Origin of the sequence: Shewanella inventionis, assembly GCF_014641855.1 — a bacterium.
In the GTDB taxonomy this organism is placed as follows: Bacteria; Pseudomonadota; Gammaproteobacteria; order Enterobacterales; family Shewanellaceae; genus Shewanella; species Shewanella inventionis.
On sequence record NZ_BMII01000008.1, the window covers coordinates 57672 to 115342 of the forward strand.

Genomic DNA, 57671 nt, shown 5'->3' on the forward strand with positions numbered 1-57671 from the left:
TACAAAGTAATTGCGCCAAGTCAGAAGAGTAATCGCGAAGATTGCCCTTTTCAAGTTAGTTATTGGCGTCTCGGTGATAAGTCGGGTGGCGTGAGTGGTGATGCTGGATATCAAACCTTAGAGAAAGCAATAAGCGAAGAGTCATTACTTTGCGAAAAGCCTATCACTGATCCAGATCGGTTAAGTTATCTAGAAAATGAATTTGTTAAAGCAGAAAGCGTATACCAAGAAAATTATCGTCACCACATGAATTCGTATAACCTTAATTAAATTCCTGCTAGTTCAGCACCTACCCACAACTTTATGTGTCACCGACCTGGTTAGTTAAGGCATAAATATACATGCTCATACTCCAGAATAGAGCATATAAGAACTTCAACAACCATTCTTACATGGATTAAGCACCGTTAAGGCGAGATAGTATTTGCCTGATTATTTGCCGATTGTTCAATCAAAAAGACCTGTACGGATAATGCCAATTAATAAGAAGAACCAGATGATAAAACCAATGATGTATGACCACGGTGCTTCGATGCCGAAATGTGTTAGTTGCTTAATAATGAACGGGGTAGTTACACTTGAAATCACAAGTGCGACAAGAAATTCTTGGACGTATGGAGAGTTCATTTATTTATACCTTAGCAGTTGTCAGGTTATAACGTTCTAATACATCATTAGAAGGTGATTTTGCACTATGAAAAATTAAGTCTTGAATGCTTAATTGAGTTTGAAATCTAACATTACGCCAGCTCATATACGGTAGGGTTTGGTTGCCTATTAGTTTCTGGTTACCACCTAACCAACGATATAGCTGGTGAAGGCTATGAAACTGCAAAGAAGAGTTAAACCCCAATGCAGGACTTAACCGAATTCCTTGAAATTGAGTCCAAATTCCCATTGGTATCGATTCTATAAGGTTTCTCAATGGTGTTTCTGGACTTTTTTTGCATTGGGGTAACTCTCCTTTTGTTATAAAACTCGCAAATGCCTCTGGATTGCGTGTGAGTTCTTTCATTATTCTTGTGTTCATGGATGCCTCAGTAAGCAGGGTAGAAACTAGTAATTAATACCAGACTAGTATACTTTAAAAATGCAAAAGTATCAACTAAGGGTTGCGCAATGTTATCAATACCGACCTTTTTAATACCCAAGTGGCGAATGTGAAAGTTTCGAATTCATGCACTCATTATCGTATATGCCTAAACAAAATCACCTTTGATTGACATCGAATGTATTCATTTTGGATGAGCTTAACAGGAGATTTTCGAATTCCTTATCGGTCAATGGTTTGCTGTATAGGTGACCTTGAATTAGTTCACACCCTAATGCCTTTATCATATTGTACTGATTTACATTTTCAACGCCTTCAGCAACTACCTTTAGCCCAAGGTTGTGGGCTATTGTCACGATTGAATCAACCATTTTTAAGTCTCTTGTAGACTGATCTATATCATCAATAAATGACTTATCTATCTTGAGCGTTTGGATTGGGAATAGCTTCAAATAAGCTAGAGATGAGTACCCTGTACCAAAGTCATCTAAAGCAAGACTTACACCGGTTGCTGCTATTTGCTTCATAACATTAATCGCATGGTTTGGGTCTTTAATCACCGTCCCTTCAGTGATTTCTAACTCTAAATTTTTGGCAGACAATTGTGTTAAGCGCAACACTGATGCTATCCGTTGCTGTAGATCTGGCTGTGCAAATTGCCGAGACGAGATGTTCACTGCAACGCGGCCTGCAAAAATACCTTTTTCTATCCAATGCTGGGTATCAAAACAGGCTTTACGTAACACTAATTCACCGATATCTACTATTAATCCACTTTCTTCAGCCAGTGGTATAAATGAGCTTGGTAAAATAATACCCTTTTCTGGGTGATTCAGTCTTACTAAGGCTTCCATACCATCAATATTGTTGTTCATCACATTTATTTTTGGTTGGTAATACACCTCAAAATAGTCGTTTTTTATTGAATCGCGCAGTAAATTTTCGATGTTAAGCTGAGCTGCCGCATTTTTATTGATCGATTCTGAATAAAATTGGTATTTACCACCCCCATCTGTTTTTGCATGGTACATCGCAATATCCGCTTTTTTCAAAAGCCCTTCCTCAAAGCATTCATCTTCTGGGAAAAGCACGATGCCGACACTAACAGTCAACACGATAGATTCGCTGTCAATCACAAATGGTATTTCGAGTGCGTTTATCAATGAAGATGCAACAAGAGCGCTTTTCGCGACATCAACATCTCGGTCAATTAGCACAGCAAATTCATCACCACCCAGTCTATATAAACTACCCTTAGTCGATAATACCTCCTTGAATCGTTTTGCTACTTCTACTAGCAAAAGATCACCGGAGTTATGGCCAAGCGAGTCATTGATTCGTTTAAAGTTATCTAAATCAAGGACCATTAATGTATGCTCAATCTGCTTAAACACCAGGTTGTTTAGCGACACCTGCAAGCTTGACCGATTAAGAAGCCCGGTTAAATAGTCATTGTTAGTTAAGCGCCTTAGCTCTTCCTCATGTTGTTTTCGTATTGTAATATCTGAAAAAACACCAACGAAATGGCTTATTTGATTAGACTCATCATAGATAGCATCTATCGTTACCTCAATGTCAAAAGTTGTTTGATCACCTTTAATTGCACCAACTTCACCTATCCACTGGCCATTAGCCAGCAACGCTTGCTTAACCTTATTGGAGTATGAGCTTGGATATCGACTAAAGTTAAGTTCGGTTCCGATAAAGTCCTGTTTGTTTTTTAGGGCTATCTTGCAGCATGCATCATTTACTTCAACAAACTTAAAATGGTGATCAAGAATAAAGACACCTTCAGAAATGTTGTCTACTGCCCTGACAAACAATCTTAATTGGTCTTCGTTTAGCTTAAACGCGCTAATATCTTTAAATGTGCCAGTCATTCGCACCGGTTGCTCTTGCAAATTACGTTCAACAACTTTGGCTCTATCGTGTATCCATATCCATTGGCCATCTTTGTTCATAACTCGGTATATTGATTCAAAATGTGTTGACTCGCCCCGTAAGCAAGCATTCAGCACTTTACTTACTCTTTTTATGTCATGAGGGTGAATATTCGATACCCCGGAATGATCATCAATACTGGCCCTTACTCCATCTCGCGGAAACTCAATACTTTCCCAAATGTTTGAGCGATATATTTGCCTGTTTTCTATGTCCCAGTCCCATAATTCATCACCACTTCCCCACAGTGATAATGTTAGGCGCTCTTCACTTAACTTTATTTTTTCCTGGGCTTCACGGTTTCTTTTGAGCTGTCTTGATAACAAAAAGATGGCAATAAACGTGAAAAATCCATAAAGAAATTTTGCTTCGTGCGATAACCAAAGGGGAGGGGAAATATGCACTTTTAATTCAGCGCTACGAATTTTAACACCGGTCTTTTTATTAATGGCTAGTACCTTAAACGTATAGTCACCGTATGGCACGCTTGTATACGTAGCCGTAACACTATTCTTGTTTGGTAACCAGATATCGTCAATACCTTCGAGTCGGTAGTAGAAATCGTACCATTCCGAGCTATCCCCTATAACACCGTATTCGAAAGTGAAAGGGTAGTCGGAATAACTAAGGCTTATACCTTCTTCAAACCGAATAGGTTTGGTTATTATTGGCGATGAAAGGGGGACTTTTTGATTAAAAACATACAAGTCTTTTATTGAAATGACCTTAGTTTTACCATTGTTGTTCTCATAATCGAGCCTGGGCTTGCTGTAATATGACAAACCATATTCACCACCCAACAACAACCCTCGCCCCCATAATAATGTTGAATGTGGGCTGTAATCTTGTAAAACACCATTATCATTCGTGTATTTGATGAGTTTGTTATCGTTTAGACTCAGAGCGTTAATTTCTGTTCCAGACGTGACTATCAACTCGTTATAAAGTACCGCTATCGAATTTATTACTTTGCCAACATCCATTACTTTTGATGTTATGCGTGAACTCAACTGATGCTTAAAAACCGCAGACTGAGTGCCGAAGTAAATAATATCACCGTGTAAAAGTAGGCTGGTGACAAATTCATTTCCATAAACCACATCTAATTCCTGCTTGGCTTTATCATACGCAAACAACCCTTTCTGGGATGCAATGTAAATCCTTCCAAGCACTTCTTGCACAGCGAAAACAGGGTGGCCATCACCGGTTTCAATAGATAACCCCATGGTATCGTCAGGATTAATGGCAAATACTTTTCCATCCCTTGTGCCTGCTATTATTTGGCCTTGCGCGTTTTCAGTTAAGCTCAACACACTTTTGTCGTAAAGTTGAACTCTATTTTCGGTTCCAAGTTCTTGCTTAACCAACCCCTTGTCATCACCAATGAAGAGATGATTATTTGTGGCCAGTATGACTTTAAAGCCCTTATCCGTGCTTAATAATGATGGATTTCTGAAGTTATTGTCATAAACCGTAATTGACTTATTGGTTGCCACAAATACATTCTCTGTATTTTGGCTTAGCGACCAAATTTGCTTTATGCCTGTATTGAGGGTTTTTATTACGTTTTGACGCTTAGTTATTAACTCATAACCGCCAAGGTAATCTGAAAAGTAAAAGTTGTGGTTTTCATAATAAATTACACTTGAAGTCGTCTCTGTTAAATCAAATTTTGGCTCACCTATTTTTGTTATCTTGATTCGATCATTACTGAATACTTCTATTTGATAGAGGCCAGTTTTACCTATGCCGATTAGTTTATCCTCACCCACCTCTGTAAGATTCGTTAAACCTACCTCAGATACCACGTTCCCTTTGTGGTAGAGACGTCCACTTTTCAAGGTGAGAAGGCCGATGCTTGATAGAGAAAAATTATCAACGCCTTTATCAATCAGAGCTAACTCGCCCTGGCTATAAAGGAACAAATCCCCGTTATAATTTCTTGCATAGATACCTACATCATTCACTAGAACCTTTTTTATATCGTTGAGCGATTCATCAATTATTACTTCGATTAATTTGCTGGTTTTTGCCTCAATAATGTAAAGCTCATTTTTCAGGCCAATGTAATTTAATCCATTTGCATTGTGCATCGCCCATGTCGGTTCAGCACTGATTTTTTGATCAAATAGGTAGGGTTTGAATGTTTCTGTGTGAGGATTATAAATTGCTACGCCAGCATCCGTCCCAACTAACAAATGACCCTCATTATCAAACAGCAGATTGCGTATAAATGAACTTGGCAGGCCATTATTATCACGCGCATAAAATTGGGTAAATCCATTGCCATCATAACGATTTAAGCCATTTGCTGTTCCTACCCATAAAAAACCTTCATCATCACGGGTGAAGCTGGTTACTGTGTTTTGTGTGAGTCCAGTAGGAACATCAAAGGATTTGTGATTAAGAGTCACATTTATGCTATTGATATCAGGTTCTATACTCCCGTAGGAAAAAGCAGAAATCAAAAAGATCCCAGCAATTGAAAACGCTTTTAAAAGACGCGATAATAGCAACATGTTGCACCCAAGAAGCTTTAATAAGCTAAAAATAAAACTTTAGTTTAATCAATAATAACCTTAATAGCTACATCATAAGTTAATTTTGGTGAAAAATTAACAAGGACGCCCCATAGAGTTGATACCCATATACAAGAGGAATGTTCGTTGGATTACCTAAATATAAAAGGCATGTCAGAACAAGAACTGAAGTATTTGTATAAATTCCGACACAGTAAATGCCTTGATACGCTTGATAGGCAGTGTGAACTTTTAGAATTGAGAAACAAGAACAATAAATCTGAATTGAACGCCATTAATTACGCTTGGTGTGTTCGAGAAAATGAGTTACAGAAAAATGGCTCTCCAGTGTTCAAGCGTGCTATCACTCATAAATAGCCTGTTCCATAAGCCCACCCAAAGCTCACCATCACTGTTTTTTCGCGCAACATTCTTTCTTGATACGTTTAAATAGAGGTGTTCTTCAACCTACTTGACTGCTAAAATAACTGTATGTACATACAGTGGCTATAGATATGCATGTAATACCAATACCAGCTCAAGCGGGGATCACTGGCTTTGAATCGCCACTGCTTCAGAATATTCTCAGTTAGCGATGAGTTTGGATGAATTATTGATTGAGCACCCAAGCTCAACTTTTATTGGCATAGCACAAGGCGAATCGATGCAGGATGTCGGCATTTTTGATGGTGATATGATTGTCGTAGATCGCTATGAAACTGCACGCCACGGTGATGTCATTGTTGCAAATTTCAATGGTGAGTTTGTCTGCAAAATTTTGGACATGCACCGACGCCTTCTGCTTTCGTCAAATCAGAAGTTTCAACCAGTTACTATTCATGATCATGATGACTTCAGTATTGAAGGGGTCGTAACTCGTTCCATTCGTTGTCATCGAAGAAGCCCATTATTGGTAGTCAAATAAATGTTTGCCCTGGTTGATGCTAACAGCTTTTATTGTAGTGCTGAGCAGGTATTCAGGCCAGATTGGCGCGGCAAAGCCATCATTGTTCTGAGTAACGATGGTTGTATCGTAGCGGCCAATCGACAAGCCAAAGAAGCTGGGATCAAAAAGTTTGAACCTTTTTTTCAGGTCAAAGAAATATGCGCTAAGCGTGGCGTTATAGTTTGCTCATCTAACTATGAGCTATACGCTGATCTATCAAGCAAGATGATGAATATCATTGGTCGTTTTGCCCCAGAACAATATGTTTATTCTATTGATGAAAGTTTTCTATCGTTCAAAAGTTGTTACCCAGCAATAAAGTGCCTGAAAACCCAAGGCCAGCTAATCCGTCGTGCCGTATGGAAAGAGGCTCGTTTACCTGTTTGCGTAGGTATCGCAGAAACGCTAACGTTAGCCAAAATAGCTAATCATGCCGCTAAAAAGATAGAAGGCTATAAAGGTGTCTGCTTTATAAGCAACGAACAAGAGCGCCAAGCAATCTTAAAACAGTTAAGTGTTGGTGACGTTTGGGGCGTGGGTAGACGAATAAGTAAAAAACTTGAACTGATGAATATCCATTCGGCATTTGACTTAGCATCTATGTCGCCCATGATGGCTAGAAAGAATTTTAGCATCGAGTTAGAGAGAACCGTTCGTGAGCTCAATGGCCAGGCTTGCAAAGTGTGGGATGAAGTCCGGGCAGATAAAAAACAGATATTTTCAACAAGAAGTGTTGGCGAGCGCATCACTGATTTACCGTCACTTTCACAAGCTTTGTGTAAACACATAGGCATTGCAGCGGCTAAAGCTCGTAAGCAAGGTTCAAACTGCAAAACAATGATCCTGTTTGCAGGTAATTCTCCTCACGATGAGCGGCCTGTAAGTTACAAGGCCATAGTTCATTTTCCGTGCCCAACGAATTGTACTGTCGAGCTCACTAAAGCAATGACTGAGGTTGAGCAGAGGTTGTTTCGTGAGGGAGTGAGGTATTACCGGGTTGGTGTTGGGCTTGTTGATTTAGTTAGTGAGAAAAATAGTCAAATAGACTTATTCAATGTACCTAAAGCGAATCCGGGCATGATGACAGTGCTAGATAAGCTTAATCATCGTTATGGACGCGATACTGTTTTCGTCGCTGCCCAAGGAATTGAACATCAATGGGCAATGCGTCGAGATTTTCTAACACCTCAATATACCACCAGCTGGACATCCCTACCCATTATCAAGTGCTGAATTGATATTAAAGTTACTTTATTATCCTTTGTGCTGGTGGCTTTAGCGTGTATCAAATCCACCAGCATTAAACACAAGGTACATCTTTTCCATATCATCCAAAAGTTAAGTGTTTCAGACGAAAAATTATGTCAAGTTTCAAATAAATAAAGAGTATTTACATATCAATTAAGGGTTGCGCTATTATTGTTAAAATGTATAATCATAGGTATATCCTAACCATGGAGTTTACCAGCATGATCAACTTAACCGTACCATTTGTATACGAGGCCGTAATCATTAAACCTCGCTGTCGAAAACCAAGTTTAATTGCAATAAAAGATAAAGTTCAGGTGCAAATAAAAACAACAACCCTCGATAAACTACCGATTGCATTTAAGGTGGGTGATATTGATTTACGTTGGGATGGTGAACGTTTGTGGGATTATTACCTTGAATCCGTTGCAAAAGAGCCTAAACGAAAAGTCGGAGTTGATGAGTTAATTAAAAATACTCAAAACGATGGAAGCACTTACCGATATTCACGCCCTGGTGCTGCTGCCCCATTTAAAAATTGCTGGATGAATTTAAAGTGGTCTAATGCACCTCTTGGCGTTAAACATAACATTAATGATTGCGGGTTTGATAAATGGATTTCTGATGATGACGTTCATGATAAATCAGAAGTTAACTATCGTGAATGGGTTGAAGATAACCGCGATGTTGTTGTTGCATTGGTTAATAAAATAGCAAATGGGATCTTAATAATTGATGGTACTTTGTTTTCTGAATGTAACGAACCGCGTTATGAAGTTTGTTCTTTTGGTGCCGGGCATAACTATAGCGTGGCAATGTTTGTAACTTTTGGTTATAACCCAAACCTTTCAAGTGACTGTTACTTTCGTGCCGATGATTTCTATAAAGCTCAAGAGAGTTTGCTTAAACGTGACCCAGATAAAAACAAAATTCCCGAACCTAACGATGGCCATAGAATTGAAGTTTTTATCCCAGAAGCCTTAAGGTGTAACCCCAAATATGATCATGTCGCTTGAAGGATATGTCCATTTTCCTGCCACAATCGCTATGTTGTGGCTTTTTCAAATAAAAACATCTAAGAAAAAACACATGGGAGACTCATTATGAATACTCTAGCAACCTGCAACGATATATCTGAAAGCCTGTTCAATTCTCTCTATGACCAACTGATGGTAAATGCATCCAAAGAAAACGAAGGTCTTTACCAAAACGCACTGCGTTTGGCAAAAACCAAGAAGCAAAAGGTAAATTGTGCAGGACAATATGTTGGCCGGTGGCAAATTTTATTAAACAAGTGGACAGAAGGAAAAATAGCAAATATTTATATTGTTCAATGCTTAAGCATTGGTTATGTTGAAGAATGCCATCTTGGATAATCATAACCCATTACAACTGCGAAGTCTCATTCCTTTGCAGTTTCTCCACCAGCTACTGATAACGCAGTACCAATGACCAAGGCACAATACAAGCGATCGTATGGCGTTAACGCCGACTGTATTGATGCTGGTGGACTTACACACATCTACTAACACCTATGACCAAGGTGCAAGACAAGGAAGTGTGTCTTTTACTCGATATTTTGCAGGTAATGTTAAAGCGTGTCCTGATTTCATCCAAACTGATAGAACACAACTAACTCCGGCCTCATCATCCGGTAATAACCTATCGGTCTGTTCTGCCGAGACAGTGATTGAGTAGGGCGAGTCAGTGTTATCTTCGAATAAGATCTCAAGTGCATCACGGCCTTGATACTTACCGCGTGTGATGATGACATATTCAGCTGACATCATTTCCTGTATCGAGTGTTTTTGAGATTCAGGCACTAACAATCTTGCAGCACCAGCATTCCAACTCACGTAAAAAAAGCCTTTTCTTGCATTCTCCAATTCCCAATAGTTCGTACTTATTATTACTTGCTGATCATTTGCGATAGTTATTAATGACATTTACTGTATTCCTGGTGTTATGTTCACGTTAGATTTCTTCATCGTGACATGCGTTTTGAAGCGTTTTCAAGATCCAAGGGGTTAATTTCATGCCTTCTTTTTGAGCTTGCTTAACAAAACGCGACTTTAATTGACTGTTGAGGCGGCATTGCAACTGTGAATCAGCAGGTAATTCATGTTGTGCATTGCTGTTGCCCAAGTTCGCATGAAATCCTAATGGCGGTTTCCCCGTAAATCCATCACGATAACCGTTCCCAATGTCTACACGATAGTCGCCATGCAAACCGAGCTTCATGTATTGCTCATGCTCCTCATCAGATCCGAACCCTTCACCGTGGAAATGCCGGCGCAATCCACGTTGATATCCACGGCTGTATTCGTTATTTAACGATTTAGCGGCGGTTAGGTATGTTTTAAATTTATTTTCGTTCATTCCATGTCCTGATGATGTAGTAATTGGCTCTAAATCAAGATATTAAGCGACGGCTTAATGGTTAAACCGTCGCATTACACTGATTAATATGTAGGATTACTCTTCTAAATCGTCACGTAACTGGCAGAATAAATCATAAGTGCCAAAAACGAGGGTGTTGAAATCTTCTTTCGCTTCCTTTTCAACTTTGTCTGCCATAGCTTCTAGATGTGCATCTGTTGAATCGGCTGTGATGTTGTATTCCTTGCATGCGGATTCTTCACCCATAGCGTTAAGCACCCAGTCACCCGCATTCCATTTTTCCATTTTGCTTTCTGGTGTAACCCATACACTGATTTCGTCACACTCACTGTCTTCTTTTTCTTCTGTATAACCTTCGCTATGCACGTACCCCAAGGCTTCCTCAAGCGAATTGAACTCGCCACGCGCTGTGCTACTCCAATCATTTGTTGTGCCTAGCCAACCCTCAGTGCATGGCTCTTTGCTCATGTTTTTTAAGCCGATGGTGGTAGTGATAGTCATTTCTGTTGTGTCACCGAGGATGTGTCCTGCTGAATCGTGGGTGTTGGCTCCCGCATATTCTGACTGGATTACGTAATACATAAAGATTTCTCCGATAGCCTAGTTCCGCTAGGGCGGTGAGCTATCCACTAGCTCATAATTTCCACTATATTCTCAATTTGTTTGTTTGTCAATACAATCAATTCAATTAAACAAAGGTCACATCGATAAAAATCAACTTGGGTCACTAAAAGCCCAGGCGCTTACTAAAAACCTGCGTGCGATTGCAGGAAAAGACAGGCATTTCTATCACTCAACAAAGCCACCAGCACCCAATCAACTAACTTAAAGTAACTTTAATTCTAATGCTGGTGGATGGCACAAATATTAGACCATATAAAAATAGTGCAATGGGAATTTATCTCAAATAAATATATCAATTAAAGGTTGCGCTTGGTTTGTTTTTGTTCTATTCTTTCCATAGTTAATCTATTGGCGATCGCGACTCGCCAAAATAACAACGAGGCGAATTATGGTTACTATTTTTTGTTCCGCAACCAACATCAATGACAGCGTTTGTGACTCACCAGACAGCGTGCTTGTTAACTTTGACTCTGCTGCAATTTGTAAAATAAAAAAACTAAGCAAACTACTGCATGAGCATGACGCAGAGCGAGTGGTGGTAGAGGTAGGTCATGCGGTTTGGTGTTATGACTTGTTCCAGGATTTACCGGCAGATGTCGAAGTAGAGGTATTGCTGAACGATTTGGCAGAGCTAACTTCTTTAGCAGGTGATCACGAGCAACCAACTCAATGTGAACGTGTCCATGTATATAAAGATAAGTTTCGTCTAACCTGCATCGAGAAACATTCAGAAGATGCATTTGAGATCCGCACCCCATTAATTTCATTGGGTGTATTAGACATGCCTGCAGGCTCGTTATTCACCAATATCAATTAAGAGGATTTATTCATGAAACGTTATTTTGTTAGATATACCGAAGCGAGAAGCAACCTTAAAATAAGCGCATCACCTACCTTGGTTATTCAAACAAGCTTTAATGCAGGCGTAAACATCTCACGGCACGGTGGTCACGCCAGAAAAAAGGATGCAATTTCTTGGATAGAGCAGGTTAATGCCGCTGCAGGGAAGGTTATTGCTTATTATCATGGTGTGGAAGTTGTGTAAGCTTTATTTCTCTACCCTAAGTACAAAGGCTGCCTGTAAGAAGACAGCCTTTTTTGTTGATGTAATTTCTCATTTGGCTGGTGGATAGAGTATAGGGGTATGTGATTACCGGGCTTGTTTGCCCATTTCTGGAGTAAGGTTCTGAGTTGCTAACCTTTGTTAGCATGCAATACAAGCCTTGCTACTGCACTAACATGCCGGGCAATTTATAGATGTCGTGGCTCTTTTAATTACCAAGTGCTTAGTTCCTCTGCGGTGGTGAGATGCCCACAAGCAAATACATAAAGTATAGCGAACACATTGTGATTGCCGATTGTACGACCATAATAAAGTTTGATAAAAATTATGGTTGTCATGAACGGTAATACCGCTATTGTTTGACAATTTATCTGAGGACAAATATCAGTTTCTGATAATTAAGTTTGAACATTTTCAAACTAACTTTTGGACAAGAATGTCCTAACCCTTAACCCGCACATTCACCAACAGCGCCAAAAAATATCAAGCTATTATATAAACGCACACCGATACAACAAATTGCTGATCCAATAAAAAAGGTGACTAATTAAAAGTCACCTTAATATCGGGCTAAACAAACACTATTTAATTAATGTCAAAAGCAAAGGCGCTTACTGAAAAACCTGTCAAGTTACTTATTTCTTCACAAATCGTATCTTCGATGTCCATGAGCTCGCAAGTCACGGTAATCGTCATTTCTTGAGGTAATGAAGTGTTACCTTCATCGTACACAATGCCTGTTACCGTCACGTTAAACGTTTCTGAAGCGCCGTCTTCGTCATCGTCATCGTCGTCTTCGTCATTTACTAGCATTGCCGCATCGATATCAAATAACATTGGTACGCCGTTTCCAAAAAAATTATAGCAACTGTAAGTGTTCAGGTCTGCTACATCTAATAACACACGATGCTCGTCATAAGAGATTTCTTTCATGTTTTCTGGATAAGAGATAAAGCCATATTTATCAAAACAGGGTCTGCCGTAGCATTCTTTATCAAATTCACCACCAAATTGCTGTGCAAACTCCCAAGCAACTCGCTCTAATTCTGATTTAAGGGTTATGCCGCCTTTATCTGCATTTTCTGTGTTGTAGAGATCTTGAATGTAACTTTCGGTATCCCCGTTCACCCATGCTGTAGTAAATAAGTAATAACGCATAGTTAACCAATCACGCGCATAAATACTTTTTAACCAATTAAAACATGATTCAATGATATCTTGTTCGCTGTAAAAGACTACATCCTCAGACAGCATCAGCAAGTCGTAAGCCAATGGCTTAATACGCTCAACAAAATTGCACTCCATTGCGAACGCCGCAATAAAAGTCGCTTCATGATCCGAAATATCAGTCAATAAATCTGCCCGGTCAAAAAGTATAAATCCTTCATCTTCCATCCCGTCGTTTAAAGCACGTTGCTGGGAGATTGTAAGCGATGCTGCGGCAACAGATGCAATCTGTTTAACTATTGCTAACTCATCATCATTCAACGGTGAATTTCCTGCCAGCGATTTAAGCGTTGCTTTGTGTTCTTCAGTTAATCCGACAATGGTATCTATTAAAGCAGTATCATTAGTTGTGTTTGACATGAGTAAGCCTCTATTTTTGAGTAAATGCTGGTCGCTACTGCATTATGTTTAAAGTACAGCAACGGATTCTGGCCACCAAAGGAACAGCGGCCTCGATTGAGTTAAATGTGTGAATGTGCAACTAATTGGTCGAAGCTCCATGAGTACGCCTCACCAAAGGTTTCATGAAATTCACTCAGGTAGCTGTTAGTTTTAGTACGCGTTGCTACTTCATCGAGTAACCGGGTATACGCTAGACCAAATTCTTTTTTGTTACCCGCTTCGCATTCATCTTGGCTTTTTCTTAAAGCGTCATAAATATCAGCGTTTTTGATTAGGTTTTTAACATCTGGACTAGGGTTAAGAAGTTTAGTCGCGTAAAAGTCTTGAAGTGGGGCTGGCAATGTTTCTATCATTGACTGCAATGCTTTCTTTTCAAATGCTTCAAATGCCGCTGCTAACTCTGGTGATGATTGCTTTGATGGTTGTGCAACATCTTGGCAGACAACTTCCTGTAGATCATGTAGTAATCCGTATGTCAGAACTTCAGTTAAGTCGAAGTTAGCGCCATTCTTATTCGCAATTAACGCCATCATTAGGCCAATATGTGCCACTGCTGCTGAATGACCAAGCACTGTATCTTCACCCGTCACACTTCGCATTAAAGGCCAACGTTTTAGATGGATTTGACGCTGGCTTAGCGCCATAAATGGGCTCGGCTCGTTGTGTTCAATTGCTGGTGGACATGCACCTACACCAACTTCTGCTTGTTCAACATCAATATGCCAATGACCTTTATATTCTGTACCATTGATAACCGCGTTTAAATCACCATGTTTTAGTCCATCATCAAATCCATCTTTGATGTTACGCAAAGCCAATTGCTTTAAGGTTTCTTCACTGGTGATGTGTTGCATTTCTTCAGATATGAACCATTCGAAATTGATTACTGCTTTCATTTGATACCACCGACAGTTGATTTATTTAACTTAACGTCAGTATAAACAACAATTAAAAATATATCAATTAAAGGTTGTGTTGTATTCGTTAAATATTCAAATTAAGTATTTTAAAAACCGTTCAATCAAGGCTCTGAGTTAAAAGTCTATCTTCAAAAGACCTGTATTATTGAACCTTGGAATAGACTATGGCTGAGTTATTTTTTGAAGTGGTAGAAAATAAAATGCGCTCTGAAGGCGCTCTGCGGTAGGCATTAAGAAGTGAGTGGTATATCTAATACTATCGAACATCTACTTAAGACGTTAAAGTAAGCTATGCGCTTGCTGTGAATAAAATCAGGAACAAAGCGCAACCTTTATTTGATAATATAAGTTTACAGCACGCAGATTACGTGCTGTAATCATCGTGTAATTAAATCACTTAAGGGTTGGCTTTATGGAAGTAGGATACGAAGAAATTTATTCTGATACACCTTATTTTGATGTAGAACCAAGTACGCGAAATGGTGTTGCTATTGCTTTTATTCATATGATGTATGTCCCACCAGCAAAGCGAGGACAGGGTAAAGGCAAAGAAATGTTTCAAAAAATTATATCTGAATTGGCTCCTAAAACGCAGTACATCAGGCTTAAATCTGCCAGCTTAGGTTCTGGTTGCACTATGGAGTTTTGGAAGCAACTTGGCTTTTCACATGCGTATGATGCTTCTGAAGATTCTGAAGAAAGCAAAATCCTTCATTGCCCGTTAAATGGCTACAATTTACCTGAAGTTGAATTTATTGAGGAAGGGGAGGAGCGACATTACATATTTGATTAAATTACTCTACAGACCCACCAAACCCGCCTATCAATCAAACTACCTTAGAGGCAATGAATTACATTGCCTCATTGTGATAAAGCAATAAAACACTTTACATCCAATCTTTTACAGCACAGATTACCATTGTTATTTTGGGGCGTTAACTTACATAGCATTTCATTGTAAAAATGAGTATTGAATGAATAATGACATCATACTGCCAATCGCACGCGAACGTGGGAATGCGTCAATAAGTTTTTACCGTAGATTGCTGGTGGCCTATTTAATTGATCAAGGTGTCAATAGCGTACCTAGGATTATGGGTGCTACAGGCTTTCCGCGTAGACGCGTCCAAGAGCTCATACTTTCCCTTGCTGATATGGACATCGATGTTGAGTTTCAAGGCGCACCTAAAAATGGTCGCTATGTGGTTCTTAATTGGGCTTCAATCGATAAACAATGGATTCACGACAACCTTGATATGGTCGAAGAAATACTAGGTATAACTGTAAAGATAAATACCTAAGAAATAAAAACCGCTTACATCAATGTTAAGCGGTTTTTTATCAAATATGTCGAAAACCCGGTGTTCCGAGCGAAGCGAAACTTACGTGCTAACTCCCAGCCGTTACGCTCTAATTCTCGTTCTAGCCATAACCCGCTTTCGTATTGTGCTGTAAAAGCTTTGCGTAGCATCTGGTAGCGTTTCTATCATTGGTTGCAACGCTTCCTTTTGAAACGCTACAAATGCAGATGCCAAACTAATAAAAAAGGTGACTAACATTTCTGCTAATCACCTTAAAGATTGAAGCTAATCGTTTTCAATATTAATCGTGGCAGGGATACCAACCTTGCACTGAGTCCCAGTTAATTACACCCTGACTTACTAGTATGCCTCGATAATAAAATCCTGTTGTCCGTAACTTATCATGCCTGCTGGGTATGTCAGCAAAAAATGAACGTATTTTATATTGAATACGCCGCGATTCAGTATTTACATTCTCAACTGTTGCCACAATTTGAGCGTTATGCACAACCTGCTCTACATTAAATGCCGCATCAGTCCTATACCGGAGTGGCCCATCATTGCAAACCAAACCACCTAATCCAGCAGGGGAAAGTATAAGGTTCTCGTTGGCCAGTGCTTTTTCTCTAGCAATTAACTCTTCTTGACGTTTCTTTTCAAGGTGTATCCTATAGCGTTCTTCGAGTTCAGCTTGTTGTTGCTCCGCCTTTAACTTTAATGCACGCTTCCTGTCACGATCATCGATAACCCATTTATCATAGTACACCTTGAAGCGCCCTTTTATTTCTTCCGGGATAGGGTGGTCTTCAACTACAAATAACTTAGCAAAGTGGTTCAGTGGAAATACACGAGTTTCAAATGTGTCTTTTGTTTGGTTATACAAATGCGCCTCATGAACTTCACTCAACGGCAAAACGCCATGGTTAGAGTTTATTTCAAAGCTATTTCCATCACGCAACTCAATTAGAAATGAGTGCGTTTTTTCATCAATCGATGTTGCTTTCCTTACATCATTGATAAACCAGCCATTACAGCTTTCTTGCCCAGTCGGTGTATAGAATCGATATTCATTCCCGAACATTACTGGTATAACAACATCACCATCCCTCATAGTAATATACATAGTACGCTCTGAAGATAAATCATATGCACTTCTTTTATCTCTACTATCACAAAAATAATCTTGTGATTCGTTTTTGGGTGTTGATATACACCCACTTAAAGAGACGCTTAGTATAAACATTGCAACTACTCTAAACACATCATGTTCCTTCTATAAAAAAACAAGTTAAAAAACACAAATAATAAATTTACTCAATAAAATCAGCCTATTAACTGTCACTCTGTTAAGTTGTTAGGTATTTCGTCCATATAAATTAGGTTGAGATTGAGGTAGTTTGGGGTTTTATTTACAGATCGGTTAACGCGTTAACCGATCCAATCAAAAATCTCTTTTTAAAGTAACTTTATTTAAATGTAGGTGCTGCAGTAAAAGCCGGGGTTTACTTACTTACGTTTTCTCGGTAATTTTTGGCAGCACTATACTGAATATAATAATTTGCTAGCCGTGTCGAAAAAGACGCGATAGTTTCAAAGTCTTTGATGTTTAATGTCCGTTGTTTTTGTAGATAACTGGTGTCAACGAACTTTATGATAGGGGCGTCACCTGATCCTTCAGCACCTATTATGATGACGTTAAATGGAGTTGATGAGTCAAGTGTAATAACTAAATTCTTAGAATTAACACGACTTCCAAATTTTCCTGAATTTCTGATACCTTTTGTCATATATGAGCTAATTGAATCTTCTAATGCCAACACCAGCGTCTTCATCCCGTCCATATATTGAGCTTTGGGAGTAGCGAAGAGCCGATTTAGGGATCTCACCGATTTAGTATCATCTTGTACCGCTAGTTTATTACCGCTCCTTACAAAAGCGGTGTACGCATCATCCACTGAACGCTTTGCCATTGACCAATCTTCACCTACCTTCTGGTTCTGTGCCAAAGCTATATATGCCTGATTAAAGGTTTTGGCGCTCGCTACTACTTCGTTATAGTTCATAATTAATGCTTTGAGTTCGTTTTCGGTAAATTTGTACATAAAGCTATATTGAGCAGTATAATTTTGGTAAAACGATGTGTTCGGGGCTACGAGTTGAACGTCTACCGGGCTTACCACCTCTGCATTTGCAGACAGAGAGCTCAGCGAAAACAGCATGGCCAATGTTAAGCGTCTTATTAACATGTATATTTCCCTTTCATAATGATTATTGCGCCAAGTACAATGACAAACCTGCCATTACCGACACTAAGAAAGCAATTAAATAACTGATTGCTAATTTTTTTTGGATAGTTTGTTTTCTTTGTTTCAATTGCGCTAGCGAGTTGGGCTCATTAACTGAATAGCTTAATGTGACTTCTATATTGAGGCTTTTTATAAAAGCATCACATAGAAAGAAAGTCGTACACCCGACAAAAATAGCGATAATCGAGAGCAAGTCATGCCCAACATGCGTTACTAAACTAAATACATAGCTCATTCAACCATTCCTTAGTTTAAATGTGATATACTTATTATGTACATGTTAAATCGATTTATTTAGGTAATCAAGGGCTTTAGTATGAATCATTTGATTATAATTTTAATTGGTTTTGAAAGTGTTAAGCTATATAGAAATATATAAATTCAGCTGATTACACACGAGGAAGGGTTGTCGGTGGAAAAGCCAACAGCAAAGTTGGCTTCCTTTACGTCCATTTAATGGGGTAAAACCTCAAGTTTAGCATGTGATCCATTGCTTTGTGCAACGCTGACGGTAAATCTGTTATCTTCACCCGCTTTAATAAGGACATCAGCGAGTTCATCTTCAGTTTCACAATAAACAAATAAATTTATTGGTTCTAGGTATTGCCCATCGCTTGATAATTTATTAAATGTTTCATCTTTACACAGGTAAATGTTCCCAGGCTCAGCAACAGTTTGCGGAGTTGAGATTTGGATCATCAAACCTGTCCAATCATATAAATTACCCAAATAATCAAATAACAAAGCCTCTGCATCTCCTTTACCTTTATATACCGTGAGATTCACCAGAAGTTTCTGCAGTTCCGTTTCTAACAGTACATGCTCTTTGGCCAAAGAAAGTCGTTTAAGTTCTTTCTTAATCAATTTGTATTGTTGTAACTTTATTTTAGGTTTAATAAATTTTTTAATGATTTGGCTTCGAGTTGATAGCGGTGTAAAACGAGGATTATCGGCCACTTCCAAATACAGATTAATTAGACAATTTTCACAAACCTGTTTCAAAGATTCATAATATTGAGTCATTACTACATTACCTTTTTCGATTTTCGATCTAAATTTCGCCATCTTCAGCAAGTATGTTTCGCGCATACCGGCATACCATCGCTGGAAAGTTCCATCGACATGTTCCTTGAACATCTAGCAACGCAAATTCCGCTTTATCTGGTTCACCTGAACTGGACTGTGCATCATGCATTAATTTTGCTGTTTACAATGCATTGTTTAGGGACTGCGTAGGGATGACCTCGCTTTCCCAATCACTATTGTTTGCTGTGCTTAATAAACCAATACACTCATCCAATGCGTCTGCCAACTCAAGGCTCTGCTTTAACTCTGCTCTTTCAACTTTAGTACGTAAGAGCTCGATTCTTAGAAAACCACTTATATGAACAGAACATGATAGCTTTTCTTGAACTTCATTCAGATAAAGCAGAGCGTCCATTGGGTTCTTGTTGTAGTCAACCTCTCTGTAACGCTGATTGATGATATCTCTAATGATGAAATTTAGTGGTGACTCAAGACCATCAAATAGCTCACCTATTCTAGCAGATGAGTCCAAAAGGCATGTGTTGCTGGTGGGTAATTTGCAACACTGTTCTATCAATCGGTTAGTGTTGCTGTAGGAAGTACCACCACTTTTTGATAATACCTCGCGAATTTGCGGTAGGTCTTCACTATCCATCTCACCGTCACTCATGAAGTGTTCGATTATGGTTTTTAGAATGATGTCACTTTCGGCTTCGAATTTATCGCATCCTTTTTGATTTATAACTGCATCTAAAGAAAATGGAGTATCCCCACTAATGGCGTTACGGTGAGCTTTGTATAAGTTTTTAAATTCCGTCGGGTACACATCGTTAACATCAAGATCAGATGAATCCATTGTAAACTTGTATGCCAGTAAAGACGTCATGCTACCTCTTTTTATTGGCACATTGCTTTCTATCACGCACTGGTTTTTCACATCAGAACCCGGTGTGCAGTCGAGTATTATTTTAAGTTTCGTACCGCCCCATGACTCATTATGCACTTGGTACTCGAATGTCTTTTCTGTGCAGTTTTTTTCTATCGTCGTATCTGGCTGGTGGAGTAAGAATACACTCTCAGAACTCTGAATTATGTCTGCATAACATAACCAATCCTGGAACCTAATACCTATACCTTTCCTTTCAACGTTTACTGGACGATTTTTAAAGTCAGTATCTCTTTGAACAAAGGCCCACATTAATTTATTTTCTGCTTTCAATTGATCCAAATGAAATTGGAAATAGGCTTTATCTTCCGCAGGAATTTGTGACAGGTACGACTTTGAAGTGTGCATTAATGCAGCTTTTATTTTTTCATTGTGTTGCAGGTACTTCGCCAGGTATTGCGCTGTTGACTGTTCCACTTGCTCAAATAGCTTCCCGACGGTTAACTTGGTCATAAATTCTACACCTTTGCCCATAGTTCAGACTTAACTTTAGCATAGTTATAATGTACTTAAAATGTACTAGATAGTTAATGTTAATAAAGGGCCAGTTCACTTTACAGCAACATGGTACAAGGATCCTAAGTAGGCCATCGCACACTGGGGTGTCGTTATTTTTTAGGTATCCTGCTTTTGATGGCTATTAACCCTGTATTGTTATGATTTTGCCAGAAGCGGTGCAGCATCACTTTCTGCACAGGGTGTAAGGGCAATTAAAATTTAGCCATAGCCACTAAAATGAAACTGTTGCTAGTGTTATGGCTAATTCAAATTACTGAGAAGATCCGTTCTGAGTGATGGGGTAATAAACAATCCCGTAATAAGTATGAAGCGGCTTATTACCCTGATTTGTACCCAGAATACTCAGCAACGCATCGCCCATGCCAACGCCAAAAGCAGAGACGATTATACCACTGGACGTGTAATCTAAAGCGCCGGAAGTCTTAGAACTGTTATGGAAACCTAAACTCCCAGTGACTACGTTCATTGCAAAACTCATATCAGGGTTGTAAGCGAAATCGTCATCGCTCTGAGCTTTGTTGGGGTCTGTTGAAGCACAGACTAATGTCAACGTTGCGACAATGCCAATTGTCATTAATTTTTTGGGGTATTCGTAGAATAGTGTGTACGTGAGTTCTTATTGCTGCTATAGTACCAGTAAATTAAATTCGTAAAACAGTGTGTATGGGGGTGGGAATGAATGCTCTAGAGATTAAAACAAGAGAAGAAATTGAAGATTTAAAACGAGACTGGAAAAATGACCCTTGTTGGGATATTGAAAATACTGAAGGATTCGAAGTTCATAAAAATGAACTGAAAGCATATAGTGATGAGTGTGAATTAGAATGGAGTAAAACCGCTGAAAAGCGCAAAGCTCGTGAGAATAAAAAGCTCGAAGAAGAGCTGGAGCGTATTGGAGCACTTGGGATGCTCAAGATGATTAAGGCGCTTAAATCAAGATTAAATGAAGCAGAGGAGCGAATTTACAACCTCGAAAACCCAAACGGATAGAAAATGTTAAATCTTGAAAACCTGAGAGTAATTGAGCGTGAAGAGTGTGATGAACACTGTATATTCCACGCTCAATCCATATCCCCTAACCGCACCTGTTCCGAGTGCGGATCAATCAATACAGTAATCATCGGCAAGGTAAGCCAACCTTACAATGACACTCGTATGTACGGTAAAACAATCAAAATTCAGTTCGACAGAAAGAGACTCCGTTGCAAGGACTGTAGCAAGACTTGCTTTGAACAATTGAACTGGCTATCAAGTGACTTTCGCATGACCAAGCGAGCAGAAGACTACATCATGCGTATGTGCTGGGAAGTCCCGTTTACACATGTAGCTACTGAAATAGGCATCACAGAAGGGACTATACGTAACGTATTCGCCAATTACGTGGATATTATCGAGGACAAACACGACTGGCTTGCGCCTCGCGTTCTTGGTATTGATGAGACTCACTTCAGCAAGAAAATGCACCTTGTAATGACTGATATTGAGCGCAGAACCCTACTCGATATGCGTAAAGATAGAACTCAGGATGCCACTCAGAAAGCCATTATGAGGCTCGATGGCTGGAAAGACATTGAGATAGTTTGTATCGATATGTGGCGACCGTATCACCGAGCCGTGAAACAGCTATTACCCAACGCTGTTGTCGTTATCGACCGTTTTCATGTTGCTAAGATGGCTGGTGAATCAATGGAGAAAGCACGTAAGGCGATACGAGCCGAACTATCAGACAAGGAGCGTAAGAAGCTCAAGAATGACCGAAAAATACTGCTTAAGCGGAGAGTCAATATCAAAGGCTTGAACGAGCTGGCGTCATTACATTTCTGGACAGAGGAATACCCTACTTTGATGGAAGTGTATAACGCTAAGGAAGCATTTCTCGACATGTGGGATATGCCAACCAGAAAGGAAGCTGAGGACTACTGGGGGAACTGGAAAGCAGTATCTACGCCATCTGTCAAGAAATACTTCAAAGACGCGATACGAGCCGTTGATAACTGGCATGAGCCTATCTTCAATTGGTGGGACTATCCCTACACCAACGCTGTTACAGAGGGCTTGAACAACACAATTAAGGGGGTGTTTAGGGATGGTCGCGGTTATAGCTTTGAAGTGCTTAGAGCGAAGTTGCTTTACAGCTGAAGCCCTATTTAGAGGCATAGCTACTTTGCTTGAAAAACAACCAAATACGCACGAATAAGGTTTGTGAAGTGTGGGTATCAATTCTGTATGTTTATTAATCGATGCTCACACCATTTCGAATACCCATTTTTTGTTTAGCGTTTTCATTAATTGAGTCCTATTGATATTCGCTATATGTAGATTATCATTTAGATAAAATATGGGGATCGATGTCATCACAAATTTTATGTAAGGTTGGTTTTGTTTATTCCTCACTTAATCAGAGTTATATAAACGGAACATACGTACAGCACAGCGTGGTCAATATGCAGAACCTATTAAAGTGACTTTAATATAATTATTTGGCTGGTGGTCATTAAAATAATCACTGATATCTCGTTGCTTTAGATTAATGCTACAAGCCAATTCTGAACATCATAATGCCATCGCTGTATTCATCGCTATAACGAACAAAGTCACATCCGTTAACAATCAAAATATCTTCCCATTTGACTGGTGTTCCCGAAGAATCCAAACAGTCATCGGGTTTATTCATTAATCTGGGTTCACCTTGAATTGTTACTCTGATAAGCATTTTATTATTTTGATATGGCCAATCAATTTTTCTAGTAGGTAATGAGCATGAGTTGCAATCACCTCGATTTATGCAAGCGTCGTACATTCCATACCTAACACGCCTTGTGTCTAACGAATCCAAAAAAGCGGTGATTGATTTTGGTCGTAAGGCGCACTCGTCGTTGCACATTCCATGTATTGCAATCCTGTTCCATCCTTTACCATCCACACCTAATGGGTCGTGCTTTGGTGAAGGCAAATAAATTGGCATATAAATGATCCTCTTAAAATTGCGATATTTGCAATTGAGTTCTAAACCCACTTTCAAACAAATACTTTATCTGTGCTTCCCTCCCAAGGTTGTTAACTTCACATGAGACGGACTCAGCTCGGCTTAATATTAACTCTTGACAATCAAGGCATGCTGTTGCGTTAAGTTCATTATTCACATTGGAGTAGGATATGTCCGTTACCATTTCATCAAGGTCTTCTATCTCTAAGGAAAGTAGAAAATTTAAAGTAACTTTAAAATCTTCCGGCACATGATTTTCATCTTGCATGAAATTCATTTTGTTATCCTCGTACAATTGTTGTGGTGGGGATGTTTCAATTGTTCTGCTTATTAATAGTAGAACAAAGTTTACAAAATGGCAACTCTTAATTGATATATTTTAGTGTTAAAGTCGAAGTGGATGGTCGAACGCGGTCTGCTAATAGTTGGGAATATTAATTGGAGTTCGAAAGGGCTGTACATCAAACTGCCAGGATAGAACTTAAAACCGTAATTGACTCTTTTTGGTGTTAAGCCGATCTTAGATTTTCGATGTTTAAATTTAAAGTTTGTTAAATGCCAATTAAACTTTAACCCCAGAAATCACCTGAGTTTGACCAGAGAATTAGTTAACCCGGCTAGAAATGCGTTTATTATTAACCCCCAGAAATCACCTGAGTTTGACCAGAGAATTAGTTAATCCGGCTAGAAATGCGTTTATTATTAACCCCCAGAAATCACCTGAGTTTGACCAGAGAATTAGTTAATCCGGCTAGAAATGCGTTTATTATTAACCCCCAGAAATCACCTGAGTTTGACCAGAGAATTAGTTAACCCGGCTAGAAATGCGTTTATTATTAACCCCAGAAATCACCTGAGTTTGACCAGAGAATTAGTTAATCCGGCTAGAAATGCGTTGATTATTTAACCCCAGAAATATTTCGAACAGCGATCGCGCTGATTTTTTACCGCTCAACCGCGACCTTTTTACGTAACTGTTTAGATACAAACCTAAGTTGGTATTCTTAACTGTTTAAACAGTTACCATAAGTTTATAAGTAAAGATGCACTATGTAGTTAATACTATTGAATTTTTCACGCTTTCAATTCAGTTTGGCGTTATTAGCGGTTTTTATTTCCGAGTAAGAAATAATTTAGGGCATGAACTTTGGCAATGCGAAGTGCCAGAGTAAAATTTACTTATTTTTAATCAGTATCTTAGAGTGAATTTTACATTGGCAAAACAGCATATTTTAAAGTCAGTTAAACAAACCTGCACGCCAAATCATGTGGTTTTGCCTTTCCATTTTTAAATTGCTTTTAATTCAGAGGTTTGTAGCATCCTTTTTGGTATTGCCTTATAGTGTCAATTTTGCTGGCCAAGAGTTTATATTTAAGTTGTTGATTTTTAGTGCAAAAATTCAACGATAAAATCCGATTGATTTGACGACAGCTAAATTGTTTATATTATACCAACCTGCTTTGCCACAAAAAAAATTAAACCATTAAGTTTCATTATCTTGGCCATTACTTTTTGCCATTCTCGCTTCCAGCCGATACATCAATCTATTCCTAGCTTAGCTATTATTACGATAAAACCCGGTTTTAATGATTAAATGCGTATTGCTGAGTCAAACAAAAATCCTGTGAAGACTCGCTTTGCCATGCTCTTTTAAATCCTGAGCGTATTCAGTGTCATAACCATCCATTTTTGGCATTGTTCGCAGTCGCCTTTGTTATAAGCATTTTGTATGCATAGCGTTAGTCGATATATATGAATACTCTTTGATGTGGTGATATACTCATCAAGTAACTTATAAGTATAGAGGGTTTGCTATGACTGCTTTGTCTGATCTTGAAGAGTTAGAATTATTAAACAAAGCGCCTTACATTGAACACGACGAGGCGCGAGAGTATGAAGAAATTGACGATTCTATGCTGATGGAGGGCCATCGAGAGTCTGATTATATCGCGTTAGAAAATGCCGAAGATTTACAACAACTCGAACATGAAATGCCTATAGATAAAAACGAGATTACCGGTGCTAATCTAGAGTTGGATGAAGATTCATTAACATCTTCCTCCAAGGCTGAAGTTGATGTAAATAATTCTGACTTGGACAGTGCTCATACAGATAGCAAATCAAATGTACCCGAAGGTATTCAATCAGCCGAAGAGAGTAGCCTTACCAAGTTTGCTGCGATGACGAGTAAATTTGCAAACGTCCAGGATGAATCGGATTATGCCTACGACCCCAGCTGTGAAAAAGATGTCCCTCTTGAGTTGCAAACACCCAGCACTGATGATGAGAATGACCTGATTAATTCAATTGAAAGTATTCTTGAAGTTAACAGTCATGTATCAGCATACTCAGACGAACCAGACCAACCAGACGAACTAGACGATGAAAATGATGAGGAAGCTACTTTTCTCAACAATGTCCAATCGGCATATTATCGAGGCCAATTAACACCTGGCGGTGAAATTGATAAAACTCAGGATGTTGAAGTGATGGATGAAGTCGATGAAGTCGATGAAGTCGATGAGGCTGATGAGGTTAAACCTTCAAAAAAAACCTATCAAGGTGCAGGAATTGAAGCTAACACCATTTATGTTGAACCTAATGCTGCTAACCCATTGCTTAATTCTGACTTAAACACTGCAGAACCTACCACCAATGAACATGAAAAGAACTCAGAGAGCAAAGGTCCGACACTAAATGTAGAGCATGATAAAGACCCTTTAATTGATCGAAGATTACTCGCTGGTTCATATATGCGTAAGGTGATAACACACTTTTTTTTACATAAAAAGATGGGGCAGAAATTATGTGAGGTTAATTCCGAGCAAGGTTGTCTGCAAATTAATTTACGTAATAACGTATCAATAAAAGACTATTTCGCTAAATATTCAGTTGAGTCAGACTCGCCCGAAGCATCCGCTGCCGCAGCCGTAAGCGCGGCAAAAATGAAAGGATGGAAAAGCATTAAAGTCCATGGTGATGCTGCTTATGTTGAGGCGATGGCGTCAGCTTGTAAGTCAGCAGGCATTAGCGTTAAGTTTAACCGTGATTATGGTAATATTGCAGACTTAAGGAAAGCTGCTAGCAAGGTGCCTAACAAGTCTGAAATTGATGAGTTGAAAGCAAAGGCTGGTAAGGGCGCTATGAATAATGAGGCCAAAACGGAGGGGCCAGTTGAACCTGCAAAGGCTTCACAGTCTGTGGCAGTGGATAGTAAAAGCAAGGTGGCAGTGGATTCGAAAAAAGAACCCACCAGCGATTCAGCGAAATCGGTGAAGAGTGTTCCCAAGAGTGCAAATGAACCTTCAAGCGAACCATCTCCAGCCACACAAGAGCCTGCTATGATCGATATTCCTCATAATGAAGGTGATGTTGTAGAAGTGATTGACGGTGTTACCCATATCAATGGAACTCCTGCACACCCAAAAGGCGAAGGAATGCTTCCTTATACGGGCTCACGCTTTTAATTAATGTCATATAAATAAAAAAGGCTCATTTAAAATAAATGAGCCTTTTTTAATTTTCAATTGCAAGGTAGCTTATTATTTAAGGTTATGCTTCTTCATGTAAGCTTCGATGGCCTTGTGATCACCTATTTTTTCTTTAAGCATTTTTAGTGCATGTTTTACTACCTGTTCTTCTCCAGAACAAACTAGATCTAACCAAGTTTTAACTAATAGTTTAGGGGGTTCCATACTCTTCTCTCTAGCCGGTAAATCAAGTGTCTTTCATAAGCAGCTATTTTTGTACGCGAGTTGAAGAATCTTTTTTACATACTTTTTCGAGTATTACTTTAACTTCAGGCGGCGCCAAAATGCATTTATAAAGTCTGATTGCTGCAATTTATCATTTAGCCGTAAAACCCCGTCCATTTTTTGGCGGGGATGTAAGGCATTACTGCGTAGCAGTAAAAAAAGGTTACTCAGGTCGTTTTTGTTGTTCAATATATTTGGCTAGCACTTCAAGGCTAGCCCCTCCGCACGACCCAGCGAAATAGCTTGGCGACCACAAAGCACCCTTCCATAAGTAACGATGAATCTCTGGATATTCTTTCCTCATAAGCCTAGAACTAACCCCTTTCAATGAGTTAATTAACTTACTAAGTTGCACTTTGGGTGGGTATTCAACAAGTAAATGAACGTGATCGGTTTCGCCATTAAATTCAGTTAAATTTACCTCAAAATCCTGACAGGTTTCCTCTAATATTACTTTTAGCCGATTTAGCATATCGTCATTAAATACCTTTCTTCGGTATTTTGTAACAAAAACTAAGTGAGCATGTAATGCGCTTACGCAATGCCTTCCTTTTCGTACTTGCTGTTCATTATCATGTGTCATTATTTAGGTGGACCAAGTTGTATTTTTGGCTTAATATTATACAAGGTAACACTTTAACCAAAATAGACCAAGTGAAATTAATCGCATTCAAATACAGATTTTACCCAACCAATGAACAAGCATTAATGCTTGCTCAAACGTTTGGCTGTGTTCGATTTGCTTATAATTCAGCTCTAGGGTTCTCAAAAGAACAATATGATTTAGGTAACAAAACAAACTATAACGATTGGAGTAAAAACTTAACTTTACTTAAAAAAAATGCAGATTTTTCATGGTTAAAAGATGTATCAAGCGTCCCATTACAACAAGCATTAAAACATCTTGATAAGGGGTTTAAGTCTTTTTTTAAATCAGGTTTTGGCTACCCTAAATTTAAAAGCAAACATAATCATCAATCTGCTAGTTACATGAGTAATGGTTTTAAATGGGACGAAAGCAAGCAAGCGTTAACGCTTGCTAAGATGAAGCAGCCCTTGAAAATAAAGTGGTCACGCTCGTTCAATGGAACACCTAGCTCGCTAACCATATCTAAAACTAAATCAGGCAAGTATTTCGTTTCAATTTTAGTCAAAGAAAGTATTAATCAGCTTCCTATAGTGAATAAAACGGTAGGTGTAGACGTTGGTATTAAAGATTTAGCGATCTGTTCGGACGGCACTAAGTTTAATAACCCACGAACATCCAATAAGTACGCTAAAAAATTAGCTAAGGCATCACGCAATCTCGCTAAGAAGAAGAAAGGCTCACATAATTTCAACAAGCAAAAACTTGTTGTTGCTAAGATCCACGAAAAGATAGCCAACTCACGTAAAGACTTTACTCACAAAATGACATCGAAACTTGTAATCGAAAACCAAGTGATAGGTATCGAGTCATTAAAAGTCAAAAACATGGTTAAAAATCGTAAGCTATCTAAGCACATGCACGATGCTAATTTTGGTGAGATCGTAAGGCAATTAGAATACAAAGCAGATTGGTATGGACGTACTGTATCGGCTATTAGCCAATGGTTCCCATCATCAAAAATGTGCAGTAATTGCGGTGCAATGTATTCTGGGGAATGGTCACTCGCCATCAGAACGTGGTCGTGTGAGTGTGGCGTTACACACGATAGAGATCAAAATGCAGCGACAAACATTCATATTGAAAGTTTGAGGCTGTTGGTCGCTTAAAAATATGTGGCGGTAGGAAGTACCGACACGTTAAATGCTTGTAAGAGGTTTTGGAAGACTAAAGCAATCTAGTATTGCAATGCTTAAACCGTAGACGACAAGAATCCCCTTGCTTTAGCTAGGGGTACTTCAAGATTATATTGTTGTTAGTATTATTAACAACACCAAATAAACCCACTCAAATCTAGCGCTTAACTTGATAACGAGCGAGTACCCCCATCACCTGGGCGGGGAAAGCGAATTCAGTGAGGTCTGTTTTGTTGTTCTATGTATTGGCGCAAAACCTCGATAGGAGCACCACCTACCGATCCAACAAAGTAACTTGGAGACCAAAGGGCATTTCTACGCCATGCAACCTGATTTAACTCTGGGAAGTGCCTTTTCATTTCACGGCTTGTTATTCCCTTTAGTGCGTTCGTTAATTTAGATAATGACGTTGCCGGGTGATAATCAATCAGTAGTGGCCCTAAATCGCTATTTACGCGAATTAGAGCAAGCGGCATAAGTAATTAATCAGGTTCGGGCAGAGCCGTAGCGTCTGTGAAGTGAATTGCATTAGCGATCAGCAGCAGAAAGTAGATGATAAAGTAATTTATTATCGCCTGTATTGTATTAGTCTCGACTTGATCTGACATTTCACTTGAAAAAGTGAGAGTTACCCGTTTTGATAAAGGTGTCGAATCTTTTAATCAAAACCAAAAGGTAACTCTCATGTTGCATACTAACAATCCAATCATTAAACACAAAGCAGGTTTACTGAATTTAGCTGAAGAACTCGGTAATGTATCCAAAGCTTGTAAAGTCATGGGGGTATCTCGAGATACCTTCTATCGCTATCAAGAACTCGTTCAAGATGGTGGTATTGACGCCCTAATAGAAAAAACACGTAGAACACCCAATCTTAAAAATCGTGTTGATGACGCCACCGAACAATCGGTTATCAAGTACGCGATAGACTTCCCAGCACATGGCCAGCACAGAACAAGCAATGAACTTCGAAAGCTCGGTGTTTTTGTTTCAGGCAGTGGTGTTCGTTCAATTTGGCTCAGACACAATCTAGAAAACTTTAAAAAGCGGCTGAAAGCGTTAGAAGAAAAAGTCGCAAATGAAGGGATCATCTTGTCTGATGCTCAAGTCGCAGCACTTGAGAAGAAAAAGCATGACGATGAAGCCTGTGGTGAGATAGAAACCCAGCATCCAGGCTACCTTGGCTCACAAGATACCTTCTACGTTGGTAACCTAAAAGGCGTGGGCAGGATATACCAACAAACCTTTGTCGATACCTATAGCAAGATAGCATTCGCTAAGCTTTATACGACGAAAACACCGATTACAGCTGCTGATATGCTCAATGATAAAGTACTGCCTTATTTCGAGCATTATGAGCTGCCTATGCTGCGAATATTGACCGATAGAGGCACAGAGTATTGTGGTCGAGTTGAACAGCATGACTATCAGTTATACCTTGCAATAAATGATATCGATCATACAAAAACAAAGGCGATGTCACCGCAAACCAATGGTATTTGTGAACGGTTCCATAAAACTATTTTAAATGAGTTTTATCAAGTTACGTTCCGCAAAAAGCTCTATGACAGTTTAGAAGTGTTGCAAAAAGATCTAGACGAATGGATAAATTACTACAACAATAACCGAACTCATCAAGGTAAAATGTGCTGCGGAAGAACTCCGCTTGAAACATTACTCGATGGAAAACAGATTTGGGCCGAAAAAAACTTAGCTCAAATCTAAGCTGACAGACACCAATTAGAATGGGTAACTGTCAGATCAAGTCTGAGCTAGTACACCTGTATTCAGGAATCCCCGTTTAGGCGGGGAGCATGTCAAATTTGCATGGATGATTTAGGCCCTCCTACTACTGTTAGTCCTTTTTTTCTGCAGATGTCATCAACAATTATTTTGGCATCAATCAAAAAACCGTCATCCAACATGAAATCTTGCAGACAGCTGTTAACTTGGAAGCTTTCTACCTCACCTAGAGTTGCTTTTATATCCATCTGGCTTATATAGCCCTGTTCATTTATAACATTCAATACTTTTGCAAATGAACTTTCTTCACCAAAAGCACTAGCGAGAGAGCTTGATATGGAATCGGTGAGTATTGGCTTTGTTACGCCTTTTGATTCAAGGAGTAGAAGCGCGGTCAGTGTATCAACATGCTGAATTGGGATGCCATTTATTACGCGTTGTGAGTATGCAATGTGCTTCTCCATTAACTGGTTTTCAGCGATTTCTAGTTTTCTGTCAATGTATGCACTAACATTATGTGCCGTTGGTTGAAATATCTGATGTGCATTTAATGTTGAACACTTACCAATTGACTCAGCGATGAGGTGTAATAACAAAGGCATATCTTTATGTTTTGTACTTTGTTCAAACGTATCTAATAACAACTGTGACATTTCAACCTTAAACTCATCGTCATAAGTATTCCTGCCTTTAGTTAACTCTCTGGCTATGAAATCATGCCATGTGTTCGCTTTAGATAGAACCGCAGGAATTACACCTTTGCCATTCGCCGCCACCATCGCGTTCAGAGAAATTTTTTCATTTATTATAAGAACATTTAAGCCAATAACATTGTTCGATGTTTTAATTGAAGATAGTAACTCCATCGCAAGCCTCTTCGTGTCGTCAGGAGTATTCTTTACAATGTAATAGGTGCGTTGTGATCGGTATGTGCGCAGCATTTCATTCGTAAGTGTTTTTGCGTTTGTGTCAGCGGCGCACATACAGTTTGGGATGCCCATCTCATGACACTTAATAACATCAATCATATCATTTGAGATTATTATCGGTTCACCTTTAGTTGTCGTATTACAAGGATTGTACAATAAGCCCTTATCAGCATTTTTCTGACCGATAACATATGGTTCATTTTTGGAATTGACATATAGCCCGACAAATTGCTTGTTTTGCTTGTATAGTGGTACCACAAGCGCATTATTATCTGACGGGTTTTTTAGGTAGCCAGAATGAAAGTTTATTCTTGAAGCTAGTTTTTTTAGTGCTTCATTCGCCCTGATAGTTTCTTGTAACGATAGATTGTTTGTAGCACATGTTAATCCTAATTCAGCGATAGTGTCCGATTTGAACATTTCATTTATTGTGTGTGTATTGGTATTTCTTTCAAAAACCTTTTGCACAAACTTAACCAAAGAGACTTCTGAATCAGAAGGTTTTTTATTCGCTTTTGATTTATGTTCGTATTCAACGGTAAGACCGAATTTCCCTGCGATCACCTCCACAGCATCGCCAAAACCTATGGACTCATACTCCATGACAAAATCAATTATCCCGCCATGCTCACCGCAACCAAAGCAATGGAATAAATCCTTATTTTCATTTACTTTAAATGAAGGGCTGCTTTCTGTGTGAAAAGGGCAGCAAGCAACATACTCCTTCCCTTGTTTTTTTAGAGGAACATACGAATCGATAAGCTCAACGATAGAGACTGTCTGCTTTAACTTATCTATAAATGATTTTGAAATCACAAAAAGCCCTCTTTGGTATCTGATAAGTACATTTTACATCAATATATATGCTTGTCATTATTGAAGGTTGTTTTTCTTTAGTATGAGACTTTACGTCAAGGAAGGGTTAATCTCAGTTTGCAACTCACTGTCACAAAATTCCTCTCGTTTGTGACAGTCAGTAGCAATCTGGTTAAAAAAGTATCAATTGCCCACAGGGCGCGTATCACTATATTTCTTACGCTTTGCAACTCACTGTCACACATCAAAACCTCATTTCGTTTATTTTTTGTTCCATTCTGTCAGCGTTTGCAACTGCCGGTCACAATCTGCATGTGTTTTGTGACAGTCGGTAGCAGTTTGCAGGTGAACGCTTCAGTTTCCGGTTAAGTGCGCGTAAATAGCTGTATTGTGGTTCATTCGTGCAGTTAAAGGTCACAATATTACTTGGATGTTGAAGTTAAAGGTGTTACGCTTTACGTATTTATCATGTATCTGAAAGGTTTATTTTTATGTGGAAAGCTCCTCGGTGGGGGGAAGTGCAATTCTCCAAAAGTTACGGGCTCACCTGCCTGGTTGGGGGATTTGCCCTCGCTTACTTGTTGAGTGGTTCGGGTGTGGGTCTTTTGTGCAGTTCTGAATCATCGTTTTCTGAACGTTTCTTTTCAAAATTCCCTTCACTTGCAGGTGAAGCACATGTATTTAAAACGCCAGCATGTAACGTGTTTGCGGTGAAGCATGGCGATTCTTATGTTTTTTTTGACAACGACCTTACAACAAGCATTCAGGGCAATATGGATGCGCTTCAGGAAGGGAATCTTAAACCTATCCGTATTTTTGGTACCGATGAGTCAAAGCGTGAGAGCAATACTCGGGTAAGGGGTACCGAAGTTCGCAGCACACCCCGCAGTAATCTTGGGAAGTATGAAAGTGGATACGGTGCGAATGTTGTGGCTCAAACAGCATCTACTGAGGCCGAGCCTAAAAACGTACAAACAGGCGACTCGGGCGCCCCGGAATCTCCAAGCCCACATATAGGCGTAACTAACCGTGAAGTTAACGCAGACCTTAAAAACTTAGACTTCTCAATTCTGCCTGTGTATAAAGCTGAACAAAGTAAGGGTGCATTGCTGACCTTTGTTGATATAACCTGCCCAGCGTGTAAGCGTTACGTCGATAACATACAGGCTTTAAATGAACAAGGGATAGACGTTTATTTAGCTCCTTACCCAAGAGCAGGTGGTCATTCGGTAGTGGCTAGAAAAATGCTCTCTAATTGGTGTGCAAATTATGTAAACAACCAAACTAACGTAAGTCAGATATTAAAGACTTTTAAAGGCGCATCTATCTCAGAGCAGGCCTGTAACGACAAACAATATGAACTTAAGTTTAATCAATTTATTGAGTTTGGGGAAAAACACTTAAATAAAACTACTCCTGTTTCGTTTACCAATAATGGCATAACGGTAGTGGCTAATCACCCCGCTGATGTTTTTTTTAGCGCTTTTGTGTATGGAAACACAATGTCCCAATTTTTACGCTCTAACTCTGAGGTCATAAAACAATGAAAGTAACTATTCTTGCGGGTTTTTTAGCTTGCACTCTTTTGGGAGTCGCTTGTTCTGTAGGCCCTATTCAGGCTGCCGCCGAGTCTAATCATCCCTTGTCACAATATAAATATGGCCTGCAACTGATTGCCGATGAAGAATTTGAGTTAGGTAGAGAGTTTATCTTGAAATCCATGCAAGCTGGAAATAAAGAAGCTATTGCATTTTGGGATGTCTACGAGGGGTGGGTTGATACGTTAATAAAAGCCAAGGCTGGGGATATGGGTTCCCAACGTGAAGTTGGATATAACTATTCACTTGATAACTCTCCCGTGGCTACGATAAATGATCCAGAGCAAACCTTAAAGTGGCTATCAGCTGCATCAGATCAGGGCGATTACAATTCATCTTTTCTACTAGGGCAGCTGTATTCTGAGGGCAGAGTGTTTCATAAGAATGAATCAACTGCTTTTGATTGGTTTTATCGTTCAGCAAAACAAGGCAGTGCAGAGGGTAAGTATGAATTATTTAAACGTTTAATTGCGGGTAAAGGGGTATCGAAAGATGCTTCCAAAGCTGAGATGTGGCTTAGGCTGGCGGCTAACTCAGGTCATCCAGAAGCCAGGGCGTCATTGCTGGATTATTACTACTTTCAAGGCACAAATCAAAACCTAGGCTGGGCTGCACATTGGCTGGCTATCGAAGGTGATAAGTCTAAAACAGCTAGCGTGCTTCCTTATCTGACTAAATTGTCGATAGTGGCACGCAACCCAACTGTCTTTAGCTCTTTTGACTCAGACAAGATTGTCGGCCATATAAAGCCCAAATCAGATTTGTACGCATTATATTTCGAAGGCGAATGGGTTGAGGTTTACTCACCAAAGCAAAATTTACTGGGAGTTATGAAAGCAAGCGATGTTAGCGTACAAAAAGAAGGCCGAACATGGGCGTTAAAAAATAACTATCAGCTATGTAAGGTTGAGTGTGACAGTAGCATGTGCTACCAAACTAATGCCGATGGCACCACTGATAGTTTTTCATATGATGCCGATAAAGCCGCGTTATGCCATACGTATTAACTTGCAATAGCAATAAATTGGTGTAACACTGTATGCACTTATCATGTACCAGTTAGGTTTATTATGAGGCAGGTTAGTTCATGTAATCACATCCAGCCAATTAGCTTTAATGGTAATCACTTTACCAGCAAGAGTAATTTGGCTAGACATTATGGGATTTGCCCGAAAACATTTCGTCAGCGTCTGCGTCATGGGGTATCTGTAAAAGACTCATTGAAGCTAGAAAGACCTCCACAAAAAGGTTTTGGCTGTTTTTATCAAGGCAAAGTATTTCATAACATTTCTGAACTAGCTTTGGAGTATGGCGTATCGTCAGATGCGTTGAAATCTCGTTTAAAAGCGAATTGGCCATTAGATGAAGCGCTAGAATTGAGGCAAAGGAAAAAGAAAAATGACTCCCGAAGCCTCTTTGTTGATGGAGTTAAGTATCGGTCAATCAAAGAAGTCAGCTCAAAATACAGATTAGACCCTTGCGTGGTGAAGAGACGGTTTTTATTGCATGGGTCTATTAGTGCTGCTGTAAGCCCTATCTATGACATGTACGCCACTCCATTGTTCCTAGCAACATATATTCCCGTATTTTTTAATCGAAAAATATTTCCTTCGGTTTGCCACTTTATTAACGACTTAATTAACAAAGGGGTGGTAACCGAACATTCACTAGAATCAGATTTGGGAATAATAAATAGATTTGTTAGAGAGTTAAACATTGACCAATACCCAAACTTAAGTGAAATATCACGGATCTATTCAATACCGGCGCCAACAAAACAAACAAATTTTAATAAATTTGTTGATGACTTGCATCGCAATGTTTTTGGTTATGAATTTGATATGCTATTTCATTCGCCCATGGGATTTATCTTAAATTGTGATGCCGTAATTGAACGACTCCACATTAAGACTAAGCGCATGTAACTATATCAAATTTAGATTTTTACCAATTTACACACAGCTTGTTAACGAAAACTGTGGATAAACTTTTAAGGTACTTTTTATGTTTAGTTCATTTTGCCTCTACAAGCTTGATCCTTCGAGTAATGAGTTGTTGCTTAGCACATCTTTTTGGGATGAACTGGCTAAAGTGAATCTTATAGTTCCGTTTTCTGAATTGCCTGAAAAGCTTGCTCATGGGGTTGATAAAATTGAAGGGTTTACTTTTGCAGTTCCGGCGCTTGGCGGTAAAGAAATAAATTACCACGCTGAAGAATTTACAATATTAAATTATTGCTTTGAAACAAAAAAAGTGAAACCAGCCATTTTAAGACGAACCATCGCGAAGCTTGAAAAGATAGCCCTCGCAGAATGTGGCCAACCATTTATTTCTAAAGAAAAAAAGAAAGAAATTAAAGCTTTAGCTACAGCACATGAGTTGCGTCGTGCAGTTGAGGACCGTGTTGAAACATTGATTGTTATTAATCGACACAAGCATTGGATAGCTTTCGGCGCAGGTTCTGAAAAAAAATGTGAAGCCATTGCTGCGTCCATCCGAAAGTTAATAGGTTCATTCCCAGTTGTTCAAATAAGTTCAGCTGCGGCATCTACTATCTTCACTGATTGGGTTAAATCGGGAGAAACACCTGAAAATTCCGATTTAAGTGATAGTTGTACTTTGATGAGCACTAAAACTGAAAGTGTTACTAGTTACAAAAAACACCATCTTGCTAGTGACTCTGAAGTGCTTAAAAACATAGAAAACTTCAAGGAGGTTGTGACCATCTCATTGCGTATTGGAGAACTGGAGGATGAATATGGCTATGTCTCCTGTTCAATCAGTGACAGCCTCAAAGTAAGCGGGTTTAAGTTCAAAATTAACTCTGAAGATAACCAGAGTGATGATGTGTTAAACAAAATAAGCACGGAAACGTTTCTTTTTTGCTCCAATATTTCAATGATCTATGAGTTTATTGAAGATAATATTCTAAACTATACCGTGTCAACTGATGAGTTTAGTTAATGTTTTATTTATTTAGATTTTTACAATTTTTCAGCAACCTAATTTTTTCAATTATTCTGAAGGAAGATAACATGACAGTCCAACGTAACGAATCGATATCAAGAATGGAGATGGTCATTCAGGATATGGCTGAACGCATCAATTCACTTGCAACTCTAATCGATGAAGAAAAAGCACCAGAGCGTAAGTTGATGTTGCAGTCTCTTGCAGAACAAGGCACGGCACTTTCAATTTCATTGCTCGAAATCAATAACAGTATTATGAGTGAATTTTCGTCTGTACAGAAAAATGCAATCATCAAAATAGTTAGCAATGCCGAAAAGTGGGTCGAAGTTGTTAAGCGTCTAGAAAAATAACGTTAGCCATTACCACGGAGGTTAATATGTCGGTTCATGAAGACAAAATTTCAATCGACGAGCTTGATCAAATATATGGTCAAGCAAGCAATATTTTTTATCAGACATCGATTGAGCTAGCCAAGCTAGGCAGCAAGGTTTCCCCATTGGTGGTTTTTGCTGCGGGAGTTATTTGTATGGAGGCTGGCGTGGCAGCCACGTACCTTGAGTGGAGTAAAGACGTAATCGCATCGAATCCATTTAGCGACATTCTCACTTCTGATTACATAGGGGAATTGCTGAATAATGAAAGACAGTTTACAGGCGAATATATTACGGCAGCAGGCGCTGGTATTTCTTTAACCAGCCCTTTGATAGCTAGTTGTATTAATTCAGTAAAACAATCATTACATTCATTCAACACTGACCCTTTAACCGCCAGTTTCAATCGTGTTGGGAACTTCTTGTCTGACAGATTTAAAAACAACAACATCAAAGATGTAGCAGAGGCAATCGTGCTTTATCGAGAAGCATTTGAGCAATCGACACTTGAGCCGGGTGAATCTCTTGTAAAAGCTTGGGCAAAAGCCGAATCTCGGCTGATGGAGGCAAAAGGGTTAAATAATGATTTACACTCAAGTTCTGTCCTAAATGCAATAACAGAACTTGAGCGTAATGCTCATATTGTAAATTGTAATCCGGTATAGGTGTTTTTAGTTATGCTGCATTTACAAGAAAGCCAACTAAAGCAGATTTTAAATAAATCAGGTTATCGAGTTAGCTCATCTCTCAGCCTATGTAAAAACATAAAATCAATATCCCAGCCTAAAGCCCAAACAGCTTGTAAGTCTATATCTAGCAACAAAAAAAAGAACTTTAAGATAGCGACTGACGTTAATCGTCATGGTTTAGCTCTATCCAAACTCAAATTGAAACCAGAACTAGAAACTGGAGTCGATCTAGCTGGTACCAAAGTCAGCCGAGCTAATTTCGAACATTGGCACCAGGTAAGGCTATTTGATTATATTTATAGAGAGCACCATGAATTTTATCTCGATTTCGCAGCGGTACCGAATGGAGGATTAAGGACAAACAAGGGAGCCAGTGAGCTTCTAGACGAAGGAGTTCGCAACGGTTTTCCAGATATAATAGGGGATTTATCAAGGTCAGTTTATATAGGCTTGAGGATTGAACTAAAGCATGGGAATAATAAACCATCAGTGGAACAGGTTGAGCAATTGAACAGAAAGCGTGGCAGAGGTTATTTTTGTGCGCTGTGCTATTCATTCGAAGAAGCTAGGCAGGTTGTAGATGAATATTTGGGACTTCAAGAAGACCAGCGAATGAGGTGGTGTCAAAATGAAAACCTTTGGGTGCGTTAATTGTATGCAGTAACCACAACTGCTATAATACTTTTCGTGTCCATGAAAAGTATAGGTGCATTTTGTCGAATAATAATTTTATTGAACTGCAGATACCTAGCAAGTTGGACAACTTGCTTTCTTCATCTTTGAGTATTCAATCAGAGTTTAGCTGTTTACCCAAATATTCCTCATCAACAAATCTTTTTAGTTATTCGAACAATTTAGAGCATTTTACTTCAGAGTGCTTTCTTGATCGACTAACCCATCGTGAGTTGAACGATTTGCTGGACTTGCTTGATAGGCACCTTGACATTTTCGTGACGCATGAAGGAGTGTCAAAGCTGCTATTTAGTCATGATTGCTGTGTGTTCACAAGATTACTTTATCATCTTGATAAAGCCGGATATGAACAATGCCTAAAAAAATGCGTTTTACACTTTAACAGTATTCATGGTGGTTTGGTGGATTGGGTACTTAACTGCGTTTTAAGTTTATCTTTGACATCTAGTGGGCTTTCTAGGTTTATTCTTTCATCTCCTGAAGTTGTGAATACCTTGGGGTTGTCAGCAAAACTATCGAATATTCTTTATAGGTTAGCACCTAGTTCTGTTTCTAAGCTCAACGCAGAATCAATATTTTTATATATAAAGCATGTAAATGGATTTAAAGACTCAGTATTGCCCTTTCTATTAACGAACAAAATATTTCCAAAGGTAATCGCAGTTTTAAATGACTATAAACTCTCGGCTTGTTTAACTGTTGATTGGTTAATCATGTCCAAAATTAACCCAGAAAAAGTAATTTTCTTGCTCCATTATGACAAGTTTCTTAACAAAGAACACTTGCATGGCTATCTTATTAATCTAGTAGATGAGTTGTTTACTAGGTTGGCTTATGATGATGCTAAGCGTGTCATGAGTGAGTTGCTAAACTGTTTTAAGCCAGCATTACCAAATATAGGCCGCCGAAACAGCCTAGATTTAGAAATAAAAAGCATGAGCCGATGGAAGTATAAGCAATTAATAAGGCTGGGTTTTTTCAAGGATATAGATTTTTCTCTGGTATGTTTAAAAACGGTCGGATAGGGTTTTTATGTCTTTTAAATCAAATGAAGAATACCATTCGATAGCCTCTTTAATGGCAAATAATTTAGTGGAACAAGGTTCTGAACTCAGAAAGCTTGTTCAGATTGCAATTGACGCATTTAATCAATCTACCATTCAATACTTAGATGGCATATTTTCTCAGAACCCAGGACTTGAGCGATGCATCAATTCGATTAGAGATATTGGTCTAGCTAAAAACCCAGATGAATTTAAGAGTTTTTGGTTACCGGTTAAAGATAGTGACTTTGATATTGACATTAGTGATATTGATTTCAGAACCACTTTTGTGTTGTTTGATATCGTAAAATCCCGGCACATTCATTTGCAACAGATTTCATACGTGGGTTTTGAGCAAGATCATACATTAACAGTTCCTATTGAGTTCCCTTGTGGCTCTATTGCAAGGTTACACTTTAACATTGATAATCAGTTGTGTTGCTTTATAAATGATCGCGATAACACATCACTTGATTTGCCGGTAAGGTTTGGCCAACCCATAGCAAATATTGATTTATATAAGCTGGATTATGGGACGTATGATTTTCCTCACATATGCAATATTTCCGAACTATCAAGTGGTGTAGAAACACAACCTGAATGGCTGGTGTCTAGATTAGGTTCATCTACGCAATTTAATAGTCTTTTGGTTACCGCTATGGTTAACGCAATGAAGAATAGAGATTTTGATATAGCTATCATTGACTCGTTGCTTGAGTCGGGGCGTATTAATACATTCACTAAATCACCACAATCACTTTTAGATATTGTAAATCAAACTTACCCTGACAATTTCGATACGTTCTTGGAATGCGCTTACTCTATAACCTTAAGGAGTAAACCTGTTTTTAATAACTTTTTACCATCGATGTTAATCCAAACATGGCTTGATCGTGATGTTGTAACCTCAGACCACAAAAATTTGATGCTACGGCTTATTGAGCTGAATCAATTTAAAGATAGAGGGTATTTAGCAACTGATAGAGTACCAATATTGATTGAACATTATGATGAAGTTAAGGAACACGAAGAATGCCTCTTGCTATCTGACTCAATTAACCGGGATATTGAGAGTATATTTAATGAAGATGCAGAACCTAGCGGCGAAAAGCATATAGAGTTAAGTATGCTACCTAACTCTTTGTAAGTTAATGTGCAGCAAATAATTGCCCATCTTTCATTGCTTCTCTTGCTTGTGCAAGTTCAGTTTGACATTGCTGCTCATAAACGGCCCATTCAGCTTCGGTGTGCTTGATTGTTATTGAGCCAGTAATGACTCTGGCTCGGTCATTTAAAGTGAGTGTCAAATTAAAGCCGTGTCCAAATAGATTTTGGACTTCCGGTGTAGAAAATCTCATATTGAAAATAATTTTATTAAAAAGATACTCACCTTTTTCATTTACGTACATGGCACGTTCATTCGGACGACTATGTTTTTCGATAATAGCTTTCAAATGCTTCTTAAATTCAAAGGGGTTTTCCATATCTAAAAAGCTCACCTGATTGCGAGAATTCTTAACATGTAGGCCAAATTCAGGCTTATCCATTCTGACATTAAACATTAAATCTCGGCCACCAGCATAAATAGCTTTGTTGAATAATTCTCTGAAATATGTAACTGAGTTAGTCATTTAACGCGCTCCGTAAGTGGGACTTTATAATCCACAATTGAAAACTATGTAACATTTGCATTGCATAGTATAGTGTACTTATAAAGTATATGAAAGGTGGTTTTATGATTGATAAGATACTTGCTAGACTGAACAAGCAGCAGCATGAAGTGGCTACGATTACTAGTGGAGTTATACGTACTATCGCTGGCCCCGGCACCGGTAAGACAGGCACTCAAACGGCTCATATCGCTAACCTGATTTACAAAGGTGTCTCACCAGAGTCAATCTTAGCAATTACTTTCACAAATAAAGCAGCTAGCGAAACTCGCCATAGAATTGTAAAAAATACACAGGAACTTGGTTCCGTTGGCTGGCAGGTTGCTGCATCAACTTACCACTCTTTTTGTCGTAAATTCATTTTGAAGCCTTTTCAAAACCATGAAATGTTTACTGCAATGGGTTATGACAATGGCTTTATCATACTTGATGAATCTGACTCTGAGTCAGTAATGAAAGATGTTTATTCCAACAGTGTTGGTGGCTTCGCGCTCGTACTTGATGCGTTAGCAATAACAGAACGTCAAATGCTTAGGCATATTTCTGATTACCGAGCCAAAGGCATCGATTACGAAGAGTTTTTACAATCGATTAAGCATGACTCTGAGAGGTTTAGTGCAGCCAAAGAGCTGAAGATGATTATTGATGCCTATCCGAAATCACTTAAGGACGTGTCTAAAGAAAACAAAGACCAAATGGTGAAAGAGGTTGGGCTTCAGCTGTTAAAAGTCAAAGGAGACATCATCGATCCTGTTGTGGCGATTGCTTGGAAGCAATATGCAAAATCTTGCGCAGAAGCTGACGGCATTGATTTTGATGATCAGCTATTGTTTTCGATGAAATTATTGGAACAAGATAAATCAGTTGCTAAACGCCTAGCAAAGAAATTTGAGTATATCTTTTTAGACGAATTCCAGGATGCAAACTTATGTCAATGGAAGTTGGTTAAAAGCATTATTGTTCAACAGGCAAAACCATTCGTTGCTTGTGTAGGTGATGATCGCCAATCCATCTACCGGTTTAGACACGCCGATGTTGATATCATGAAAAACCTAGAGCACGAATTGCCAGGTTGTGTTACTAATTCGCTGGTGTATAACTATCGTTCAACGAAATCGATTATTGACCTATCTAATACGCTGTCATGCGATATGCCGAACCAAATAGGTGATGGCCAACTTATAGCTGCATCCAATGTAGTTGGAGACAAGCCAACCCTTGACATTTACAGCAACGCCAGTGATGAGGCTCGAGGCGTCGTTTCTAAGATAAAGGCTCTTATAGCTAAGGGTGAAAACCCCTCAGACATCGCCGTCCTTTATCGCAACCGCTCTGTTAACAAGGAGATTATTGATGAACTTAATCAGTCTAGAATGGATTATGACATCATCGGTGATGTTGGGTTTTACCAAACAGCAGAAATCAAGTCGGCGGTGGCCACACTCAGGATCTTAACTCGTAACAACGATGTATTTGCATATGCCAAAGTCCTTGATTACGCCACTGTAGGCATCTCACCGGTTAGGCTCAAAACAACCACCCACGAGAATGGTTGCACTCCTATGGAGGCAATAGAGTTCATTATGAGCAAGGATAAACGTGCCAAAAATAAAGCCGATGAATTTGTAACAGATTTAAAAATGCTCATCAAAACCGCAAACCAACTAATTACCCGAGACGCGTTCCTTTCACACGTACTGAACACTGATGAGTTAAAACATCATTACCAAACGATTCCTTCCATAAAAGCCAAGGCTGACGAACAATATCAACAATACAATACCGCAACAGTCAGTAAACTTGTGGATGGCTTCAAATGTTTTTGGGACCGTTATTTGTTACCAACTTTCATCAAAGACAGTAAAAAAGCAGCTATAAAAAAATCGGCCAATACTGATGGCACTATCGACGAAATATCTAATGAACTTGTAGAAAAACGGGCTAGTAACTTTCAAGTCATCATTGACCGTGTGCGTGACGATATGCAACAACCAGGCACAATATTGTCAGAGTTAGTAGATGATTTAGTGCAACGTATTGATCAAGATAGTGATGAAGATATTGAGTCTATTCAGCTGTTAACCAATCACGCATCAAAGGGGCTTGAGTTTAAGCATGTGTTCTTAATTGGTACCGAAGAAGAGTCATATAACTCTCTCGACTCCGACCTTGAGGATATTGAGGAAGAAGGGCGTAATTTCTTTGTTGCGATAACACGAGCTGGGAAGTCATTGCATATTTCAGCATCAGAAACGCGGGTAGTTAATGGTAATTTTAGTAACCGAGCGCTTTTAAAGTTACTTTACCCTCTTTTGGATAAGTTGAATGTATCTGAAGCAGCCTTGAAATTGATTAATGGACCTGACAATCGATTTGAAGATGAGTTTCAATTGGACTCTGCCCCTATTGCTGGTGGTTTAGCTGAAGAAATGCTGCGGATTGGCGAAAAGTTTAAGCAGCGTCATGTTGACCATGCAACATTAGCCACAACTTCAGATAACGAATCTGTGAACGAAGTTGCTGAATTTAATCCATCACCTAGCCTTTATTAATTTAAACGGCTTAAATGGGGTGCTATGCATAATTATCAATCACTTACTTCGTATAGAGCTAAATTGAAGCAATCCTACGATGACATGCTAAATGCTGTTTTAAAATTCCAGCAAATGTTGCCTGCAACATTTGCGAATGGATTACTTTTTGATATAGACGAAGAAGCCAATCTGGAATTTAAATCGCTATCTAACAAATATGGTTATTCTGAGTTCATTCACTTCATCGAGAGGCATACTGAACATCAGGTTGATATGAATAGCAGTGATTTTTTACATCGCCGTTTTTTGCAGGAGTTGGAACGTATTTCTGAGCCTTGCAAGTTTTATATCATTGGGTTGTCCGGGCAGCGAAACATCGAATATCAATTTGAGGATAACGATACTGTTCTGCGAATTGTGCTTGGCTTGGATAGCCAAACTCATCACATAAACTTCATAAAACTTGAAGCATTTAAAAACGATTTTGTTTTGCAACATCTTTATTCACATCAACTTGATACACGGCATTTAAATTTTCCACTCGTTACATGTTTCAGCGACTTTAAAGTTCAAATGCTTGAGCTAACTCTTGATACTCATCGTGATGTGGATGTATTTAGCTCTCATGATCAATACAATCCTTCCGTTAATTGTGTTGAAAGTGTGATGTTAGAAGAAATTTTAAAAGATGTTCTTGTTCATTCAGATGAGCTTGAAAGGTTCGGTACCATTTTTGGTCAACATTGGTTTGCTGGTCTGGATGAAGATACTGTGAAAAGGGCTACTCGCGCTCTTTTTAGTGAACTCAATCTCGATAGATTTTCTGGCATGGAGGTTGTCGAGCGTCTTGCGCGATTTTATGATTACACCAGCATTTATGTTGGTGATGGTTTGCCTGAAATGCTAATTAAAGAGTGCTTACACCGCATTGTATTTGACTGTCCTCATAATCTTATTGTTGAAGTCTACGCAGCTGCGGATCACCTTGATCTGTTCAGCGATTGGTTACCCGAGAAAATCCGGGATATCTATTCGTCAGAAATTGAAGAAGTAAGGTCGTGCTTGGATTTAAGTTCATCTATTGATGAACATGTGGATGAAGTTCTTACGGTGCTAACAACTCAAGGCTTACCTGCAGCTGAGCCAGATAAAGACCTCATATCTAATAGCCTTTAAGCTTTCTGTATCTTTACTGTGCGAGTTAATAAACTTGCACCTATGCTCTTATTTAGAAGATAGCACGGCAATGTTTAACTCATTGCTATCACCTGCCATTCCAAATCTGTGCAAACTTCATACATATAACACTGTACTTGCTCATGTACTTTTCATATACTTGAAAAGTGTTTGTGTAAGGGTGGTGGCTGTGTATTTAAATAAGAAATATTTTTTGATGATGAAGTGTCAAAATCCCCTTCATCGGTTAGTTGAGTCCAAGTGTTGTTAACTGACGGAAACCTTACAAATGCAAACAACGCCTAACTTTAAAGATTTTCCACTCAAGCTAAACTTCCTAGAACCTTGTTTTGATGATGAGTTAAAGGCACTTGATGTGCTGGAACGGAAAATTTATCGATGCATCCCTCACGCTATCCCCGCCGTGATTAACGCCATTAAAGAGCATGAGTTAGCTCAAATGCATCCAGCACTTAAAAAGGCATTTGATAAGCACTACCATGAAATGCCCGATGAAGACTGCTTTGGCGGTCGTGATGAAGAGGCAATTCCTAATGCTATTATTGAACTGTACCTTGATTTAGGACTTACTAGTACGCCCATTAAGGATTTTGAACGATATCAATTCATATCGAATTTGCACACCTCCGAAGTTACGGCTGTAGAACTTGGTGTAAATAGCAGAATACTAGTATCTGATAAAAATCCCTCGGGTGTATTTGAGGTCAGCTTGAGGACGCCTGAAGGTAATGACCCAGAATTGTTGAGTTTTCACCTTAAGTTTTTTCTTGATGACGATGCGCTCCTTTGTGCTAATGGTGCGAGTTACTTTGAGGGCTGCAATGAAAAAGTATCAGCAGCACTTCATCGTAATAACGAATATTGCGAACTTGGGGGTTTGACCATTGAAGATGTAAAGGCCTGGGCTGAAATTTCAAAGTTTTCGACTCAGGCGTCATCAACCTCAGTAGATAATGTCGCTGGGTTTGTTGCAACAAGTAATCAGTTGCTTAGCGCCATATTTCAACCGGAATTATCCCACGACTATGGCGAAATCTTTAAATATATTTATGACACGCAATTTGATGACTTTAACTGTGTAACACGCTTACACAGATTTGATTTGCTAACCCCAAAAATCCTAGAGAAATATAAATTCAATGACAATGAGTACGTAATAACCATAGATAATTTTTTTACTAAATTGCTAACAGATAACGAGCATAATTATGAGCGTAATCAAGTTGTCAGTATCTTTAATGACGCTATTGAAACATTCTGCACAGCACGCTTGAATTATCTTGAAACTCCCATTGCTAAAGCTAAGTTTGCATTAACTGTATACGGCATACTTGACTCGTTAACTTTTAAACCACCTAAATACTTAACAATCATCGATGACCACCTTGAAGAAATTGCTCAACTAGAGAGCATTCAACTATGTGACGATATTTCAAAAAGCATTGAATCCCTTTTAGATAACGGCGGCGTGCCATTGTCTGAAAATAATTCCTCCGCGATTCGGTCAACCTTGGAGAACTCCCTATGATGCAGACATCTAATATAAATCAGGCAGCACTTGCTACTGAGATGCTTACAGGCCTGGGGCTGTGTCAATGTTAAACAAACCAAATATCGACGAAGAACAATTCTTTGCATTTGAACATGAGGTAAGTGAAGCAGCATGCCATGCCATTATCGAAGCAAGGCAATTGCTAGCTGAAGAACTCACTCATAATTTAAGTGATGGCCTTTTATTGCACTTACAAAATAAACTGTCATACGATTTTGATGGTTGGTGCTACGCCTTAGAAAACGCTGCACTGGATTTAAAATATAATGAGGATTATACCGATGATGAGGTTTCGCTTATATTTGAGGATGAGGATGTAGAATGCATAAATCTTCGGTTTGGCACGGAGTATAGTGCTGAAGAATTATGCTGCTTACTTGGCGTGTTGACGCTTATTGTTGAAGCCGATGTAAATGATATGGTTTCCGTCCATTACAAACTTATGACGAATGACTATCACACGATATCTGCTTATTTTTCCAAAGGGGATGAAAGTCTTAATTTTCGATTTGAGCTAAAGTTCGACAACAAGGACGTCCTAATGAGCATATATTCAGAAAGCGCACACCTAAAGGACGCAGATTTATTAGGTTTATTCGACGGATTTGAAGCAAAGCTGAACCAATTACTCGTTAACCAGCCAATTGCTAAATTAAACGCCTTTGCATCAAACAATCCATGTGACAATGGCACCCTTTTAGACGGCAATCGCAATCTGAAAGATCCAAACTCATTAGTTTACCCTGTTGTTGACAGCCCTGAATTTGAATCGGAGTTATCTCATGCTCTTGCCGTTAATGATGGTAGCTGTACTTCTAATCTGAAAGCATTGCTTGCCATGAGTGATAAGGTTGCATCACTCCTGTCCTCGACTGTTAAAGTTGAACGTGAATCTGATGAAGTTAGGCGTTATGCCGCTCTTGTTGCTAATGCTAATTATGCTTCGCCATTATCTGCGTTCGGCGTTGAATATGATGATGATTTTTTAACTATCGCAAACAAGATTGCAGATATCGCTGCATTACCTGGCTGCAGCATATTCACCCTTCAAGATTTACCATTTACCCTTAGTCAACATTACTTCAAAGATAAAGAAGTACCTGACAACGTAAATGAATATTTACTTTTGAAAGAGCATCCGATTTTTAATAACACTGAGTATATGAAAAAAAGCATCGAGAAATATTTTGGTATTGAGATTTCTAAGGCCGAAGCATACCGAAGCGCTCTCGATTTGGCAGATGTTATCGAGAAATCTCTACAAACAGATTGCCAATCAATTGGTAAGCAGTCACCAACAGATGAACACCAAAATTTGGTAGTTAATTCACTCTGACAATGAGGCTAAGAGATGCTTAATAGACCTAATCTAGATATTGCCTATACCATCAATACCGAACCTGAAATTTATTTGGAGATGGCTGAAAAATTTAGAGCTGCTTTTGAATTTATTGATGATGCCGTAGCGGCTTTTGACCCCGCAATCATTCAGTTATTTGAAACCAAATTTTCATCTTCTGGCAGGGATTCATCAAGTTGGCGAGATAACTTTCAGTTCATTGATTTTGCTGATAACACGATATCGGATGAAGAGGGCTACTACAAAGAAGATTTATTTCTCGATAGTGAACTGCAAATGTTGAGCGATGCTGGTATTGATGTGAAGGAAGGTTCAGATGTCAGTGTGATGTATTTTTTTTGGATGCAATCTAAGGGTTTGCCTATTGATTCTCCAAATTTCTTTCATCTTGACGTTAATCAAAAAGGCTTTCAAAGCTATCAAATTTCATTGTCAGATGAATACCATGTAATGCTCATCGATGCGTTGTTGGATATTGAAAATGACCAACCAATATTTTCAATTGTGGAAGAAAATTGGTCTATATCACACGAGCAAATTTGTGTCGTCATACCTGATTTTGATTCTAAAGTGAAAGAGTTAATGACTAACTTGGTTAATAGCAATTTTCGTGCGACTACCTACTATGGCCTAGACTCGTTATTAACCGGTTCTTTATTCACCGATGAATTTATAGATAAGCTTGCAATAAGTCTGGATGAATCGCCGACTAAGTTGCACAAAGAGTTAGTTGATTTAAGTGTAATTAGCGAAAAGATTTGGGCTAACCCGCAAAAAGAAAGCCCATCAATAAATGAATTTTATAGATATTTAAATCATATCCGCAATCTTGATGTGTCAAGCGAACTATCTTTGTTTGGTGCCGAAAGAACGGATGATATTGTAGCAATTTTGGACAAGTGTCGCACGCTATACGATATTAAATTTGTACCTTCTACTCATCTTCCAAGTGAGCCTTCTTCATTGAAGGAATTAAATGCATCACATGCGTTTTTTTCGCTTACCACCAGACTCGCTACTGTTTATTTTGAAGGTAAAGACTTTACAACGCATTTAGACGATTACTGCGCCCTCATAGAGCACCCATTATTTGTTGAGCATCAAGAACAGTGGCCAGATGACCTTATTTGCTTATTACCGCAAATTCAAGATTACCGGGACTCATGCAAGTTAGCTGATTATTTAGATGAAGTTATTTGTGAGAACGAAACTGAAAACGTAATTGAAAATGCAATGACGGTTGATAACGGGTTTATTACTGCACCACAAAATACATTGTAAGGGTATATAAATGCTTAACAAGCCTAACTTAGATATAGATTCGCTGGTGGAATTTGAGAAAAACCTAGTCTCGAATACCGTAATCACCATGAAAAAATTGTTAACTATCATTGACGAGCAAGTCTGTTCTTACCCAGATGAATTAGTTGAACGTTTTGCAAAACTATTACCGGGTGGTGACTTGTCCGGTATGGTTGGTTTGAAGTTAAATCAAAACCCGTTTGATACTTACGAGGTATTTAGTGATGAAGTTGTTGATGAACTAAATCAATTTTGCGATTTAAAACTAACTAGCGATGATTATTGTGCTCTATTTGGTGTTTGGTTATTTAATGAAGCTGATTGTGAGGTCCTTGAGTCTGTCGAGTATACGCTTGATAGAAGTAACCAACGAACATATCAATCTCATCATGTAGGTTTTGCTGACTACCATCATGGGTTTAGATTGGAGCTTCAACGCGAATATGGTGCCATTGAGTTACGGGTATGCAGTAACGATTGGATTTTTTCAATCGGGATGTATCTAAATGCTTTTCCAGATTTTAAAAACAAACTTGATGAACTGCTAAATGTAGGTCCATTATTTCAAATGGATTGCCCACCTGAATTGGCTAAGAGAGATTCTAATGCGTTCTGTGGTCAAGTTTGCCTTGAAGATAACACTGTAACTATTTATGACTCGAATTTTGACGATTACTTATTGAGCCAGGTCGGCACACTTGAGTGTAACTTAAATCTCGCCGCAGAATATCTTAAAAAGTTCGTCGATTTTGACCTGCATGGTACTACTATTGTTGATGATTTTGATTTCTTAAATGAATTTTCAAATGCGATTATAAGGAAACCATTCAACCTAATCCCTGAAAAATTGGGCGTGGAAGATACTGATAGCATTATCGAAATATACGACAGACTTGATTATATTCTAAATTCGCTAAATGAAGAAAATTCTGAGGAATTTTATAGACTTAAAGCCTCTCTAACAAAGAATTATTTCTTCGATAAACCTCTGGGCGACTATTTTGAAGAGTACATCGCCATGTCTAATTACGCCTCAGTTAACAATCTACCTAATTTATACAGCAATATAAAACCCACACTTGCTGAAATCAAAGATTATGAAAACTCATTATTGCTAGCGCGTAATATAGAAGCAAGCATGCAGGACTTGAATATCACTGAGGATGAGGACTGCTCTGTGCACACATCAACGTTATCCCTGAATAATACACTTTGATTGAGGTGCGTTGTTATGTTGACCCATCCAGAGCTTGATTTAACCACTAAAGACATTGAAGTCTATGAAATGGACCTTGATTGCAATGATTAATCTTGAAGCACTATTGAATCTGAAGCATGAAGCAGAGAGTAGCCATAAACTTATTTTAAACAACATAGACAAATTTCATTGTGATTTGCAGAGCGCTCTAGCTGGTGGTCTTTTGTTTGAGAGTAATATTGAAACAGAAAAGATGTTCAATGTTTCGACTGTTAACTTCGGCTTTCATGAATTTTTAAACCGATACCCCTCATCTACCAATGATGGCACGTTTAGCTTTCAGAATAGAAGAATTGTGCGGGAGATCGACAGGCTCTCTAAATCGTATAAAATTGTGATACATCAAAAGAGTGATCATTATACAGTAGATTGTTCATATAGTGATGACCTGGCTACGATTGATGTAAATTTGAAAGTTGAAAATTCTATTGGAACAAACAAAGTGTCTTCTATTCAATTTTTCGCTTATGAAGATATGTTGCGCACTATACCGGTCTATGAACATTCTTTGACTACTGCACATTCCAATTTACAATTAAATTTGGATTTGAATAAGTTTTCCAACTTATTTGGTAAGACTTTTTATGCTAAAGATAGCGTGCTGAGTTCAGAATTTGATTTTGTAAACATGCAGCTTTTTGAGGCTTTTGTATCTGACGCCATGCTTCACCCTGACAAACTGGATAGGTTCGGCGCAGTGTTTGGTTCCAGCGGAATTCAGATTTCAACGGATACGTTCATAGAATCTGCGATAAATATAGCCGCGTCTCACCGGTTGGAATCTTTATCAGGCTTGGATTATTTAAAGCGTCTAGCTAAATTAACCGAGTACAACAGTTTTTATTTAGGTCACTCGAAGTCGAAATTAATAGCGGAAGCATTAATATACTATCTACACGATTTTTCCCCTACCCAGAAGGTTGTAGAACTCTATGCAGCGGCTGAGCATTTAAACTTATTTACTCATGCGCTTTTTGACCCATTTAAGAGAAAAAATGCTAACTTAATCGATGAGATGAAGTCATGTTTCGAGCTCGGTGAGCTCATAGATAGTAGTCAAAGGGTAAGCGATAGCACCATAGATATAGTCGTTAAACATGATATTACGCACTCAAATAACAGCCTTTAAATTGACTTTAACTTTACTATTGCAGTCAAAATTATTTATGATCCAATAACCTTTCGGGTGCTTGTTAAGTTCATTTTGTGATTGAGGTTAAACGATGAAAGAAAAACAAAAAGATATTAGTTATAAAGACGTCGAGGAAGATGCAGCCACGCTAATCGACTCATTATTACAAACTGCACCAGGCAATAATTCAGGTCATGATATCCTTACCGACGATGCTGACATGAATCTTTGTGTTAGTGATGTGCAGCGAAGAGGACTTGAGCATGCAGATAGGGCCCGTAAAGACCGTATTGTCTACCTAATATTGTTAGGGAAAAATATGGCAGATCCTGATTATTTATTTGAGTTAGCTACAGAACTCAATGTAATCGTGCCAGTATTGATGCGTGATATAAGTGAACTTTCCGATCCTGATGTTTGGGCAGAGCATATCGAGCGACTGAGACAAATCAAAGAATCAAAACGGATGAAAAAGGCCATTAAACTTCAGAGTAGAAAAAAAGAAGTCGCTAGCAATGTGTTACAGCTAAATCCATTTAATGAAATTATGTTTTTGGATTTTTCAATGAGGTTTGATTGCACTCCAAGAGATATCTTTAGAGACATACAACAATTTAAGTCATTTCGATTTTGGTATTCGCATTACATGTCCAACAAGTCGATTAAAGTGAAGACATTTGCAATCATCAAGTACGCACGTATTCACCTAGCGTATTAGCAACTGGCGTCGCAACACTTGCTTTGGATTCATTGATTAAATGCGGGAGGAATTCTGCAATATAGTTTGCTGCCATTTCATCTGTGTATCCAAAATCTTGCAGATATTCAAAAATTTCTGAGTACATATTTATACCTCATTGGCCATTATCCTCGCAAAACCAAATATCACTATACACCAACAAATACTTTTCATATACTTGAAAAGTGATTATTTTGTGGTGTTAGCTATGTATCTAAGAAAAAAGAACATTTTTACATTGAATTGTTTTTCATCGGTGTTGACTAAGGAAATTCTGGTGAGTGAACTTGGTATGCCTAATGAGTCTGCATATCTCGACTTTATACCTCGATTCTTAAAGCCTGAAGATGTGTCAATGACGATCTTTAACAATATTACAAATCAGATGTTTACGTTTAACTACCTAAGTGACACATATTGTTTAGCTATGATCGACGACCCGCAGGCATTAAAAAAACACATACGAAAATTTTTAATCCCTATTATGCAAGGCACGTCATTTGGCGCCTCATCTGAGATTTCATCGTTAGTGACCTTTACTAAAATTGATTTAAATAACGGTCATTTATTTAATGCTAATAACAGCAAATACTAAACATTTCACCTGCTAAGCCCTCATTCTTTCATTTCGGGCTTTCTAATGAGGCTCGCAACATTATGAAGCACAGTGTATCAGTTAATCAGGCCGCTCTCGCTACAGTTGGGCTTACCGATCTCATGTACCAACATTACTGCTACAAAAATGGCATGCCTATTTACTTAGGCACCGGCACATACAGGCCAAGATTAAATTTTGTTATAGAAAGCGCTAATGAACAAGAGCGTGATTGGCATATATCAGTGATGTTGACGATGTGTTTTGAACGCTTAGAGTGCAGCGGCGGTAATTCTGTTGGGATTTCTTTGCTATATCAATGGATATTAGAGGTTTTTACGGCTGAAGAGATTCTTTCTCGAATTGAGGGTGTATTTAACAAAAGAATTAAGTATCAGATGTTAAAGCAGGAGTGGGAGCGTGATTTTGACCGCGAAGAAATGGCGAGTCAATTTGTATCAGATGATTTCTGCCCAGCTGGGGAAGTGCATTATCGTTACGTTTATCACTACAGTGTCGAAGATTGTATGTATAAATCACAGCGGTATAAAGTTGGTGATTTTGAGGATGACTTTTGGGAAGACCATAAATATTGGTTTGATTACTATGGCCCTGAAGAAGATGAGGTTGGACTAATAAATTATTTGGATTACTAAACCACGACCTGTGCTATGTGATTAAAAACCGTTGTATTATTTTTATGATGGAAACTATATGTTAAATGAACCGAACCTAAACATACCAAAATTAATTTCTTTCGAAAAAAGTTTGAAATTCGAGCTGTTCTCAGCATTATCAACGGTTAAGCACATATTCGAAGACCAGGTAAAAACAATGCCGGGAGAATTGATCAAGGTATTTTCGGTCAAAATGGCCGAATTGGGTCATGAGTCATTTTTTGAGGGGTCAGGTTTTTACTTAGATTCAAATTGGGATGAGACGAGCGATGACCACATATTTAGCCTGGAGCAAACAGAAAAGCTTAATAAACAATTTAACCTGGATTTCAGACCCAGAGATTACTGTGCAGCGCTATCGTGTTGGCTTTTTGCTGAATCAAAAATCGAACTGCTATATGCCATAGATTATTGCATTCATAACGAACCAAATAATTTTCAATATACGATGAGGTTTGATGATTATGATTGCGAATTATCCCTGACGATAGATGTTACTCCTAGTAGTTCTAACCTTACCATTTGCTGCAATCAGTGGGGTTTTTCGGTTGATGAATATTCAGCTTGCTTCCCGGAACTAAAAGCTGATTTATTTAACTCACTTCGTAATGCATCATTGTCTAATTTGGAAATTCCTAGTGAATTATTTAGTCCTAGGGGCAACAATTGCCGAGGCTACTTTTACATTGAAGGTAAGCCGTATGGTATGTATGAATCGGAATATGAAGAATATTTAGACGCCCAACAGGGTTGTATTGAGCAAAACTTAACTGAAGTTAAAGACCTTCTCTCAAAATTTGCGACCATGCAATCCGCTCCTAGTTTAGCCAATCAAGAAAACTTTGCCTTCGTGGAAAGACTAAGCGATGTGCTAGCAAGTGAGCCACCCATTACCTTGGCAAAATTTGGCGTAGAAGAATGTGACAGAATTTCAAATATTTTTGACTTAGTTGATGACATGGGCAAGCGTGTAGGCAATCATTTTCATGTATACGAATTAGCTGAGGCTATTACTTTAGAATATTTTTCTGATAAACCTTTAGAAAATTATGTGCATGAATATATGGCATTTATAGAACATAATCTGGTATCGTCAATTCCATCACTTGTTGATTCGATTCAGTATTCTAAGGATGTAATTCAAGAATATGGTTCAGCAATTTCCCTTGCAAATAATATCGAAGCAATTATCAGTTCAGACAATCTCATGACATATGAGAGTGATGCTCAACAAAAGTCAGAAAATCCAATGATTAGCAACTCAATTTAATGGTGGTATGTGTATGTTAAGTCTTCCTGAATTCGACTTAGATGATATTCGAGACGTGGAACAGAACTCAGCCATCAGAGTGGTAAGGTCTGTGATGCAAGGTGTTAACTTAATAAATAAACACCTTAACGGGCTAGATGCTAAAGTATTAACCAAATTCAAAGACAAGCAAAAATTAATCTATGACGGTGTTATTGATTGTATTGAGTATCAAGTAAATCGTGCAGAAATAATAGATGATGTAACTGGAGAGTCCCTTCAAGGTCAACTTACCGAAACCAACAAACAGCATATTTACCGTAGTGAAAAACACCATGAACTTCACTTTTTATAACGAAATCTACTAATGCTACTGGTTATATGTATTATTGCATTGATGTCTCATTAAAATAACTTTTAACCAAACATGTCAACTGCTATGATAAATGTACTTAACAGGTACTCTAAAGGTTTTGTGGTGAATGGTTATTTTGAAAACATTATTAAAAGTGCATATGTAGAATACGATTCTTTGTCTTCGGAATTCACGAAAGTTAAAGAATCATTTTTAGGTTGTTTACCATTGCTGCTCGCCTCCAATCATTCAAATACACTCAAGCAACTCTACCCAGCGGTTTATTCCGACCATAGTGATAACGCTGTCATCACTATGACAATTTACGATGAAAATCGAATAGATGGTCATTATAAAGTGTTTGAGGCAACTTTGGCCTATCCTGATGGTTCTAGACTAACAACGGTCGTGAACTCTGGCCAAGTATTAGGTGTGTCAAGTGAGTTCAAATCAAATAACGAAACAGTCCTACCGTTATATTTAAAAGACGACGTATTTGAAGTTATCGACCCTCTGGTCAAAGTGATCAGCAATGTCAGTGCTGACAATGCTTCAGCATGGAAGTTGTTAAATTATCCAATCAAGCCTACAAATGCAGGATCAATTAATGACTTACCAATTGTAATTCAGGTACTTTCATTCAAGCGACTTATTACTGATTATTTGGAAAATGGCTTTACTGAAGACAAGGTAAGAAACAAGTCTCATTTAACAAGCATGCTAAGTCGGTTAGAAACAAGAGACGCATTCTCGATGCGTAATTATATTTCTTCATTTAGTAAAACGAGTGTTAAAGAGGGCATTGTTGCTCGACTTTATGGAGCTGATGAGGTTCAGGAGCCGTTAAGTAAATCATTGCTGGATAACATGGCAATCTTAGTAGAATGCATTGATTCACTAGAATACGGTGTGAATGTGTCATCATTATCATCAATGCATCAAATTTTAACTCTAAAATTTAACGAATTAGACCTTGTTCAGCGTATAAAGTTTTATATTAAAGCGACAGAGCATCCCGCTTTTGGTCAAGAAAAACTCGATTCTCATTTAGCATTTTTTCTGTTTAACAAAAATCATCGGGATGAAATTAACGAATATAAAGAGTGTATATACCTAGCTAACATTATAGATATGAATCAAGAAAATTTATCTAATTTAAAGCCTTGTTCGTCAATCAATATAAATGTAACCGAACAAATAGACGATTCCGGTAAAGATTTTGATAAAGGCCATGATATATTGGGACTGTCGAATTCATTGTAAGTTATTAAGTTATTAAGTTATTTTTTCGCTAATATATTAGCCTGAGTTTATGCAATAAGGTGGCACTTATGTTTAAAATTATATTATTTATGTTTTTTTCAGTGATTATTATCTCATTAATTAAAACTATCTGGCATGGGCTCCGTGGAGATACTGATATTCCAAGTTTACGTGGCAAACCATGTGGCAATGACAATCAAATGGATGAATACTCTCATAGTCTCTCAAGTAGAGTCGATCCAGTCAACGGTATAATTCGAGAGTCTGCTATTGATACAACAGGTGCTTTAGGTACCATAGGCACCATAGGCACCATAGGCACCATAGGCACCATAGGCACCATAGGCACCATAGGCACCATAGGTTCCATAGGTTCCATAGGTAATATCGCTGATATTGACATAACCTCAACTGAAGGCAACCTGATCAAACTCCAAGAAGATATTACGAATTACCCCGAGATAAATCCAACCACAGGATTGTTAATGGTTAGTGCTGATTTGGATGCTTCTGGGACGCCATATGGGGCTGTTGATAGTTTTAACTTTGGTGGTATAGGTAATAGTTTTAGTGGGATGGATGATTCTTTTTCTAGTGGGATGGATGATTCTTTTTCTAGTGGGATGGATGATTCTTTTTCTAGTGGGATGGGTGATTCTTTTTCTAGTGGGATGGGTGATTTTTAAATACATTTTGGATTCCGATTATGATTTGTGAAATAGATTTAGAAAAAAAATTAGAATCTGGCCCTGCACCTAAATGGTTAATTCAGGTTTCTTCACTTAATGGTAAGGTCATTGATTTGTCGGGTGTTATACCTGAGCATCGCAACTTAGTGACGCTTGGGGCTGGGTGTAACCTTACGCATTCGACAGTATTTGTAGTCGAGCTACAACAATACGAAGACCTGGAATCAGAAATAATCCGTATTAGAATTGCTTATGCCGGTTCTAGTAATAATGAAATTAATGAC

General features: G+C 38.5%; 58 protein-coding genes and 1 pseudogene (2 of these 59 cut by a window edge). 38 read left to right on the forward strand and 21 right to left on the reverse strand.

What is annotated here, in order from left to right; translation table 11 throughout:
- Positions 1–270, forward strand: partial view of a hypothetical protein gene (locus IEW93_RS06085; protein WP_188737988.1) — the 3' portion only. It extends 294 nt beyond the left edge of the window; the window shows 270 of its 564 coding nt (coding positions 295–564); the start codon falls outside the window, past its left edge; its stop codon occupies positions 268–270.
- 361 nt (positions 271–631) lie between these two features.
- Here the strand turns inward: IEW93_RS06085 and IEW93_RS06090 are convergent, their stop codons facing one another.
- On the reverse strand, positions 632–1030 hold the full coding sequence (locus IEW93_RS06090) for a hypothetical protein (protein WP_188737990.1): 399 nt from the start codon (positions 1028–1030) through the stop codon (positions 632–634).
- A 179-nt stretch (positions 1031–1209) separates the two neighbouring features.
- Positions 1210–5511: an EAL domain-containing protein gene (locus IEW93_RS06095; RefSeq protein ID WP_188737992.1), complete on the reverse strand. Its 4302-nt coding sequence runs from the start codon at positions 5509–5511 to the stop codon at positions 1210–1212.
- Positions 5512–6026: 515 nt separating this feature from the next.
- Here IEW93_RS06095 and IEW93_RS06100 point away from each other — a divergent pair.
- From IEW93_RS06100 to IEW93_RS06115, 4 genes and pseudogenes are all read left to right on the forward strand, one after another.
- Positions 6027–6436: pseudogene (locus IEW93_RS06100) on the forward strand (LexA family protein).
- Positions 6437–7690 (forward strand): Y-family DNA polymerase, encoded by a 1254-nt coding sequence (locus IEW93_RS06105; protein ID WP_188737994.1) that lies wholly within the window; start codon positions 6437–6439, stop codon positions 7688–7690. It begins immediately after the preceding pseudogene.
- A gap of 236 nt (positions 7691–7926) precedes the next feature.
- Positions 7927–8721, forward strand: a complete 795-nt coding sequence (locus IEW93_RS06110; RefSeq protein WP_188737997.1) for a DUF8359 domain-containing protein — start codon at positions 7927–7929, stop codon at positions 8719–8721.
- A gap of 87 nt (positions 8722–8808) precedes the next feature.
- Positions 8809–9081, forward strand: coding sequence for a hypothetical protein (locus tag IEW93_RS06115; protein WP_188737999.1), 273 nt, complete (start codon positions 8809–8811; stop codon positions 9079–9081).
- Between the two features lie 156 nt (positions 9082–9237).
- Here the strand turns inward: IEW93_RS06115 and IEW93_RS06120 are convergent, their stop codons facing one another.
- From IEW93_RS06120 to IEW93_RS06130, 3 genes are all read right to left on the reverse strand, one after another.
- The gene (locus IEW93_RS06120; protein WP_229706631.1) at positions 9238–9561 is read right to left on the reverse strand and encodes a hypothetical protein; all 324 of its coding nucleotides are present in this window, start codon (positions 9559–9561) and stop codon (positions 9238–9240) included.
- A 118-nt stretch (positions 9562–9679) separates the two neighbouring features.
- Positions 9680–10084, reverse strand: a complete 405-nt coding sequence (locus tag IEW93_RS06125; RefSeq protein WP_188738003.1) for a hypothetical protein — start codon at positions 10082–10084, stop codon at positions 9680–9682.
- Between the two features lie 96 nt (positions 10085–10180).
- Positions 10181–10687: a hypothetical protein gene (locus IEW93_RS06130; protein WP_188738005.1), complete on the reverse strand. Its 507-nt coding sequence runs from the start codon at positions 10685–10687 to the stop codon at positions 10181–10183.
- A gap of 430 nt (positions 10688–11117) precedes the next feature.
- Here IEW93_RS06130 and IEW93_RS06135 point away from each other — a divergent pair, with 430 nt between their 5' ends.
- Positions 11118–11546, forward strand: coding sequence for a hypothetical protein (locus IEW93_RS06135; protein WP_188738007.1), 429 nt, complete (start codon positions 11118–11120; stop codon positions 11544–11546).
- Between the two features lie 12 nt (positions 11547–11558).
- Positions 11559–11774: a hypothetical protein gene (locus tag IEW93_RS06140; RefSeq protein WP_188738009.1), complete on the forward strand. Its 216-nt coding sequence runs from the start codon at positions 11559–11561 to the stop codon at positions 11772–11774.
- A gap of 603 nt (positions 11775–12377) precedes the next feature.
- Here the strand turns inward: IEW93_RS06140 and IEW93_RS06145 are convergent.
- Together IEW93_RS06145 and IEW93_RS06150 are read right to left on the reverse strand one after the other, a co-directional pair.
- A complete protein-coding gene (locus IEW93_RS06145; protein WP_188738011.1) occupies positions 12378–13379 on the reverse strand; it encodes a hypothetical protein in 1002 nt (333 codons plus the stop codon).
- Positions 13380–13480: 101 nt separating this feature from the next.
- Positions 13481–14317: a YfbR-like 5'-deoxynucleotidase gene (locus IEW93_RS06150; protein WP_188738013.1), complete on the reverse strand. Its 837-nt coding sequence runs from the start codon at positions 14315–14317 to the stop codon at positions 13481–13483.
- Positions 14318–14753: 436 nt separating this feature from the next.
- Between IEW93_RS06150 and IEW93_RS06155 the strand changes: the two genes are divergently transcribed.
- Together IEW93_RS06155 and IEW93_RS06160 are read left to right on the forward strand one after the other, a co-directional pair.
- Positions 14754–15134, forward strand: a complete 381-nt coding sequence (locus IEW93_RS06155; RefSeq protein ID WP_188738015.1) for a GNAT family N-acetyltransferase — start codon at positions 14754–14756, stop codon at positions 15132–15134.
- A 181-nt stretch (positions 15135–15315) separates the two neighbouring features.
- The gene (locus IEW93_RS06160) at positions 15316–15642 is read left to right on the forward strand and encodes a helix-turn-helix domain-containing protein (RefSeq protein WP_188738017.1); all 327 of its coding nucleotides are present in this window, start codon (positions 15316–15318) and stop codon (positions 15640–15642) included.
- 301 nt (positions 15643–15943) lie between these two features.
- Here IEW93_RS06160 and IEW93_RS06165 read toward each other — a convergent pair whose 3' ends face one another.
- The 6 genes from IEW93_RS06165 to IEW93_RS06190 all read right to left on the reverse strand — a co-directional run bounded on the left by IEW93_RS06165 (position 15944) and on the right by IEW93_RS06190 (position 21013).
- Positions 15944–16903 carry a hypothetical protein gene (locus tag IEW93_RS06165; protein ID WP_188738019.1) on the reverse strand — a complete coding sequence of 320 codons (960 nt, stop codon included), beginning with the start codon at positions 16901–16903 and terminating at the stop codon, positions 15944–15946.
- A gap of 241 nt (positions 16904–17144) precedes the next feature.
- The gene (locus IEW93_RS06170) at positions 17145–17888 is read right to left on the reverse strand and encodes a hypothetical protein (RefSeq protein ID WP_188738021.1); all 744 of its coding nucleotides are present in this window, start codon (positions 17886–17888) and stop codon (positions 17145–17147) included.
- Positions 17889–17910: 22 nt separating this feature from the next.
- The gene (locus tag IEW93_RS06175; RefSeq protein WP_188738023.1) at positions 17911–18183 is read right to left on the reverse strand and encodes a hypothetical protein; all 273 of its coding nucleotides are present in this window, start codon (positions 18181–18183) and stop codon (positions 17911–17913) included.
- 218 nt (positions 18184–18401) lie between these two features.
- Entirely contained in the window at positions 18402–19037 is a 636-nt protein-coding gene (locus IEW93_RS06180; RefSeq protein WP_188738024.1) for a DUF2913 family protein, read from the reverse strand.
- Positions 19038–19155: 118 nt separating this feature from the next.
- A complete protein-coding gene (locus IEW93_RS06185; protein ID WP_188738026.1) occupies positions 19156–20373 on the reverse strand; it encodes a hypothetical protein in 1218 nt (405 codons plus the stop codon).
- Between the two features lie 316 nt (positions 20374–20689).
- A complete protein-coding gene (locus tag IEW93_RS06190) occupies positions 20690–21013 on the reverse strand; it encodes a hypothetical protein (RefSeq protein ID WP_188738028.1) in 324 nt (107 codons plus the stop codon).
- A 101-nt stretch (positions 21014–21114) separates the two neighbouring features.
- On the opposite strand from IEW93_RS06190, the gene IEW93_RS06195 reads away from it, so the two are divergent.
- Together IEW93_RS06195 and IEW93_RS06200 are read left to right on the forward strand one after the other, a co-directional pair.
- A complete protein-coding gene (locus IEW93_RS06195) occupies positions 21115–21429 on the forward strand; it encodes a hypothetical protein (protein ID WP_188738030.1) in 315 nt (104 codons plus the stop codon).
- Between the two features lie 3 nt (positions 21430–21432).
- Complete coding sequence (locus IEW93_RS06200) at positions 21433–22578, forward strand: ISL3 family transposase (RefSeq protein WP_188738032.1); 1146 nt, start codon at positions 21433–21435, stop codon at positions 22576–22578.
- A 394-nt stretch (positions 22579–22972) separates the two neighbouring features.
- On the opposite strand, the gene IEW93_RS06205 is transcribed toward IEW93_RS06200, so the two are convergent.
- Together IEW93_RS06205 and IEW93_RS06210 are read right to left on the reverse strand one after the other, a co-directional pair.
- A complete protein-coding gene (locus tag IEW93_RS06205; RefSeq protein ID WP_188738034.1) occupies positions 22973–23113 on the reverse strand; it encodes a hypothetical protein in 141 nt (46 codons plus the stop codon).
- Positions 23114–23417: 304 nt separating this feature from the next.
- Positions 23418–23702, reverse strand: coding sequence for a hypothetical protein (locus IEW93_RS06210; protein ID WP_188738036.1), 285 nt, complete (start codon positions 23700–23702; stop codon positions 23418–23420).
- A 1538-nt stretch (positions 23703–25240) separates the two neighbouring features.
- Here IEW93_RS06210 and IEW93_RS06215 point away from each other — a divergent pair.
- Positions 25241–26893, forward strand: a complete 1653-nt coding sequence (locus IEW93_RS06215; protein WP_188738038.1) for an LPD7 domain-containing protein — start codon at positions 25241–25243, stop codon at positions 26891–26893.
- Between the two features lie 75 nt (positions 26894–26968).
- On the opposite strand, the gene IEW93_RS06220 is transcribed toward IEW93_RS06215, so the two are convergent.
- Both IEW93_RS06220 and tnpA (IEW93_RS06225) read right to left on the reverse strand, forming a co-directional pair.
- Positions 26969–27121 (reverse strand): hypothetical protein, encoded by a 153-nt coding sequence (locus IEW93_RS06220; RefSeq protein ID WP_188738041.1) that lies wholly within the window; start codon positions 27119–27121, stop codon positions 26969–26971.
- Between the two features lie 223 nt (positions 27122–27344).
- Positions 27345–27764 carry an IS200/IS605 family transposase gene (gene tnpA / locus IEW93_RS06225; RefSeq protein WP_188738043.1) on the reverse strand — a complete coding sequence of 140 codons (420 nt, stop codon included), beginning with the start codon at positions 27762–27764 and terminating at the stop codon, positions 27345–27347.
- Positions 27765–27835: 71 nt separating this feature from the next.
- Here tnpA (IEW93_RS06225) and IEW93_RS06230 point away from each other — a divergent pair, with 71 nt between their 5' ends.
- Entirely contained in the window at positions 27836–28936 is a 1101-nt protein-coding gene (locus tag IEW93_RS06230) for an RNA-guided endonuclease TnpB family protein (protein ID WP_188738045.1), read from the forward strand.
- 242 nt (positions 28937–29178) lie between these two features.
- On the opposite strand, the gene tnpA (IEW93_RS22320) is transcribed toward IEW93_RS06230, so the two are convergent.
- Positions 29179–29439, reverse strand: a complete 261-nt coding sequence (gene tnpA / locus IEW93_RS22320; protein WP_188738048.1) for an IS200/IS605 family transposase — start codon at positions 29437–29439, stop codon at positions 29179–29181.
- 208 nt (positions 29440–29647) lie between these two features.
- Here tnpA (IEW93_RS22320) and IEW93_RS06240 point away from each other — a divergent pair, with 208 nt between their 5' ends.
- Positions 29648–30688: an IS481 family transposase gene (locus IEW93_RS06240; RefSeq protein WP_188738050.1), complete on the forward strand. Its 1041-nt coding sequence runs from the start codon at positions 29648–29650 to the stop codon at positions 30686–30688.
- A 92-nt stretch (positions 30689–30780) separates the two neighbouring features.
- Here IEW93_RS06240 and IEW93_RS06245 read toward each other — a convergent pair whose 3' ends face one another.
- A complete protein-coding gene (locus IEW93_RS06245; protein WP_188738053.1) occupies positions 30781–32451 on the reverse strand; it encodes a CHC2 zinc finger domain-containing protein in 1671 nt (556 codons plus the stop codon).
- A 491-nt stretch (positions 32452–32942) separates the two neighbouring features.
- On the opposite strand from IEW93_RS06245, the gene IEW93_RS06250 reads away from it, so the two are divergent.
- The 9 genes from IEW93_RS06250 (at position 32943) to IEW93_RS06290 (ending at position 40962) form a co-directional block, all read left to right on the forward strand.
- Positions 32943–33998: a thioredoxin domain-containing protein gene (locus tag IEW93_RS06250; RefSeq protein ID WP_188738056.1), complete on the forward strand. Its 1056-nt coding sequence runs from the start codon at positions 32943–32945 to the stop codon at positions 33996–33998.
- Positions 33995–35056: a tetratricopeptide repeat protein gene (locus tag IEW93_RS06255; RefSeq protein ID WP_188738059.1), complete on the forward strand. Its 1062-nt coding sequence runs from the start codon at positions 33995–33997 to the stop codon at positions 35054–35056. Before IEW93_RS06250 ends, IEW93_RS06255 begins: the two co-directional genes overlap by 4 nt.
- Before the next feature lie 138 nt (positions 35057–35194).
- Positions 35195–35974 carry a hypothetical protein gene (locus tag IEW93_RS06260; protein ID WP_188738061.1) on the forward strand — a complete coding sequence of 260 codons (780 nt, stop codon included), beginning with the start codon at positions 35195–35197 and terminating at the stop codon, positions 35972–35974.
- Between the two features lie 79 nt (positions 35975–36053).
- Positions 36054–37013 carry a recombination-associated protein RdgC gene (rdgC, locus tag IEW93_RS06265; protein WP_188738063.1) on the forward strand — a complete coding sequence of 320 codons (960 nt, stop codon included), beginning with the start codon at positions 36054–36056 and terminating at the stop codon, positions 37011–37013.
- 71 nt (positions 37014–37084) lie between these two features.
- Positions 37085–37369 carry a hypothetical protein gene (locus tag IEW93_RS06270; protein WP_188738066.1) on the forward strand — a complete coding sequence of 95 codons (285 nt, stop codon included), beginning with the start codon at positions 37085–37087 and terminating at the stop codon, positions 37367–37369.
- 26 nt (positions 37370–37395) lie between these two features.
- The gene (locus IEW93_RS06275) at positions 37396–38055 is read left to right on the forward strand and encodes a hypothetical protein (protein ID WP_188738068.1); all 660 of its coding nucleotides are present in this window, start codon (positions 37396–37398) and stop codon (positions 38053–38055) included.
- A 12-nt stretch (positions 38056–38067) separates the two neighbouring features.
- A complete protein-coding gene (locus tag IEW93_RS06280) occupies positions 38068–38730 on the forward strand; it encodes a PDDEXK family nuclease (RefSeq protein WP_188738070.1) in 663 nt (220 codons plus the stop codon).
- A 62-nt stretch (positions 38731–38792) separates the two neighbouring features.
- Complete coding sequence (locus IEW93_RS06285) at positions 38793–39797, forward strand: hypothetical protein (RefSeq protein WP_188738072.1); 1005 nt, start codon at positions 38793–38795, stop codon at positions 39795–39797.
- A 7-nt stretch (positions 39798–39804) separates the two neighbouring features.
- Positions 39805–40962 (forward strand): hypothetical protein, encoded by a 1158-nt coding sequence (locus IEW93_RS06290; RefSeq protein WP_188738074.1) that lies wholly within the window; start codon positions 39805–39807, stop codon positions 40960–40962.
- A gap of 1 nt (position 40963) precedes the next feature.
- Here IEW93_RS06290 and IEW93_RS06295 read toward each other — a convergent pair whose 3' ends face one another.
- A complete protein-coding gene (locus IEW93_RS06295; RefSeq protein WP_188738076.1) occupies positions 40964–41446 on the reverse strand; it encodes a hypothetical protein in 483 nt (160 codons plus the stop codon).
- 104 nt (positions 41447–41550) lie between these two features.
- Here IEW93_RS06295 and IEW93_RS06300 point away from each other — a divergent pair, with 104 nt between their 5' ends.
- The 8 genes from IEW93_RS06300 (at position 41551) to IEW93_RS06335 (ending at position 52538) form a co-directional block, all read left to right on the forward strand.
- Entirely contained in the window at positions 41551–44037 is a 2487-nt protein-coding gene (locus IEW93_RS06300) for an ATP-dependent helicase (protein ID WP_188738078.1), read from the forward strand.
- 24 nt (positions 44038–44061) lie between these two features.
- The gene (locus IEW93_RS06305; RefSeq protein WP_188738081.1) at positions 44062–45195 is read left to right on the forward strand and encodes a hypothetical protein; all 1134 of its coding nucleotides are present in this window, start codon (positions 44062–44064) and stop codon (positions 45193–45195) included.
- Positions 45196–45484: 289 nt separating this feature from the next.
- Positions 45485–46744 carry a hypothetical protein gene (locus tag IEW93_RS06310; protein WP_188738083.1) on the forward strand — a complete coding sequence of 420 codons (1260 nt, stop codon included), beginning with the start codon at positions 45485–45487 and terminating at the stop codon, positions 46742–46744.
- A 67-nt stretch (positions 46745–46811) separates the two neighbouring features.
- Entirely contained in the window at positions 46812–48104 is a 1293-nt protein-coding gene (locus IEW93_RS06315; RefSeq protein WP_188738085.1) for a hypothetical protein, read from the forward strand.
- Positions 48105–48119: 15 nt separating this feature from the next.
- A complete protein-coding gene (locus tag IEW93_RS06320; protein ID WP_188738087.1) occupies positions 48120–49409 on the forward strand; it encodes a hypothetical protein in 1290 nt (429 codons plus the stop codon).
- Between the two features lie 10 nt (positions 49410–49419).
- On the forward strand, positions 49420–50646 hold the full coding sequence (locus tag IEW93_RS06325; RefSeq protein ID WP_188738089.1) for a hypothetical protein: 1227 nt from the start codon (positions 49420–49422) through the stop codon (positions 50644–50646).
- A gap of 64 nt (positions 50647–50710) precedes the next feature.
- A complete protein-coding gene (locus tag IEW93_RS06330) occupies positions 50711–51817 on the forward strand; it encodes a hypothetical protein (RefSeq protein ID WP_188738090.1) in 1107 nt (368 codons plus the stop codon).
- 94 nt (positions 51818–51911) lie between these two features.
- Entirely contained in the window at positions 51912–52538 is a 627-nt protein-coding gene (locus tag IEW93_RS06335; RefSeq protein WP_188738092.1) for a hypothetical protein, read from the forward strand.
- Here the strand turns inward: IEW93_RS06335 and IEW93_RS06340 are convergent.
- A complete protein-coding gene (locus IEW93_RS06340; RefSeq protein ID WP_188738094.1) occupies positions 52507–52665 on the reverse strand; it encodes a hypothetical protein in 159 nt (52 codons plus the stop codon). The genes IEW93_RS06335 and IEW93_RS06340 overlap by 32 nt on opposite strands.
- A 171-nt stretch (positions 52666–52836) precedes the next feature.
- Here IEW93_RS06340 and IEW93_RS06345 point away from each other — a divergent pair, with 171 nt between their 5' ends.
- The 7 genes from IEW93_RS06345 to IEW93_RS06375 form a co-directional block, all read left to right on the forward strand.
- Positions 52837–53154, forward strand: a complete 318-nt coding sequence (locus IEW93_RS06345; RefSeq protein WP_188738096.1) for a hypothetical protein — start codon at positions 52837–52839, stop codon at positions 53152–53154.
- A gap of 62 nt (positions 53155–53216) precedes the next feature.
- Positions 53217–53810, forward strand: a complete 594-nt coding sequence (locus IEW93_RS06350; protein ID WP_188738098.1) for a hypothetical protein — start codon at positions 53217–53219, stop codon at positions 53808–53810.
- A 58-nt stretch (positions 53811–53868) separates the two neighbouring features.
- Complete coding sequence (locus IEW93_RS06355) at positions 53869–55101, forward strand: hypothetical protein (RefSeq protein ID WP_188738100.1); 1233 nt, start codon at positions 53869–53871, stop codon at positions 55099–55101.
- 13 nt (positions 55102–55114) lie between these two features.
- On the forward strand, positions 55115–55435 hold the full coding sequence (locus tag IEW93_RS06360) for a hypothetical protein (RefSeq protein WP_188738102.1): 321 nt from the start codon (positions 55115–55117) through the stop codon (positions 55433–55435).
- A 123-nt stretch (positions 55436–55558) separates the two neighbouring features.
- Positions 55559–56698, forward strand: coding sequence for a hypothetical protein (locus tag IEW93_RS06365; RefSeq protein ID WP_188738104.1), 1140 nt, complete (start codon positions 55559–55561; stop codon positions 56696–56698).
- Between the two features lie 68 nt (positions 56699–56766).
- Positions 56767–57384, forward strand: a complete 618-nt coding sequence (locus IEW93_RS06370) for a hypothetical protein (RefSeq protein WP_188738106.1) — start codon at positions 56767–56769, stop codon at positions 57382–57384.
- Between the two features lie 20 nt (positions 57385–57404).
- Positions 57405–57671, forward strand: the start of a protein-coding gene (locus tag IEW93_RS06375) for a hypothetical protein (RefSeq protein ID WP_188738108.1). 591 nt of this gene lie beyond the right edge of the window; 267 of the gene's 858 nt are visible here — the first part of the coding sequence; its start codon is at positions 57405–57407; its stop codon lies beyond the right edge, outside the window.

Bases quoted from the DNA above. Each gene is read 5' to 3' on its own strand.
- IEW93_RS06090 (WP_188737990.1), bottom strand. From the start codon at position 1,030: ATGAACACAAGAATAATGAAAGAACTCACACGCAATCCAGAGGCATTT.
- IEW93_RS06095 (WP_188737992.1), bottom strand. From the start codon at position 5,511: ATGTTGCTATTATCGCGTCTTTTAAAAGCGTTTTCAATTGCTGGGATC.
- IEW93_RS06105 (WP_188737994.1), top strand. From the start codon at position 6,437: ATGTTTGCCCTGGTTGATGCTAACAGCTTTTATTGTAGTGCTGAGCAG.
- IEW93_RS06110 (WP_188737997.1), top strand. From the start codon at position 7,927: ATGATCAACTTAACCGTACCATTTGTATACGAGGCCGTAATCATTAAA.
- IEW93_RS06115 (WP_188737999.1), top strand. From the start codon at position 8,809: ATGAATACTCTAGCAACCTGCAACGATATATCTGAAAGCCTGTTCAAT.
- IEW93_RS06125 (WP_188738003.1), bottom strand. From the start codon at position 10,084: ATGAACGAAAATAAATTTAAAACATACCTAACCGCCGCTAAATCGTTA.
- IEW93_RS06130 (WP_188738005.1), bottom strand. From the start codon at position 10,687: ATGTATTACGTAATCCAGTCAGAATATGCGGGAGCCAACACCCACGAT.
- IEW93_RS06135 (WP_188738007.1), top strand. From the start codon at position 11,118: ATGGTTACTATTTTTTGTTCCGCAACCAACATCAATGACAGCGTTTGT.
- IEW93_RS06140 (WP_188738009.1), top strand. From the start codon at position 11,559: ATGAAACGTTATTTTGTTAGATATACCGAAGCGAGAAGCAACCTTAAA.
- IEW93_RS06145 (WP_188738011.1), bottom strand. From the start codon at position 13,379: ATGTCAAACACAACTAATGATACTGCTTTAATAGATACCATTGTCGGA.
- IEW93_RS06150 (WP_188738013.1), bottom strand. From the start codon at position 14,317: ATGAAAGCAGTAATCAATTTCGAATGGTTCATATCTGAAGAAATGCAA.
- IEW93_RS06155 (WP_188738015.1), top strand. From the start codon at position 14,754: ATGGAAGTAGGATACGAAGAAATTTATTCTGATACACCTTATTTTGAT.
- IEW93_RS06160 (WP_188738017.1), top strand. From the start codon at position 15,316: ATGAATAATGACATCATACTGCCAATCGCACGCGAACGTGGGAATGCG.
- IEW93_RS06170 (WP_188738021.1), bottom strand. From the start codon at position 17,888: ATGTTAATAAGACGCTTAACATTGGCCATGCTGTTTTCGCTGAGCTCT.
- IEW93_RS06175 (WP_188738023.1), bottom strand. From the start codon at position 18,183: ATGAGCTATGTATTTAGTTTAGTAACGCATGTTGGGCATGACTTGCTC.
- IEW93_RS06180 (WP_188738024.1), bottom strand. From the start codon at position 19,037: ATGCGCGAAACATACTTGCTGAAGATGGCGAAATTTAGATCGAAAATC.
- IEW93_RS06185 (WP_188738026.1), bottom strand. From the start codon at position 20,373: ATGACCAAGTTAACCGTCGGGAAGCTATTTGAGCAAGTGGAACAGTCA.
- IEW93_RS06190 (WP_188738028.1), bottom strand. From the start codon at position 21,013: ATGACAATTGGCATTGTCGCAACGTTGACATTAGTCTGTGCTTCAACA.
- IEW93_RS06195 (WP_188738030.1), top strand. From the start codon at position 21,115: ATGAATGCTCTAGAGATTAAAACAAGAGAAGAAATTGAAGATTTAAAA.
- IEW93_RS06200 (WP_188738032.1), top strand. From the start codon at position 21,433: ATGTTAAATCTTGAAAACCTGAGAGTAATTGAGCGTGAAGAGTGTGAT.
- IEW93_RS06205 (WP_188738034.1), bottom strand. From the start codon at position 23,113: ATGAATAAACCCGATGACTGTTTGGATTCTTCGGGAACACCAGTCAAA.
- IEW93_RS06210 (WP_188738036.1), bottom strand. From the start codon at position 23,702: ATGAATTTCATGCAAGATGAAAATCATGTGCCGGAAGATTTTAAAGTT.
- IEW93_RS06215 (WP_188738038.1), top strand. From the start codon at position 25,241: ATGACTGCTTTGTCTGATCTTGAAGAGTTAGAATTATTAAACAAAGCG.
- IEW93_RS06220 (WP_188738041.1), bottom strand. From the start codon at position 27,121: ATGGAACCCCCTAAACTATTAGTTAAAACTTGGTTAGATCTAGTTTGT.
- tnpA (WP_188738043.1), bottom strand. From the start codon at position 27,764: ATGACACATGATAATGAACAGCAAGTACGAAAAGGAAGGCATTGCGTA.
- tnpA (WP_188738048.1), bottom strand. From the start codon at position 29,439: ATGCCGCTTGCTCTAATTCGCGTAAATAGCGATTTAGGGCCACTACTG.
- IEW93_RS06240 (WP_188738050.1), top strand. From the start codon at position 29,648: ATGTTGCATACTAACAATCCAATCATTAAACACAAAGCAGGTTTACTG.
- IEW93_RS06250 (WP_188738056.1), top strand. From the start codon at position 32,943: ATGTGGAAAGCTCCTCGGTGGGGGGAAGTGCAATTCTCCAAAAGTTAC.
- IEW93_RS06255 (WP_188738059.1), top strand. From the start codon at position 33,995: ATGAAAGTAACTATTCTTGCGGGTTTTTTAGCTTGCACTCTTTTGGGA.
- rdgC (WP_188738063.1), top strand. From the start codon at position 36,054: ATGTTTAGTTCATTTTGCCTCTACAAGCTTGATCCTTCGAGTAATGAG.
- IEW93_RS06270 (WP_188738066.1), top strand. From the start codon at position 37,085: ATGACAGTCCAACGTAACGAATCGATATCAAGAATGGAGATGGTCATT.
- IEW93_RS06275 (WP_188738068.1), top strand. From the start codon at position 37,396: ATGTCGGTTCATGAAGACAAAATTTCAATCGACGAGCTTGATCAAATA.
- IEW93_RS06280 (WP_188738070.1), top strand. From the start codon at position 38,068: ATGCTGCATTTACAAGAAAGCCAACTAAAGCAGATTTTAAATAAATCA.
- IEW93_RS06290 (WP_188738074.1), top strand. From the start codon at position 39,805: ATGTCTTTTAAATCAAATGAAGAATACCATTCGATAGCCTCTTTAATG.
- IEW93_RS06295 (WP_188738076.1), bottom strand. From the start codon at position 41,446: ATGACTAACTCAGTTACATATTTCAGAGAATTATTCAACAAAGCTATT.
- IEW93_RS06300 (WP_188738078.1), top strand. From the start codon at position 41,551: ATGATTGATAAGATACTTGCTAGACTGAACAAGCAGCAGCATGAAGTG.
- IEW93_RS06305 (WP_188738081.1), top strand. From the start codon at position 44,062: ATGCATAATTATCAATCACTTACTTCGTATAGAGCTAAATTGAAGCAA.
- IEW93_RS06310 (WP_188738083.1), top strand. From the start codon at position 45,485: ATGCAAACAACGCCTAACTTTAAAGATTTTCCACTCAAGCTAAACTTC.
- IEW93_RS06315 (WP_188738085.1), top strand. From the start codon at position 46,812: ATGTTAAACAAACCAAATATCGACGAAGAACAATTCTTTGCATTTGAA.
- IEW93_RS06320 (WP_188738087.1), top strand. From the start codon at position 48,120: ATGCTTAATAGACCTAATCTAGATATTGCCTATACCATCAATACCGAA.
- IEW93_RS06325 (WP_188738089.1), top strand. From the start codon at position 49,420: ATGCTTAACAAGCCTAACTTAGATATAGATTCGCTGGTGGAATTTGAG.
- IEW93_RS06330 (WP_188738090.1), top strand. From the start codon at position 50,711: ATGAAATGGACCTTGATTGCAATGATTAATCTTGAAGCACTATTGAAT.
- IEW93_RS06335 (WP_188738092.1), top strand. From the start codon at position 51,912: ATGAAAGAAAAACAAAAAGATATTAGTTATAAAGACGTCGAGGAAGAT.
- IEW93_RS06340 (WP_188738094.1), bottom strand. From the start codon at position 52,665: ATGTACTCAGAAATTTTTGAATATCTGCAAGATTTTGGATACACAGAT.
- IEW93_RS06350 (WP_188738098.1), top strand. From the start codon at position 53,217: ATGAAGCACAGTGTATCAGTTAATCAGGCCGCTCTCGCTACAGTTGGG.
- IEW93_RS06355 (WP_188738100.1), top strand. From the start codon at position 53,869: ATGTTAAATGAACCGAACCTAAACATACCAAAATTAATTTCTTTCGAA.
- IEW93_RS06360 (WP_188738102.1), top strand. From the start codon at position 55,115: ATGTTAAGTCTTCCTGAATTCGACTTAGATGATATTCGAGACGTGGAA.
- IEW93_RS06370 (WP_188738106.1), top strand. From the start codon at position 56,767: ATGTTTAAAATTATATTATTTATGTTTTTTTCAGTGATTATTATCTCA.